Here is a 57,671-nt window from a genome sequence, read left to right as displayed (position 1 = left end):
CGCCATACCACTTCAACAAAGAAGACATCGCTGAAGAGCTGATGTTTATCACTGAAGAGACCAAAGGTATTCAGGTTCTGGCAGTAAGCGGTAAGCCTGTTGCACTGGAACTGCCTTCATCTGTTGATCTGGTAATCACTGACACTTCACCTTCTATCAAAGGTGCATCTGCAAGTGCGCGTACCAAACCAGCAACCCTGACCACGGGTCTGGTTGTTCAGGTGCCAGAATACGTAGCACCAGGCGACAAAGTGCGTGTTAACACCGCTGAAAGCAAATTCATGAACCGCGTAGACGCGAAGTAATGTAACGCTCCCTGTACTGAAAGCCCTGGTTTCAAACCGGGGCTTTTTTCTATCTGGCCGTCATCAATCGCTGTATTCAGAACAATGAAACAGCCCCTCCCCGTCAAAACCCGCATACTCTATAAAACAAAGACGCTAACGCGCAGGGGATGAGTCATGACAATTCGCGTTTTACTCAATGGCAAAAAAGCCGGGCTTGAACCGGTTCGTCACGCCATTTTTAACGCCAGACAATCAGGTGACATTGAAGTGCGCGTCACCTGGGAAGGGGGCGACATTGAAAGATTGGTGAAAGAAGCGATTCACGATGGATGTAAGCGTATTGTTGCCGCAGGAGGCGATGGAACGGTCAATGAATGTGCCGCTGCATTGATGGGCTATGAGCCGGAACAGCGCCCTGAAATGGCCGTGTTGCCACTGGGCACAGCCAATGATTTTGCAACAGCGTGCCAAATCCCGTTGACGCTGGAGCAAGCCCTGCATCTGGCACAAACGGGGTCGGTAACCGCCGTTGATTGTGTCAGTGCCAATGACCGCCATTTTATTAACGTTGCCAGTGGTGGGTTTGGTGCGAAAGTGACGGCTGAAACCCCTGTTGCCCTGAAAAATTTCCTGGGCGGCGGTGCATACACCCTGGCAGGCATCGTACAGGCATTAAGCTTCGAACCCTACCAAGGCAAGACGCTGATGCCTGACCATGAGTCGGATCAAGAAGTGATCGTAGGTGCAGTATGCAACGGCAGGCAAGCGGGTGGCGGACAGATACTTGGCCCTAACGCCATGCTTAATGATGGCCTTTTGGATACCATCGTATTGCGCCGCTTTCCGCTTGAAGCGGTGACGCAGGTGATTGCAGAAATCAACGATGTGGGAAGCGACGGTGAATATGTCCGCCGTATCCGCACACCGTGGATTGAGTGGCAATCGGATGACGTCATGCCAATCAACCTCGACGGTGAACCGATCAGCGCGAAAAAAATCCGCTTTGAAGCCATTCCAAACGCGATAAAGCTGGTGTTGCCAAAGGGTTGTCCGTTAATTGAAACCTGAACCCTTCCCTACTCACCCGCTCCACGCATTGACGCTTCACTGTCTTCAACCAGCAAGCGGGACGCATACTGTTTCAGCGCGTCCCAATCTGTACGCTTGATGTCAATGCCCTGCTTCCACGCGGTTTTCGCGGCCAATTGCTGTTGGTATCCGCTTATCGCGGGCTCCGCATAGGGGTTGGATGGCTCAAATGGCGTCAGGCTTAACTCAATTTGCATGCTGTTTTCATCCAGCCCCAGCGCTTTATCAAAATAGATATCCGGGTAGCGGACACCCGCATTCAGCACGCATTCCACATCGTCCGGCGAATCATTGCGGTGCCATCGGACACGCACTGACAACCCCTTTCCTGCCAGCTTGAGCAGCTCTCCGAACGCCAGCCAACGGTTACGGCAAGCATGAACGGTGAGCGAGACGCCCGGGGTCTGGGCCAGCCTTTCCACCGCCACATCCACCAGCGCAGGCAGATAGCAAAACAAGCTCGCGCCGTGCAGGTTTACAACAATGTTGGCACCACTGATGTCATACACAGGTGGACGGCTTTTTATCTCGCTATCCAATGACTCCAAGGCCTCGACAAACAGCGAAAGACCGCCGAGTCCGGCCATTTGCAAATCCACCACCGTCTCTGCAATGGTGTCAGACTCGCCATACTCATTCTTCAGGCTGTCGAAAGCTTTCGCGCACAACACCACCAACTCATTGTGTGAAACACGGATCATCGTGAACCTCCATCATTCAGGTCGGCAGTCAGCACAGGGAACAGCCACGAATCGCAATCTGCGCCGCAAGCCAGTTCTTTCACGGTCGGTGCGCCCTGAAACAGGGTCACCCGCACCCAACGGTCTGAACGCGGATCAAACTTGGTTGCGCCGAACATGGAAAGCTTGCAGCGTAAAAGGTGCATCGGTAGGACGTGCTGGGACAATACGTTGATCTGGATATCCCCCATCGGCAGATTGCCCATGGTCCAGACCCGCCGTGCAATCGGGCGAAGGCCGGTGTGTTCCAGCAAAAACTCCGCCAGCGACGATCCTGGCTCCACCCGCTTTAGGGCATCGTAAAGACGGGAAACCTGGCGGCCGATATCCAGCGCCAGCTCTTTCTCTTCACCGGGTTCCTCTCCGCGAACCGCCATGCGTGGTTCTTCTTTATCCTGAGAGCGGTACCAGAACCAGTAGCGGTTATCGGGGTCAGCAAAGTCGATATCCAGTGCCCAGCGGTAACGTGATTCCAAGAGCGACAGCATGGTTGAAACCGCAATGCCCGGCGTCAGCGACAGGCTTTCATCACAGTTCATCAGCTCGCCATAAGGGTCAACCCGTTCAGGAAATGCTTCCAATACGCAGGACACCAAGACTTCCTGGGTTTCCAGCGAATAGTTTTCCGCACCGGCGATCACTTCGCCCCAGCGTGCGTTGTCCGATGCCAGCACGTGAATCCACTCTGCCAGTTCCGGCAGTTCTGCCGCACTCTGGGTATTCAGTTCACGCTGGCGATCATTAATGGTCACCACTTCGGTCAGGTGTGTCTGCGCCTTATTCAGCAGGGTGATGACACGGGCAGTGCTTTGGGTACAGAGCGGTTGCTGGGAAACAACAGCCAGCGCGGATTCACGTTGTGTCAGCCAGTTATCCACCACGCGGGGGTGGCGGATAAGATACGGCGCCATACCCAAGCCAGTCGCGTTGCCTACACCAATGTAACGTTGCAACGCCGGGGTTAAGGTGACCGCCTTGTCGCCGCCTTTTTGTTTGGCCAGAAAGTGTACCCAATCCAGACTGAACTCACGCAGGATGTACACCGCGCACATCTGGGCGCTGAAGGAAAGTTTGAAGTCAGGGTTTTCTTCCAAGGTTTCAAAGTCCGCAATGCCGAATTTGCCATTGCCGTACACCGCCGTGGTTCTGAGGATATACCCCACATTGGCAATTTCCTGGCTATCCGGCTGATTTCCGGATGCCAGTGACTCAATCACATGCTCAAATACACGCACACTTTTGTTTGCGCGGGAGAGCACCAGCACCTGGGTGGTGTTGCGCCCAGCTTCCTGAAGCGGCACATTCTGGCGCAACCTTTCGAGGTCTTCCTCGCTGGCACGGCCTTTCACCAGTGCCATGGTCACGTCCCACTTTTCCGCAATCACCCGGTCATTGCGCTCTTCATCGGCAATCGCCGTGGAAAACACCACCAATTGATATATCCCATTCGGTGTGCGCAACTCGTAAACAGCCGTGCCAAACCCATCCGGTGCAATCTGCCACTGCACACATTCAGTCTGCCATTTCTCCGTTTCCATTTTCCTGAGCATGGTACGGACAAAACTGAGCCGGGTCTGGTGCATGGCACCCAGACGATAAGGATCCATGACAACAGCGGGATCACGCAGCATGGTTACACTTTCCATAGCAGTACTTGCATTCATGACGTCTCACCTACATACGCAGTGATATGTTGATTATCCGGGGACAGCAAGGAACACGCTGTCCCATCTTTGTTGTTAGCGATGATTGTCAGTGACTAATCAAATCCCTGATCTTTTGCCATTTGCATGGCGATTTTCGGCCCGTTCCACAAGGACGGCAGCAAGATAAGCGACACCGGCACTGCCGTGATGACGATAAACGACTGCAGTGCAGAGATACCGCCTGCGCCAAGCGAAATCAGAATGATTGCCGTGGCTCCCATCATGACGCCCCAGAATACGCGCATCAGGCCATTCGGGTTCAGGTCGCCACTGATCACCACGCTGATGGTGTAGGTCATCGAATCCCCTGTGGTGACGATAAATATCGTTGTCAGGATAAGGAACAGGATGGACATCAGCATGGGGAATGGCAGTTGCTGAGTTATTGCCAGCAGGGACGCCGGAAGGTTAAAGCCTTCAAATGCTTTGCTGACCGAGCCCGGCTCTGCCATTTCAAACGCCAGACCGGAACCGCCAACAATGGTGAACCAGAAACAGGTGATCAACGGTGCCACAATGCTGATGGTGACAATGAGTTGGCGAATGGTTCTGCCGCGTGAAATGCGCGCGATAAAAATTGCCATCATTGGGCTATACCCCAGGAACCAGCCCCAGAAAAATACTGTCCACCAGCTCAGCCAGCCCATGTCACCGCGGAAGGTAGCCATCGGGATAAAGTTGTCCACCATGGTGCCGACGCCCTGCAGGTAACCGTTAATGATGAAGTCAGTGGGGCCCACCAGCAGGATGTACGCCATCAGTGCGACAGCCAGGATCACGTTGTAGCGGCTCAATATCTGGATGCCGCGGTTTACCCCGCTAAGCGCCGACACGGTATAAATGGCAATCGCAAAAAGGATGATAATGAACTGTGTAGAGAAGCCATCCGGCAGTGCAAACAGTGCATTCAGTGCGTAACTGACCTGCAATCCGAGAAATCCGATAGGCCCGATGGTACCCGCCGCCACGGCAATGATGCAGCATGCATCAATCGCTGCGCCAAACATGCCTTTCAACGCGCGGTCACCGAACACCGGATACAGCAAGGTACGCGGTTTCAGTGGCAGGCCCTTATCGTAATGCAGGTGCATCAGTACGATGGTGGTCAGGGTGCCAAGGATCGCCCAGGCCAGAAAACCCCAGTGCATGAAGGACTGTGCCAACGCATTGAATGCCTGACGCTGAATATTGCCTTCCGGCACACCGTAAAGCGGCGGCGGGTTCACGAAGTGGGCAATCGGCTCAGCAGCAGCCCAGAATACGCCCCCACCGGCGAGCAGGGTACAAAGGATAATTGCCAGCCATTTAAAGCTGTCCATTTCCGGCTTGTCCAATCCCCCCAGACGGACTCTCGCCGTACCCGGACTGAACGCCAGTGCCATGCCAATCAGGAATGTCGCCAGCAACAGGAGTTGCCAGTATGGGCCGAAGATTGAAACGCTCCAGCTAAAACCGCTGTTGACCATTGAGGATAGCAGCTCATTATCCACGAGCGCTGTCAGGACAAACAGGGTAAGGAAACCGCCACTCAGCCAGAATACGGGGTTGTCGAGCCCGAGTTTTTCCCAGACACCCTGCTCCTTGCTGACTGTGCTTGTCTTCTCTGTATTGAGTAAATCAGACATCATCTGTCTCCACGTTATGGTTAGCCCGACCCGAAGGCCAAAGCTATGCTCCTTGTGGGCGGGTAGTTTCCCGCGCCGCGATGGGTTCCATTACTTTCCGGGGGTTAAACCCTCTTCCAGGAAAGAGAGCCAGTTCTGGCCAAGCACGCCGGCTGTCTCTTTTTCACTGAACCCGATATCGCGCAATCCCTGATAAATATTCTTAAGGCCACTGGTTTCCGGGAACCATGGCAACGCCGCCGGCCAACCGGCATTTGAGGCCGAGCCTTCTCCATAATCGAGGCTTTTTGACCACCGGCCATTTCGCATCCATTCAAGGACACTTTGTGGCTGGTTTTGGCAAAGATCGCTGCCAATGGCGAGGTGTTCAGCCCCCACCATGTCCGCGGTCTCTGCCACCATCTTGCAGAAATCTTCCAGACGGCATTCGCTACCGCCCGGCAGGTGGAAAGGATACAGACTGAAGCCAAGCAGACCGCCGCGTCCGCACAGTGCACGGATCACTTCGTCGGACTTATTGCGCAATGCCGCATGGGCGCGTTGCGGGTTGGCATGGCTGATACAGATTGGGCGGGAGGAAAGGTCAATCGCCTCCAGCGTAGAGCGCTCAGCGCTGTGCGACATGTCAATCACCATGCCAACACGGTTCATTTCCGCGATAGCCTGCTTGCCAAAGCGGGTGACGCCACTGTCTTCCTGCTCGTAGCACCCCGTCGCCAAAAGGCTTTGGTTGTTGTAGGTAAGCTGCATGATCATCAGACCCTGCTTCCGCATCACCTCAATCAGGCCAATTTCATCGTCGATAGGCGAGCAGTTCTGCGCACCGAAGAAAATGCCCACCTTGCCTTCCCGCTTCGCCGTGCGGATATCATCCATAGACATCACCGGCATGATCAGGTCGCTGTTACGCTCAAAATGCAGGTTCCACTCAGAAAAACGGGAAAGCGTTTCCCTGGCGTTTTCGTGGTACACCAGTGTTACGTGTACCGCCGTTACACCGCTTTGCTTGAGCGACTCGAAGTACGCCCTGTCCCAGCGGCAATACTGCAATCCATCAATGATGATTTCGTCCTGATACATAGGATCTCCCTACCCTGTCTGAATACCGGTGTTAGTAAGCACGCTGGTATGCGGTTTTTACGATGGTGTAGAAATCTCGGGCATATTGGCCCTGTTCGCGAGGTCCAAAGCTGGACTCTTTTCGCCCGCCAAACGGAACGTGATAATCCGTACCGGCAGTCGGCAGGTTAACCATCACGCAGCCTGTCTGCGCCTGCTGCTTGAACAGCGCGCTGCTGCGAAGACTGGAGGTCACAATCCCGGCAGTCAGGCCAAAGCGTGTTTCGTTGACCTTGGCAATGGCTTCATCCAGCGAACCAACACGCTGCACACAGGCCATTGGTGCGAACAGTTCTTCCTGGTTGATATCCCAATCATTCTGGGTATTGATAAACAGTGTCGGCGCCATGTAGTAGCCGTCGTGTTCAAGGGTCAAACGCTCACCGCCTGTCACCAGTTCACCGCCCAGCGCCTTCGCCCTTTCCACCCACTTCAGGTCTGAAGAAAGCTGGCGTTCATCAACAACCGGCCCCATAAACACACCGTCTTCCAGCGCATGGCCGACTTTCAGGCTATTGATACGGGCAGTAAGAGCTTCAACGTAGGCATCGTGCACGCTGTCGAGCACAATCAGGCGGGAAGAGGCCGTGCATTTCTGGCCGGTACCGGAGAAAGAACCGGCAATGGTGGCTTCCACGGCAATATTGATGTCGGCATCGTCTGCGATAACGAGGGCATTCTTGCTGCCCATTTCAAGCTGGCAACGCACGAAGTTAGGTGCTGTCGCTGCCGCGACTTTACGGCCTACATCGACAGAGCCGGTAAAGCTGACCGCATCGATATCACGGCTGTGGATCAGGGTATCACCCACATCGGAGCCCGACCCCAGCACTAGATTGAACACACCGGCAGGCAGGCCTGAGCGGTGGATAATGTCTGCCAGTCCAACGGCGCTTGCCGGTGTCAGGTTGGCCGGTTTCCAGATCACGCTGTTGCCGAATGCCAGCGCAGGTGCGATTTTCCAAGAGGCGGTTGCCGTCGGGAAATTCCAAGGCGAGATAACCGCCACCACACCCACAGCTTCGCGGGTCACTTCCACCTGTACGCCGGGACGAACGGACTCCGCCATGTCGCCCATCTGGCGCAGCACTTCTGCGGCGTAGTATTGGAAGAACTGGCCGGCACGGTAGATTTCACCGCGGCCTTCTGCAAACGGTTTACCTTCCTCACTGGAAAGCAGGCGGCCTAATTCGTCACAGCGGGCGATCAATTCGTCGCCAATGGTTTGCAGCACTTTCTGTTTCTGCTCAAGGGGCGTTTTTTCCCACACCGGCTGCGCCTGACGGGCACAGGCGATGGCTTGCTGAACCTGAGCCTGGCTGGCCTGCGCAAAATCCCCCAGCGATTCGGTAATGTTGGACGGATTGATATTGGCAACGGTGTGGGTTCCGGTACACCATTCGCCGCCGATGTAGAGGGCATTTTCTTTGTTCAGGCTCATCCTTTACTCCTTGATCGATCTTTTCTGAAAATGAAATTCTTCGTTATTGCGGCAACGCTGCGTAAACCACCAGCTCAACCAGCATGCCTTCCCTTGCCAGCCCCGCGACGACCATCGCAGCGCGGTTGGGGTAAGGTGCTTCAAAATATTCGCTGTAGACCCGGTTTACCGTTGGCAGGTATTCGCGGTCTGTCACATAGATCAGTACCTGCAATACGGCTTGGCTTGAAACACCGGCGCATTCCAGCGTGTGCATCAGGTTGTCGAGTGTCTTGCGGGTTTGGGCTTCAATGCCGCCTTCAACCAATTGCCCTTCACTGTCAATCGGGATTTGTGCGGTATACAGGGTTCCGTTGTGTCCAATTGCCCATTCCAGAGGGGCTTTCGAGCTAAACAACGCCGTTTTGATAACTTCCTTTTCTACAACGTTTTTTGATTGTTGCGACATACCGAACACTCATTTATTTAACATTTCGTCAAAGTCTGCCTTACAATCATTGATAAATCTAACGGTTAATTTTTTTCAATTGTTCAATTTTTCTTATCAAAGGAACGATTCAGGGAGGAAAGGAAGGTGGATATCAAACTGCAACAGCTTAAGCATTTCTCGCTGGTCGCCGAACAACGGGGCTTTCGCGCAGCCGCCGCCAAAGCCAACCGATCCCAGGCCGCCCTGTCTACGTCAGTAAAGGAATTGGAGAAAATGCTGGGGCAGTCACTTTTTGATTCAGGGCACAAAGCAAAGCTCACCCCGTTTGGCGAATTCTGTCTGCCCAAAATCAACCAGTTTTTGAAGCTTTATGATGAATTGAACTCGGATTTGTTTTCTGCTGCTGCCGGGCAACTGGGTCAGGTAAGGATTGCCAGCGTGCCATCTGTCGCTGCCAAACTGATCCCGGATATTCTGGCCAGGTACACGGAAAACCACCCCAATGTGGATGTGGCGTTAATCGATGATAACGCGGCTGGCGTGGAGGCTCGCCTGCTTGCCGGTGAAGTGGATTTGGCGTTGGGAAACTGCCTCCACATTCAGGATGAACGTATTGATTTCACCCCCCTGCTCGCAGACCCTATGGGTGTGGTGTGTCTTATCGACCATCCGTTAGCGCAAAGCAAAAATGCCATTGGGTGGGAGGATTTGGTTGGCTACCCCTTCGTTAAAAACGGCACCTGTACCCTGCTGGAACCAACTCAAGCCAATGTGCTTGCCGCCAATGCCCGTTACAGCGTGGAGAATATTACTTCCCTTTTCTCGGTCTTAAAGCTTGGGATAGGCATTACCACACTGCCAAAACTTGCCTTTCCTGAAGATGAAAAACATCTGTGCTGGTTGCCTTTATCTTCACCCTATGTAGAGCGTCAAATAGGCATTCTGCGACTGAAGGAGCGTTACTTTTCCCCACAAGCCTACGACTTCTTTAAGCTATGCATAGAAAGGCTTCAATCCGACCTGCAGGTTGATAGAAATAAGCAATCAGAACAATAGGAAAAACAGAATGGTTTGGCGTGTCGGAAACGGCTAGGCTAAGCCCATAGCAAATAAGAACAAAGGTGTTAGAAATGAGTACATTAACTGTGCGTTGCCCTCACTGCCACAAACTCAACCGTATTCCTGCTGACCGCATTGAAGAGCAGCCTGTTTGCGGCAACTGCAAAGAAACGTTGCTGGCGGGTAAACCTGTCGAAGGTACAGAGGAAAACCTGAGTGCATTGATTGCATCCGGCAAGCCTGTCGTCATTGATTTCTGGGCACCTTGGTGTGGCCCTTGTCAAAGCTTTGCGCCGGTTTTCGAAGCGACAGCCAATGCCAAAGGTCAAGACGCGATATTCGTGAAAGTAAACACTGAAGATCAGCAGGCGCTGGCAGGTCAGTACCGTATCCGCAGCATTCCAACCATCATGGTGTTTAAAGACGGCAAGATGGCGCAGCAAATCAACGGTGCACTGCCTCAGTCCCAATTCAATGAATGGTTGAGCCAAAGCCTGTAAAAAACCGCTAAACAGCAAAACGCCCTCATTTGAGGGCGTCAGATTGCTGACTAACCCCGCTTTTTCAAGCGGGGTTTTCTTTTGTTAGCGGCCGAAGGCCGCGATTGCGCTATTTTTCCATATTGATAGATTCAAGCCGCTTTTAGCCCATAGAGACTAAATTGCGTCACTATCCGGGCTATTTGCCGTGTATTGAGCCCAATTTTGCGAAGATAAGCCTCCAGCAGGGCTATCTTCTTGATGTTTTGCGCTGCTGCCGCCAACCAGCATTGGATTTGTACTTTCAGCAGGCCGCGGAACCTCGCATAGCGATGGCCATGATGTTGTTTGGCATCTGCGAAGCTTCGCTCCACTGTCTCTGCCCGTCGTCGGTACACTTTCTTGCCCCACGCTGTCAGCCTCAGGGCATTGGCATTCTCAACTGATTTCTCGAACAGATGCCGGGTTATCACCCGTTTGTGGTTTTTGCTTCTGGTGCAATCATCGCGCAGCGGACAAGTTTTACATGTCTGTGGGTTTGAGTGATATTCACGATAAGCTTGTCGGTTGGTGGTTTTATAGACCAGCTCCTGTCCCATAGGGCAGAGATAGCGGTCAGTCTCTTTGTCGTAACTAAAGTGCTTTTTCTTGATGGCATTCTTGGTGCGGTGAGGCCGGCGGTATCCCATCACCGGCAGCATTTGGCGTTGCTCCAGTTCATGACAGATAGTCGCGGTGAAGTAACCCGCATCAAGTCCGGCGGCGATGGGCGAGAGCTTAAAGCGTTCTAATGTGACATCCAGACGGGCGATATACGGTTGGGCGTCATTCACATTGCCAGGCGTGACATGCGTGTCGAGGATGATGCCGTGTTTGCCATCGACGGTGCGGTGGTCAAGGTAGAAGAAGCCCTGTGGCTTTTGATCCCGTGTCATGAACCCGCTTTCTGGGTCGGTGGTGCTGACTTTGGTGTTTCGCTCTATGTGCGTCTCTTTCGGCTTAAGCGGGCGTTTCCCTTCCGCTGCACGGTCAGCTTCAATCGCTTCGTCCAGTAGCTCGGCATAAGCATTGGCGTTTTGCTTGGCCAGTTCGTTGGTGTACTTACGCTTGTTGGCGTTGGCCTTCAGGTGAGTGCTGTCGGTAAACAAGACGCGTCCCTCGACCATGCCTTTGTTTATCGCTTGCTCGACGATGCGGATGAAGATGCGCTCGAACACATCGGTATCGTTGAAGCGACGGCGGCGGTTCTGGCTCAAAGTAGACGCATCAATCACCTTTTCAGTGAGTGACATCCGAAGGAACCAACGGTAAGCGACGTTGACCTCGATGTCTTTGACGAGCTGACGTTCACTTTTCACTCCGAAGAGAAAGCCAAGGAGCAGGATTTTGAAAAGGCGAACGGGGTCTATCGCTGGACGGCCATTGTTGTGGCAGTAAAGATGGGCGACTTCGTCGCGGATGAATTCAAAGTCGATGGCGACATCTATTTTACGAACGAGATGGTTTTTAGGGACCAACTGTTCGAGTGTCACCATTTCGAGTTCATATTGCTGAGGGCCGGGGTCTTTAAGCATGTCATCCAATCCGTGATTGATTTGCTTACCCCTTATTAGATCAAAGCCCCAGCCAAATGGCTAGGGCTTTGTCAGCAGTCTGACGCCCTCATTTGAGGGCGTTTGCATTTCTATTATTGGTCGCTGTGTTAGCCGATAAACATCTGGCCGAGCACATAACCAATCAAACAGGCACCGACTACGCCGATAATACCGACCGACATAAACGAATGGTTGAAATACCACTTGCCGATTTTGGTGGTTCCCGAGGTATCGAAGTTCACGGTTGCGATGTCAGACGGATAGTTCGGGATAAAGAAGTAGCCATACACCGCCGGCATAATACCGATCAGCAATGCCGGTTCCAGACCCAGCCCCAAACCGACCGGCAGCATCATACGCGCCGTCGCCGCCTGAGAGTTCACCACGACAGACACAATGAACAGCGCCAGTGCGAAGGTCCATGGGTAGTTCGTTACCATCTCCACAATGCCAGACTTGAATTGAGGCATCGCATATTTAAAGTAGGTATCAGACATCCACGCGATACCGAAGATAGCAATCGCTGCCACCATACCGGATTTGAACACCACGCCGTTTGGTACATCACGCGGGTCAGTTTTGGTTGCCAGCAAAATCACACCACCGAAACAGAGCATCATCATCTGGATAATGACCGACATGCTGATTGGCTTAGTGCCTTCACCGATGGTACGGATTTCAGGCACCATGGCCACCAGCACAATCACCAGAATCGATGACAGGAAAATCAACACTGCATTGCGTGCAGACGTTGGCAGGGTTTCATTCAGCGACGTGGCAGTGGTGTTGAGGATACGCTCACGCCACTCAGGGTCTTGCATGCGCGCCTGATATTCAGGATCGTCTTCCAGCTCTTTACCGCGCTTCATGCTGTACAGCGACATCAACAGGGTACCAAACAGGGTTGAAGGTACCGTCACCATCAGAATGGAAAGCAGGGTGATATCGGCCTGGATATTGGAAAGCTGCGCAAGGTAATACACAACGGCGGCAGAAAGCGGTGATGCGGTGATCGCAATCTGGGATGCCACAGATGACGCCGCCATTGGGCGCTCTGGACGAATGCCGTTTTTCAACGCCACATCACCGATGATGGGCATGATGGAATACACCGCGTGACCAGTACCCAGCAAGAAGGTCATAAAATAGGTAACAAAAGGCGCAATCAGGGTAACGCGTTTTGGATTCTTACGCAGGACACGCTCGGCTACCTGCAACATGTATTTCAGACCGCCGGCGGCTTCAAGGATGGACGCACAGGTCACTACCGCCAGAATGATCAGCATCACCGTTACCGGCGGTGAAGTTGGCGGCATCTTGAAGACAAAGACTTCCACCACCAAGCCAATGCCGGACACCACACCTAATCCGATACCGCCATATCGAGAACCGATATAGAGCATCAAGAGCAGAAACAAAAACTCCAAATACAACATAGAAATACCCTTTAATGAATTGCAATTGGGTATATTCTCAACATAACGTCTGGTAAAAACCGGAGCTGTCTTCACACTCCTACTGTATTAATAATTGAATGTTTCACACTAAAACATTGGGCACAGTTATTGGTGGCATTCGTAACAGATTCACTGCGCAAATGTAACAGCTTAGTACCACTAAATTTGCCTGGTCGTTACACGTAATTTCCCCACACGCATTACGTCGACTTTCATCCCTTCCTGTCTATCACGCAGCCTGATAGTCAGCACCCAATACATTTTGTGACGCAGATATCTTTCATAGATTGACTTGTAGCTGTTGCCTGAACAGGGTTTCGCCTGTAATATCGCGCGGATTTTTTCGGGACAGGTCACAAACTCGGTTTACCGATGACATTCTCTGAAGAAATTCAAACGTTAACGCAGGGGAATTGCCCCTGTCTGTACATTTAAATATCCCTAACAAATGGGGCCTTTCGAGGTGGATACCACTGTATGAAAAAATGGTCTGCAATTCTGGCCAGCGCTGCATGTGCAGCAGCTATCTTTACCACACCAGCAAAAGCTGCTGATGATCAACTGATTTTCGCGAACTGGGGTCCTTACATTTCGACTGAACTTCTTGAGCAGTTCACCCGCGAAACCGGCATCAAGGTGATTTACTCGACTTACGAGTCGAACGAAACCCTGTATGCAAAAATGAAAACCCATCCGGACGGTTATGATCTTGTGGTGCCTTCAACCTACTTCGTAGCAAAAATGCGCGATGAAGGTATGCTGCAGAAAGTTGACCATTCAAAGCTGAACAACTTTACCGAGTTGGACAAAAACTACCTCGACAAGCCATTTGACCCGAACAACGACTACTCTATCCCACACGTTATTGCGATGACGGGCCTGGCTGTTAACACTGACATGTACAACCCAGACGATTTCGACAGCTGGGCGGATCTGTGGAACCCAGAGCTTGAAGGTCAAATCATGCTGATGGACGACACCCGTGAAGTGTTCCACATCGCACTGCGAAAACTGGGCTACTCAGGTAACTCCACCGATCCTAAGCAGATCGACGAAGCTTACGAAGAACTGAAAAAGCTGATGCCAAACGTACTGGTATTCAACTCAGACAACCCAGCTGCGCCATACATGTCTGGTGAAGTTGGTCTGGGCATGCTGTGGAACGGTTCTGCGGCAGCAGCGCAACGTGAAGGTCTGCCAATTGAGCTGGTATGGCCAAAAGAAGGCGGTATCTTCTGGGTAGACAGCCTGGCAATTCCTAAGAACGCGAAGAACACTGAAGCGGCTCACAAGATGATCGACTTCCTGCTGCGTCCTGAGATTGCAGCGAAGATCAGTGCTGACACCGGTTACCTGACTGCGGTTGAGAAATCTAACGCAGCATACAAAGACAACCCGACTCTGTTCCCACCACAAGAAGACATCGACCGTGGTGAGTGGCAGGACGCAGTTGGCGACCTGACCGAGAAGTACGAAAACTACTTCATCCGCCTGAAAACCGGCGAATAAGTAAAACTCCCGAAAGGCCACATCATGTGGCCTTTTTTATACCTGCAATTTCCCTGAACCATAATACGCTTTCGTATCTGAGCTTCTTCCTTGTTGAACACTTTCTCTGGGCACAAAAAAAGGGCCGACAATGTCGACCCCTTCAGACTTAAAGCGTGTTAGCAAATCTGCCCTGCACCCACCGCAATATCGTCTTTGTTTTCCAGTGTTGCCTGTGCTGCCAGACGCAAACCCTCCACAATCACCTCCAGAGACATTGAAGGCTGGTCAGTCGCCGCTGCCTGCTCTGGAAGCAATGGGATATGGATAAAGCCATGACCCACATCGGTATCGCGCAGGTAGTGCTGAATACCGTAGAACACGTGGTTACATACGAAAGTACCTGCGGTATTTGAAACCTGACACGGTACGCCGTTTTCCTGCAGTTTCCGGGTGATAGCTTTAATTGGCAGCGTGGTGAAATACGCTGCCGGGCCATCTTCGTAGATTGGCTCGTCAATCGGTTGATTGCCACCGTTATCCGGAATGCGGAAATCATCCACGTTAATCGCAACGCGCTCCGGTGAAATACCGGTGCGGCCTGCCGCCTGACCCACTGTGATCACGTAGCTTGGCTGGTGTACTTCAATGGCTGTCATAATGGCATCCAACGCTTCATAGCGGGTTACCGGTACCTCACAGGTAACAATCATGCCGCCTTCAAGTTGTACGCCGTCCAGTTTCTTGACCGCTTCCAACGCTGGGTTGATAGATGCGCCACCAAACGGTTCAAAACCTGTAATCAGAACTTTTTTCATCGCTTTCCTCAGAATGCAAAGCTATACATAACGAATATGTTGAATGCCAAGATGATCAGCCCTGGGATCACCTGCATCAGAATAACCTGGTGTTTGTTTTTCAGCTCCAGCAGCGCCGCTGGAACAATATTGAAGTTTGCTGCCATTGGTGTCATCAAGGTACCACAGTAGCCTGACAACATGCCCACCACACCGATAATCGCCGCGTTGCCGCCGTTTTCCAACACCAACAGTGGAATACCGATACCCGTAGTGATTACCGCAAATGCCGCAAATGCGTTCCCCATCACCACGGTGAAAATCATCATGCCCACACAGTACGCAATGACGTTCACCAACAGCATGTTTTCCGGAATCATCATTTTTACGATTTGCGCGACGGTATCGCCAACACCGGCCTGGTTGAACAGGTAACCCAACGCCGCCAGGAACTGGGACAAGATCGCCGCCCAGCCGATGGAGTCAATCAGGCGACGACCTTCGTTAAGGCTGTGCATAGGCTGACTCTTGGTGATTGCCAGCGCAACAATAATAGAAACAACCGATGCGATACCCAGACCCACCAGCGCACCCAGTGAGGTGAACTGGCTGATCGCCACAGTCCCCACAGGTACGATTGCGGCTGGGATAAAGAGTTTGTTTTTCAGCAAAGACGCCGATTTCTGGCGTTCTTCTTCATTGGTGGTGCGGTAATTGCCCGTTCCCATAAAGCCGCCCGCTGCCAGCGCTGTCAGCGCCAGTACCATCAGACCGGTTACCCAGTTCGGGATCATGGCACCGAAAATAAAGGTGATGCCGTAAATCAGCCAGAACAGCCCACTGCCAATACGTTTCGGGTTGTCTTTATCCAGGAAGGTCTGCAGTGAGAAAGCCAGCAGCAACAGGCCTGTGGTTTGGTAAATATATTCAAGCATGATCACTGCCCTTCTTTGTTCAATTCAGCTGTTGTCACGATTTTTGCGCCGCTCTTTCCGGCTTTCAGCAATCTGGCTTCCACGATTTTGCTGAAGATGACAAACACAATGAACGAGGCAATGGCTGTCGGCAGTGCCCACAAGGCCATGGTTTCCAGTTTTACATCCAGTTGGTTATCGGCCATTACACCCTTGATAAGTAAGATACCGCCGGTACCGATGAACAGAAGTTGGCTGAAGAAGTTACCGAAGTTTTCTGATGCTGCAGAAAGAGCACGGATCGCCTGGCGTTTTTCATCAGGCAGGTTTGGTGATTCCTTCTCTGCCGCCGCTTCCGCCATTGGTGCGATCAGCGGACGGATCATCGACGGGTGACCACCAATACTCAGTCCCATACCGTTCGTCACTTTACGCAGCAGCAGATAAGTCATCAGGATTTTGCTGACCGAGGCTTTCTTCATCGTGCCAATCAATTGTTCAGCACGTTGGCGCAAACCGAAGCGCTCAAGAATGCCAATCATCGGAAGAATGAGAATGAAAAGGGACATGTAACGGTTTTGGGTAAAGGATTGACCCAGAGTGGAAAGAATATCCATCAGGGGAATGTCAGCAACAAGGCCGGTGGCAACGCCTGCCGTTAAAATCACTAACAAGGTATTCAGTTTTAACGCAAGCCCTACTGTGATTATCACAATGCCGATCAACGGCCAAAAATCTATCATGTTTGCTCTCTACACTCGGTATTCGAATTATTATTTTCAGTAGTCAGGGGCGCCCCCTTAAATCCCTACTGTTCACCCGAGTATACGAGAGCACTTACATCCGCTCCAATAAGAGATTTTTATTATTACAACCAATATGACGACTTTCACATCAAACACTCAAAATTGTATATTTTCTTATCACAGGACTCATTAAACAAAGAAATGCGTGACAACAAAATTAAAACATTATGCCCATGACAATGCGTTATTAGCAGGTATTTATAGTATTTGATTAAATATCGCCCAAATTACTGTGTTAAGCTCCACAATCACATCTAATCACCTCTCCTACGAATCACCCCGGTTCTCATTTTGCTGACAAATCCCCACCCTGACGAGGCGATATACTTGCGCTTGTATTGATCGCCAAAGCTCAGAAAAAGGAAGTAAGATGGCTCCTTCACACCTACTTGCAGGTTCACTGCTCGTTACCACGCTAACCGCCTGTACTAGCTACCCTGACACAGTTAATCCGCTGGTTCTCTATAACAAAAAAGAGGCTATCCAGATGTCTTACTGCGCTGAGCTTGCAGACAACGCCTACTATGTTGGAAATGAAAAGTTAAGGGACGTCCCTAAACAGCGGGTGATTTCGGGCTTTGCCCGTGGCGCATCGGCAAAGATCAGGATCAACCTTATTGAAGATGTGTATCAGGCATCTTTCGAAAACAGTTGGGATTACGCCGTTGCGCTTTTCAACCAGTGCGCGATCAAAGTCGCCAATGTCCAGCCCTCACGCCTTGAAGTGGCCAACCTGTGTGCTCAAAAGTCCCTGATTGCGAGCGGTGCACACGATGACAAGTCACGGGGTATTCCGAAGTTGGACGCTTACATTACCTATGCACCGGTAAAAGCGGCGAAACCTTATGAAGTGGTGGACTGGGTTTATGCCAGCACAGACAGTCACGAAAAGGTTACCCAAACTACCTGGGAGCGTTGTATCGAGGTGGTTTCGCCCTAGCTAGCTCACATTATGAGAACGCCATACTGTTAAAACTGTGGTTTCTAATGAATGAAACACCCCTTCTCCAACGTTAACTGATTTACTCCGCCGGATTAGGGTCTTGGGCGACAAAGACAGCACTTGCATCCCCTTCATGGATATGTCACGCCCAGTGACCAATAATTATCAGTACAGGAACAAAAATCAGGGACGTTATGATCCGTTTACTCGCTCTATTTTGTCTGTTGCTGCCCGGCTTTTTCGGGCAGGCGCTGGCCTTTGGTCACGACATCGATTTGGTGAAAGTGGATAAATCGGCACGCAAAATGTACCTGATTGCCGGTACCAAGGTGATTAAGCGGTATGACATCGCGCTGGGTGCAAACCCCAAAGGGCATAAATTACGCGAAGGGGATAAACGCACGCCAGAAGGCCGCTATACGCTCGACTTCATCAACGAAAGTTCCGGATTCTACCGTTCAATCCGCATTAACTATCCCAATGCCTTTGATATTGCACGGGCAGCAAGGCTGGGGATAGACCCCGGCGGACAGATCATGATCCACGGCCAGAAGAACGGCGAAGGCCCCCACCCCAGCATCAAACGCGGAAAGGATTGGACAGACGGTTGTATTGCGATAGACAACCAGGAAATGGATGAATTTCTAAGGCTGGTGAAAGTCGGCACACCGATTGATATCGAATGGTGATCTGGTATCCGGCTGAAAACGTTTAATCAGTTTGCGTAAAACGCTATGTAAGAAAAAAGCTCGAAACTATCCCCCCAGGGTCTGTTGACCTTTGGTGATGATTTTTGCAGCAGTTTGTGGGGGCTTTATACAAGGCAGAGGCTTTGATGTGTAGTTGACCTACATGAGAAGCCGATAACGCAGGAGAAAGTCCCCACAAACGCTGCCCGAAGGGTTCTGCCCTAAGCGTTTTATGCTTTGTTGAGGTGTATTTGCTTAGAATACTAGGCGGCACACACCTCGCCGCGCCTAAAACGCTTATGGCTAGAACAAAACTTAACCACCAAAGGTCAACAGACCCTAGCTTCGAGCTTTTTAATTAGCGCTTCTTATTTTTAATGTGGTTTATTTGTCTGCTTATTGGCAGTCGAATGCACCTTTGTTTGTCCACGCTTCCGGCGCAGAGGCTGGGCTTGCATTTACCCACCAGTTTGCTTCGTACAGGTGGCCATCAAAAATCACCTGCTCACCGCCGTTGTATGCTTTACCTGAAACCCAAGCGACCGGCATTTGGCTGATCAATTTCCAAGCATCGCTGCTTTCTGGTTTCGCACCCTGCACCCAGTATTTCGCTTCGTACACCAGACCATTGAAGCTCACTTTCTCGCCGCCGGTGTAAGTTGCAGACTCGTCCCACATTGGGTGGTTGACTGCATCCGGGTCAGTGCCACACTGCTCGCCCTTCTCTGTCAGGAAGAAGTCGAAAGTTTGCTGATCAACCAGATTGCCTTCAGCGTCTTTTGCACGGAAAACCAGCATGTGGTGACCTGCTTTCGCCGATTCCAGCACCATAGAAACAGCAGCGCTTGTGCCGTCTGCCAGCGCCAGTTTCTCGTAAGCCAGTGCATCCTGCGCGTGGTTGTAAACGGTCACTTCAACGGTCAGGTCGCCCTGCGCTGTCACTGTGTAATCCAGTGCTACTTCGCCGTTTTCAATCAGGTACTCTTTTGCCAGACCGTCGACAGACACCGAGTAATCCGGCTCTGGAGATGCAATGTCATAACCCACTTCAACACGGGTCAGGCCACTGCCTGATTTCAGGTAAACCGGGTTCGCGCCGAATACCGGTGAAAATTCACCGTTGCTGCCACGTTGGCCTGCTTTGATTTTGTCCTGAGTCTGGTTGATTTTGCTCGCCAGATTGTAAGCCCAGGTGTTTGCTACGCCTTCCTGCTCAGAGCCGATTTCCACACGGGTGGACAACTCTGGGCGCTCACCTTCTGCGTCGAATACACGGGTGTAAACCGCATCACCCTGCGCCAGGTTCATGCCCGGGTAGATTTGACCCGCTTGAGCCCAATCAGGTTGTACTGGCAGGTCGCCGTCAAACTGAACGTCGATGGCGTTGTAGAACGCCGCTGCAGTATCACCCACATCCCACACAGCCAGGATCACGTGATAGCCTTCACGCGCCGGCACGTCACAGGTGTGCAGCATGTTGCGTGGAGGCTTTTGCATGTTGCCTTCCACCACACAGAATGGCGTCAGATCCAGTGAATCACGCGCCAGTGGCTGGTTCGGGTTCCAGTCTGCTTTGGTGATGTAGTATTCCCAGTTACGGGTAACGTGTGGAGCTGTGAATGTCCACTCGAACTCGTTGATTCCAGCTTTGATAGGTTGTTTAACCCAGCGGGATGAGGTTTGTTCATCCAGCGGGGAGAATTGGATCAGGCCTGCGCTCGCCAGTTTGCCGTCTTCAGGGCCAAACTCAGGGAAGCCTTCTGGGCCTTCTACGCTTTGTGGTTCCCACTGAACCTGACCACAGTTGGTGTTCTGTTCGCCGGTTGGAGAAGCTGCGTTACACAGTGCTGCGCGGCCTGCAGCCACACCGCCCTGTTTAGCGCTGATGTAACCGTGGGACATAACGCTGGCACTGAACAGTGCCGCCGTTAGCGGAAGTAGAGTCGTTTTTAGTTTGAGCATTTTGAGCTTTCCAAGTGCTGATTTTTATTCTTCGGCCTTCACAGCAAAATGGCTGCGGGCACGTTATCCACCACGCTCGGACAAACTGGCTCAAAGTACATTCCTGCTTTCTGGAATGGCGACCCCGCTATCGTATGCGCTTATTAGTGATGCGCACGTAGACCGGAAGTTTTGCGTCCTGCCCTTTCAAGCAGTTTGCCGACTTTGTGGTTGGAGCGGCATCGTATTCAGATTTACTGCCAACACAATAAAATTCTGTTTCTTGCCCGATTCTCCAAATCATTTATTGAACCAAGATCACATTTTTCATCTCCCTGACAATTCGCCTGTTGATGGCTTTCAGTCAATATGAAGATAGAAACATAACGCGCTGTTTAAAAAAGAAAAAATCCAGAAATCCATACGAGAGATCTGGCTTTCTGGAAACGCGGCTTTGTATCAAAACACCTTCATCATCCGTAGCAAGGTCCAGTTTTCCTCGTCAAAGTGACGCACCTTGGTTTCATCGGGCAACACCTTAAAGCCAAGGGATTGGTAGCAGGCCTTTGCTGCTTCATTTTGGTCGAATACAGCCAGGCTGACCCGTTTTACCGCTTTCCTTTCTTTTGCTACCTGCAGCGCCAGTTTCACCAATTGTTTGCCCCAGCCCTTTCCACGGCTTTGCGGATGCGCGACCAATACCCGGCAAAGCCGGATCTCCTCCGGTGTCACCTGATACAGGTCGATATAGCCAACGGGTTCTCCATCTTCTATCAGCAGAAAAGGCGTTACTTCAGGTTTGGCGATGTGCTCGCACACCGCTTCAACTTGTAGCGGATAGGAAAAGGCCGGGCCGCCCCAAAGGAAATTGGCCCGGGCATCGGGTATCCAGCTACAGAGCAATGGCGCGTCATCTTCCCCGAAAGTGCGCAGGATCATGACGCGGTTCCGCCACTCGCTTGTTCCTCTAAATCATCGAGGTAGTTTTTCGGCGGTGGTGTCCATTCACGTTCTGTCATGCTGTGTTTGTCCATTCGGTCACTTTGCATGGCAGAGCGAATTGTCTCTTCCAATTCAATAAACAAATCGCGGTAGTGAGTGTCGTAGGTTTTGCTCTCTTCACCGCCCATAAAGCTTTGGTAGAGCATTTCCGAGCTATCCCTTTCAATGCGGTTGAACGTATCTTTTTGCTGCTCAACCTGAAACGGATGCTCACCCAATGCCCGCAGCGCCTCCGCCCCCATTTCCAGCGCAGAGTGGAAGGTCTCTTTGACGATAAAATCGGCACCGGCATCGCGCAGTTTGTAGGCATGCCCACGGTCATAAGCACGGGCAAGGATTTTGACATTGGGATAGGCATGGCGAACGTACTCCACCAGTTCGGTTGTGGTTTCCTGGTTATCCATTGCCACCACCAATAGCGCGGCTTCTTCAATGCCTGCAGTGTGCAGAAGCTCGGGGCGCGTGGCATCGCCGTAGTAGCTTTTGATGTTGATCTGGCGAAGGTTATCGACCTGCGTGGCTTCATGATCCAGCACGACTGTTTGTACGCCATTCGCGGTCAGCAAGCGGTTCACCACCTGCCCGAAACGACCCACCCCGGCAATGATGACTGTCCCTTTTTCTTCAATCACATCCTCTTCACGTTCATTCGACGCTTTCACCAGGCGCGGCAAGATCACCTTGTCATAGATAATAAACAGCCCCGGTGTCAGGAACATGGAAAGCGCAACGACCAAAGACAAAAGCTCAGCCAGATCCGTCGGGATCACGTGATTCTGAATAGAGAAACTGAGCAGTACGAAACCGAATTCACCGGCCTGGGCAAGACTCAGTGCAAACAGCCAACGGGCAGCCCCTTTAATGCGAAACACGAAGGAAATCAGCAAGAGTACCAAGGCCTTGAGCAGCATCAGCCCGACGGTCAGCCCAAGGATCAGGAACAGGTCATCAAACAGGATACCGAAGTTTATTCCCGCGCCGACAGTGATAAAGAATAGCCCCAGCAACAAGCCTTTGAACGGTTCGATATTGGACTCAAGCTCATGGCGAAATTCACTGTTCGCAAGTACCACACCGGCGAGGAAAGTACCGAGCGCAGGCGACAGGCCGACAAGGCTCATCAAGGCTGCAATGCCAATCACCAACATCAAAGCCGTTGCGGTGAAAATCTCACGAAGCCCGGAGCTTGCGACAAACTTGAATAGCGGACGGCTAAGGAAATGTCCCCCCACCACGACACCGGCGATAGCAGCAATGGTGACCAAAGCCACTGCCCAGCCCGGCAACCCAGCCACCAGACTGATTTCTTTATGGTGCTCAGCGGCGGTTTCTGCCAAGGACTGCGCCTTTTCAACCAAATCAGGCAAGGCCAGCAGCGGAATAAACGCCAGCATAGGGATAACTGCGATGTCCTGGAATAGCAGAACAGAGAAGGCGTTGCGTCCCCCTTCGGTTTTGGTCAAACGCTTCTCACTGAAAGTTTGAAGCACAATGGCCGTTGAGGAAAGCGCAAAGATCAGGCCGATCGTGACTGCAATACTGAGTGGTTGTGACAGCAGATAGAAGCCAATTGCGGCAACCGCTGCCGCTGTCAGGCCAAGCTGTAAGCCGCCAAGCCCGAGCAACTTATTACGCATCGCCCAAAGCATTTTCGGTTCCAGCTCAAGGCCAACCAAGAACAGCATCATGACGACGCCAAATTCCGCAAAATGCTGAATCGTTGTATTTTCTGCGCCCACCAGACCAATCATGGGGCCAATGACCACACCGGCAATGAGATAACCCAGCACGGAGCCAAGTCCCAGCCGCTTGGCCACGGGCACCGCGATAACTGCGGCAATAAGATAGATAAATGCCTGTAGAAAAATCCCTGTCATAGCACCGATTCCTTCAGTACGTCGCCGATATTGTTCGACGTGATTTTTTCGCTTTTTATCGCTTTGTCGAAATCGACCTCACCTTCGACCAGCGCTTTGAGCAATTTGCGGTAGCTTTCTGCGTGCCTGCCCACCTTGCCCTCTTCGAGCGCCGTTCTGGAGCCAAACAAGGCAAATGGCGCAAGAAACTGCATGCCGGTCAGGTTGGCCATTTGTTCCAGTGGCGTTAGCAATTCACGAATTTTGAAATGGTTGTAGCCATCCGCTTTGTAGGCTTCTTCCTTCCCACCTGCCGTAATGGCACACATAAAGTACTTTCCGTGTAATGCCGTACCGCTGGAGCCATAAGCGAAGCCATATTCCAACACCAGATCCTGCCACTCTTTCAGGATGGATGGGGTCGAATACCAGTAAAGCGGATACTGGAAAACCACCACATCATGTTCCAACAGCCGCTTCTGCTCACGGTCGATATCAATGTGGTAGTCCGGGTATTCCCCGTAGAGATCCACCGCAGTGACACCTTCCACTAACTTCGCCGCTTTAAACAGTGGCATATTCACCTCTGAACGGCGTTGCGACGGGTGTGCAAACAACACCAGCACTTTTTTGCTTTCCTTTGCCATAGGGAATCCTTTTATTTATACGTTGTTAGCTTCCGCCCACGCTTTGAGATCTTGCAAAATGCACAGCGCCGAACGTCCAAACGGTGTGATTTCATAACTCACCGCAATCGGTCGCGTGCTTAAGACTTCACGCTTAACCAGCCCAATTTTTTCCATCTCTTTCAGTCGCTGGTCTACCATTTTTTTACTGGCTCCCCCGAGTTGACGGCAAAGATCGTTGAACCGCATCGGTCCATCTTTCAGGTGCCAGAGAATGGAGGCTTTCCACTTACCACCAATCAAGCGCATTCCCCGTTCGATGGGGCAAGGCTCCAAGCAAGTGCCGACCGTTTTTTTTGGTCTCATGTAAGCCTCTGTTTCTTTTCCGGTTTCCATGTTTTCTATCGCCCCAGACACTAGGTTACTAAAAGTAAACTGGTTGACTCTTGTAACCTAAAATAACAGAGTGACTGCGTAATTTACAACCAAAGGAAAGGTAGTTTTCATGAAGATACTCATCATAAACGGTCATCATTTTTATCCTTTCACAGAAGGTAGACTATACCCAAACGACCTGACCCGTTTTACAGAGCATCTACGCACCCTGTTTGGAGAATAACGATGAACTACACCAACAAGCTAGTCGCTGGCAGCCCATTTCCTTCTGTCACCCTGCAAGATCTTGAGGGCAATGCCCATACTCTGGGTAAACCGAGAGATGGTGCTACCTGGCAGATGGTTCTGATTTACCGCGGCCGCCACTGCCCGAAATGTACCCAGTACTTAAACCAGATTGAAGCCTATCAAGAGAAGCTGGCGGAAATAGGCATAGACCTTGTTGCGGCTTCAGGGGACAGCAAAGCGCAACTGGAAGAACATATGACACGTTTGTCAGTCACCTTCCCCTTGCTATATGGCCTGAGCGAAGCGCAAATGAAATCACTCGGATTGTACATTTCCCTGCCACGTTCAGAGCAGGAAACTGACCACAACTTTGCAGAACCCGGTATGTTTGTCATCAACGAGCAAGGCACCATCCAGGCCGTGGACTTATCCAACAACCCATTTATCCGCCCAGATATTGAAACGCTGGTTGGCGGTTTGACCTGGATTCGCAACCCGGATAACAACTACCCGATTCGCGGCACAGCACCATACTGAGCAAATTGCGGATCAAAAACGGCCTCATTCGAGGCCGTTTTCATTTTTGTCCGGTGAAAATCCGTCTATTTGGATGCACTGGTAAACAGCAGTTTCACACCAAACGCGAGCATCACTGAGCCCAGGACGCGGTCAACCCAATGCCCGACGCGTTTGAACTTGGCCTGTACTGAAGGCTTGGACAATACCAAGGCCACAGAACTGAACCAGAACAACTGCACCAGCATCATCCACACACCCAGCAGAAACAGTTCTATTACCGGCATGTCCGGTGACAGCACCAAAGTGAAGACAGAAAGGAAATAAAGAGGCGCTTTAGGGTTTAAAGCGTTGCAAACAAATCCCATCGAAATCAATTTGGCTGCAGAGCGCGGTTTTACCGCCGCGTTTTGAGCATCATCCCCCACACTGGCTTTGCTACGGATGCCTTTCCAACCCAGAAAAATCAGGTAAGCCGCTGCCAGATATTTCATCACTGATAACATCATGGTGGACTCGCTGATCACTGTCGCCAGTCCAACAGACGAATAAAGTATGTGCACTGACAACCCCAGCGCAATACCCAGACTGACCAGAAGACCAGCGCGGCGGCCATGCACCAATGACTGCTGGGACACCATGACAAAATCAGGCCCGGGCGACGCCGCCCCCAGTAAGTGCACCAAGGTGATTGTTAAAAATGCCTGATAAAATTCCATTACTTTCCCTTCCTGCGCTGTTTGCTATTTGTACAGATATGCGTGCAATCCAAATGGATTTCAATACCGTAGTGTTTTTATAACCCACTTTCTTATTGCTTTGGGTATTCTCTGTAAACAAGGCTGATAACAACAAAGGAGCGATTCGCGTGAAGATGACCCTGTTTTATGACGGCACCTGTCCACTCTGCGTGGCCGAAATGGATCAGCTCCGGCACTTTAACACGCAGGGCTCGCTTCATTTTGAAGATATCACCCAGTCAGACTTCGCCCACCGCTACCCAGATATTGACCCAGCTGCCGCCAGCGCCATCCTCCATGGTAAACTGGAAGACGGTACCTTATTGCTGGATCTTGATGTCACGCACAAGGCTTGGTCAATGGTTGGTAAAAAACGCTGGATAGGCATACTACGCTGGCCTTTGATCCGTTTCGCAGCTGACAGGGCATACCTCTTTTTCGCTCGCAACCGTTACCGTATTTCCTACCTGCTGACAGGCAAAATGCGCTGTGAACCCTGCCAACAAGGCACCTGCAAAATAGATCGCGACCCACACTAGAGATACAGATCGCAAAATCAGCTCGTAAGTTCGCCCAACAGCTCAGTTAATGTACTGAGTTGCAAAATATTTTTGTCAAATCTGAGCTTTCGATTACTCTATCACTTCGACTCTTGATTTTATGCTGTGAACTCACACGAAAATCGGCACTGCAACAATAATAAAAACAACTTTTCTTTCCAGAACATGAAAACCACCAACATTCTCTCTACGGCCACTTTCCTGCCCACGCTTCCGATAGGCGCAACACTGACGTTTGAGCTTCGTTACGCTGATCAAATCAAAGCGTTTGGTGGTGCGACGCGCCTTATTGGATACAGGGACAAAAAGTACATTCTGCTGGAAACCCCGTGCGACCCGGAGCTCACCAAACTTCTGGCTGAACCGGCCGGCATGCAGGTCGTTATCCGGGGATTAACATCATCACGTTACGGCGAAATTTTTGCGCTCAAATCCCACATATTGAGTGTTCTTCACCGTCCGGAAAAGATGATTGCTATCGCCCTGCCGCCGTCTGTCAGTATCCACCGTATGCGTGAATATCCACGCTTTAATGTGTCTCGCATCATTCATCTGGATATTGATGAGCGCAACACGCTGGCGAAACTCATCAACTTTTCGTTGGGTGGATGTGCCATTCGCCTCTCGAACCACCAATTTATTGATGCGGGTGAAACAGTCAGGTTCACTATTAATGGATTATTCAATACGCCGGTAGAATTTGAAGGGGATGTCAAATCTGCAGTTATTAATGGAGACGGTTTGCAGCTAGGGATCAAATTTCGTGAAGGTGTCAGTGAGCTTGCTTACGAAACACTCGCTAAACTGATCCTGACTTCAGAACTCACCGAAGCCAGTTCAACCCAAACTTCTCCAACCGTGCAGTAACGTGTCATTGCTATATCCCGGTGACCCAGAATGGTCAGGATAGTTATAACAAGGAAAAAGCCATGCAAAATGCGTTTATCGACAATGGCGTCAGTTACCGTCAGCATCACTTTAAACTGCCACTGGATTACCGTCAGCCACAAGGAAAGTCACTGACGGTTTTCGCCCGGGAAGTCGTCGACATCGACAAAGACAATACTGAATTGCCCTGGCTGGTTTACTTTCAAGGCGGCCCTGGATTTCCATCACCACGTCCAGATTCAGGTTTGGGCTGGCTGAAGCGTGCACTGAAACAATACCGGGTACTCTTGCTTGATCAGCGGGGCACCGGCCTTAGCTCACCCTTGACCACCCAAACTCTCAGCCATATGGATCCGGAACAGCAAGCTGAATACATCAGCCATTTCCGCGCGGACAATATTGTCCGCGATGCGGAGGCGATCCGTGAGCAGCTTGGCGTCGAAAAGTGGGCCATTCTCGGCCAGAGCTTTGGTGGTTTCTGCGCCCTCACCTACCTTTCCTTTTTCCCTGAAGGATTAAGCCGGGCATACATCACCGGCGGTGTGCCCTCACTGACACGGCCTGCAGACGATGTGTACCGGGCAACCTATCAACGTGTTCTCGATAAAAACGCCGCATTCTTCGCCCAGTTTCCATCTGCGCAACAACGTTGCATCGAGATTGCTGATTACCTGCGCAGCAACGATGTGAAACTGCCGAACGGACAGAAATTCACCGTCGAACAGTTTCAGCAAATCGGTATCAACCTTGGCCGTAGCGGTGCCAATTTACCTATGTATTACCTGCTTGAAGATGCGTTCGTCGAAACCGCATGTGGTAAAGTTCTGAACACGGCGTTTCTGCAGGCGATGTTGATGGAACAGAGCTACCAGACCAACCCTATCTATGCGTTTTTGCATGAGCCCATCTATAACCAGGGCGAGGCATCAAACTGGTCGGCACACCGAGTTCGCAACACAGAGTTCACCCAGTTCAATTACACCCCGGGCAACCCATTCCTGTTTACCGGCGAAATGGTATACCCATGGATGTTTGACCAAATGAAAAGCCTGTTGCCACTGCGATCGGCAGCAGAAATCCTGGCTGCCAAGAAAGACTGGCCAGCACTTTATGACCCGGCAAAGCTGACCACTAACAGGGTGCCTGTCGCCTGTGCCGTTTATGCAGAAGACATGTACGTGGAAATGGACTATTCAAGGGAAACCCTCATAGGCGTCGCCAACAGCCGCGCCTGGATAACCAATGAATACGAGCACAACGGCCTGCGCGCAGATGGAGAGCGAATCCTTGGCAGGTTGATTGATATGGCGGAGCAAATCGCTCAGTTACCATAGCCAAATAACAGGGAGGATCCCAAAACCCTCCCCTTCTCTTTTAATACAACGCTATTGATAGCGCTATCTTCAGTGACAATATCTCCCCAATATCCCACCTCGTTGATTAACTTCTGTTTCACATTTTGAATGTGATATATCGGAAATTCATCAGTCAATTTTCTGCATCTGCTTCAATTATTCCTTGTGCCATACATCATTTATGCGGCCGGGAATATAGTCACATGTAACTGATAATTTGATTAAGGCTCAAATTAGAGAGTCCAATCGACTCCATAAAAACCCGCGCGAATATAAGGAGAAAGCAAAGCGTAATATGCCGCGGCATTTATTTTTGGAGTCTTAGAAGTGTATAAATTCCTACTTGCAGTCAATGCAGTCATATTGAGCAGTCATGCCTATGCCATACAGGAAGGTGACGTTTTCAGTAAAGTTCTACCCGCAAACAGTGCATCCATCGAAAAGCTGGACAACCAAGCCTTAAGCACAACGACACGTTCTGAAGTACCGGGAGGATGGTTCAGTACATGCTCCCATGGTGGTGCAGGTATAGCTATGTGTTATGAGCGGCTAGATGATCCCAGCATTGTGAACTTGTGCTCTACACTCGGTTCTGTAGGTACCTTTTGGGTAAGATGGGATGACGGTGATTTTGAAACATACACCCCAAACGAATATACCGGCGTGTGGCGATATCTGAGAAAAGGAGAAAGTGATTTATTCCCTGGTTCGGAGCATGTTTGCGAAACCCGATATAAAGACGGAGCAATTTGGCATCATGTCGCGAAGAAGATAGAGCCAAAAACACCGGATGAAGAAAAAGAGTTGGGCGAAGAGGACGAGTGTGAATCCCTCACCAATATATCGCCAATGTGTGGAAACCCTATCAATATCAGCAATGGCAACAAATTCCAACGTGAAGAAGACTTCAGCCATGCAACTGCACCACTTATTAAGTATGTCAGATACTACAACAGTATCAAGGGCACACTAACACGCTTCAACAATAGAGCCGGATGGAGTGATAACTACAATATCTATACGCTAATCGATACAAATAACTTGTATCTGTATTTAGGCGATGGAAAAGCATATACATTTACGCTGAATGCAGAGTCAGGTAACTTTATCGGTAATGAAGTTAATGGTGCATATGCATACAGAGAAAATGACAAGCATATCGTTGTATTCCCCGATGGAAATGAATACATTTTTAATGGGAAAGGTAAGGTTTTAGAGCAAGTCTATAAAGGCAGTGAGCGTATTATTTTCACCTATTCACGTACAGGTCAACTTCAAACCGTCCGTGACGCAAATCGATCCAATTTAGGGTTTAACTTTTCTTATGATCGTGAGTTTAATGGCGCTTTAAAACGTGTTGATCTCGTCTCTCCATATCTTGCCAAGCCTGAAGCTATTGCGACATTTACCTTCGACTCCAGCATCCGCCCGCAAATTGAGACCGTCACTTACCGAGATGGGAGTACGCGACGTTACGAATATGCTTCAAAATACCTGACAGGTATTTATAACGAAAATGGCCAGTTGTCCCGCATATGGAAATATGAGAACGACCGTGCCGTCTCTTCTTCTTATGCTGATGGTGTCAATTTAACCCAGATCTCTTACGCAGAAGACGGTTCAAAAGCCACAATGACCGATGCTCTCGGTTATCGGAAAGAGTACAAATTCACAGACCAAAATGGCGTAGCGAAAGTTTACTCAATTTCTTTGCCATGCAGAGAAGGTCACTGTCAATACACGGAAAAACACCTTCAATTTGATAATGATGGCAATGTTAAAGTCTCTACCGATGCGAAAGGTAATCGTTCCCACTTTAGCTACAATGAGAGAGATTTAATCACTCAGATAGAATCGGTTAAAGGTCTTCAGAGAATTGAATGGCATACCACCCTTCCGAATCCAGTATATATCTCAGATGGAACACGCAATATCCACTATGAATATTTCCCAAATGGACAACTGAAAAAGGTCACTGAAAACTCCGATTCCATTTCGAGAAGCGAGTCCTATAGCTATAACGATTTTGGCCAGGTTACCGAACATTCCTCAAGCCATGCGGGGACGATCCAGTACACATATAACAGTAATGGTGAATTGATTTCCGAGACAAACAGTTTCAATCAGAAAACCGAATACTCAGATTACAATGAGTTTGGTCACCCACAACAGATTATTTATCCTACAGGACAAGTTGAAATTCGTTCTTTTGATAAAAAAGGCCGCATAACAACATCTCAAAAAGGAACGCTGGTCACTCATTATCACTACGATAAAGCAGGAAATTTAACCCAGGTTATTGAACCAGGCGGTAACACAGTGACTTATATGTACGATATCGCAGACAGACTTGTCGGCGTCACTGATACAACTGGACGGGAAATAACCTATGAATTGGATAGCAAGGGAAACATTTTAAAAGTTACCCAACGAGATCCTGCCGCGCCTTCTGCATTATTGAATTAAATTCTGGTGATTAGTTATGAACTTTAGAAAATCATCTACTCGCGCCTTGGCGATTCTGTCTGCCCTTGTCGCCCAAAATATCTATGCACAATCCAACTGTGACGCCTGGAATAGCGAAAGCGTGTACACCACAGGACAATGTGCGACGTTTGAAAATACCGAGTACACCGCCAAATGGTGGAACAAAGGTGAAAATCCTTCCACCAGCAGTTCATGGGAGACCAAAGATACCGGTGAACAGTGCCCTGTTTGGTCGCCAAAAGCAGCCTATTCCGCCAACTCTTGTGTCACGCACCTCAACGAAACCTACGTTGCAAAGTGGTGGACGCAAGGTGACATCCCTGGAAAATCAACGGTCTGGTTAGCTCAGGATGGGCCTGTCGACCCGCCGGTAGAACCGCCAGTGGAGCCACCCGTAGAGCCGCCTGTTGAACCACCGGTTGAGCCTCCGGTCGAGCCGCCCGTTGAACCACCTGTTGATTCATGCCCACCATGGGAGTCAAACAAGGCGTATTCCGCTGGGCTCTGCGTGAGCTTTGAAGGCAACGAATACAAAGCAAAATGGTGGACACAAGGAGAAGTACCGAAAAATTCTGCGGTTTGGGAATTGCAATCAGACCCGACAGACCCTCCGGTTGATCCTCCTGTCGAGCCACCAGAAACGAACTGTCCTGAATGGATTGGCGACGTCATCTACACGGGCGGAACTTGTGTCACCTTTAACAATGCTCACTACAAAGCCAAGTATTGGACAGACGCCGGAGTCAAACCAACGACTTCCGACAACTGGAAGTTTGTCGTCCAACTTCCTGAAAAACCGCTTCCTGAGGTTCCACCCCGCCCGGAAGAAGGGTATCCGGGATGGATACGCAGCCAGATCTATTTTACCGATGATATTGTGCTGCATGACCGAAAACTCTATGCCGCCAAATATTGGAATAGATGGGACGAGCCGAGCGAGCTAGCAGGCAGCGCTTGGCTGTTGATTGGCGTTCCTCCAATGGATCCGCCAATAATTGCTCCTGACATTGATGCCGTTCCGGATGCTTTGCCATTACCAATGCCAAGCACTGAGTTTGGACATCAGACGTTGCGGACACAGCAGTTCCAGTACAACGCATTTGGTCAGATCACCCAATACACTGACCACCAGGGTTTTGTCACTCAATATGCATACGACGCAGCCGGTAACCAAATCGCCATCGTCGCGCCTGATGGTAAGGTGACCCGCTACGAATATGACAATAAAGGCCAATTGATTCATACCGTTTTGCCTGATAACCAGGTCATTTCGAAAGCCTATGATCCGTTTGGCTATCTGGCGTCTGTTTCCGACACTGGCGGTGTGTTAACAACTATGTCCCGAGATGCTCTCGGCGCCCCGCTCTCTATTGCAAATCCTGACGCCGGCGCTACGCATTTCAACTACACAGCAACGGGCCAGATTGATTCTGCAACGGAAGCCAACGGCGCGACACAACACTATCGGTATGATGCATTAGGTCGAATGACGGGTATCCAATACTCAGATTTTGATGTCTCTTTTGATTACTTCGGTCAAACCCGTTCAGTAAAACAAATCACTGACGCCAGCGGTATGACTCAGTACCACTACGATCAAAACGGGTTCGTCGAGCACAAACACCAGTCCATTGGCGATCACCAATACGCGACCCGCTACCAGTGGCAAAGTGGTAAAAATACCGCTATCACCTACCCATCTGGCAGCGAAATCGCCTATCAGTACATCAATGGGCAACTGACATCATTGACGTTCAATGGTCAGGAGGTAGCCAGCAATATCCAGACAAACATCGATGGAAAACCCGTCAGTTGGCAATGGTCGAATGGCACACCGTGGTTTGCCAATCGAAACAGCCGTGGTGTCATCCATGAGGTGAGCCTTCCATTCGGTCTGCGTAAATACGACCATGACAGCGATTTAAATGTTGTCGGTTATCACGACCCGAATGGTTCAAGTTCTTATGAATTTGATGAACAACAACGCCTCACCGCCGCTACAGTCAACTTTGCGTCGTTTGATTATGCCTACACCACTGGTGGCACTCGCTTGGCGACCCGTGCCAATGGCAAACAAACTGACTATGAGGTTCAGCCCTCTTCTAACCGGGTAACCGGCGTGTCGAAAGAAGGTGAAACCCCATTTGCTATTCAGTACGATGCATCAGGAAACATCCTTTCTGACCGTGACAACCAATACGCTTACACCTCAAGTGGGCGCTTGAAGTCTGTGACCAACGAATCGGGAACAACGGTTTATACATACAACGGGCTAAACCAGCGTGTTGTGAAGAAAGGCGTTGGCGAAATTCATTATTTCTACAATGAATCCAACCAACTGATTTCTGAATTTGATGTAAATGAAAATATCTGGCGCGAGTATCTGTGGATCGCGGATATCCCAGTTGCTTTCGTTGTGAAATCGGCTGATTCCATCGAGTTATACCACGTTTGGACAGACCATCTTCATACGCCAGTAGCACTGACCGATACCCGTGGAGAAATCGTTTGGACTTGGAGTGGCGAACCATTTGGTTCGGAGGTTGCTAACTCTGATGCAGACAATGACGGTAGAACAGTGCAGTTCAACCTGCGTTTTCCGGGGCAATACTTCGATATTGAGTCGGGTTTGCACTACAACTTCCACCGTTATTACTCACCGCTGCTCGGTCAATATCTCACGGTTGATCCGCTGCATATATACGGTGGCCTGAATGTCTACCAATACGCTGGACAAAACCCTGTCACCTACACAGATCCACTGGGCTTGTTTAAGAATCCAATCGATATATTCCAGGATGCGCTCAACCATCCAAACAGTTCGAGTGGAACAAATGGCCCCGGAAACGCATTCCAGCATTGCTTTGCCAGCTGCATGATGACGGCTCATAACGGTTCATTGGCATCTTTGGTTCTTGGTGACGGTTTGGAACTGTTCTCTACCCTGAATCCAAATGACCCGCAGCAGTGGGACGCGTGTAAGATGGACTTGGCCAACAACACCATGGGGAACTGGTTGGCTCAGGCTGTGGATGACGATGGCAGTGACAGCAAGATCTATGACCAGTGTGCACGTTTGTGTAAGGGTGCCGGTGCGAGTGGCATGCTTGAGCACTTAACAGACACAGATACATTTAATTGAAGATAACGAAATGCATCAGAGGCTAGCAAATCTCAAATGGACGGCAGGATTGGCACTGGCTAATCCTCTCAACCTGTTTTTCACCTACGCTGCCATTAACCAAATGCCATTGAGCGGTTTATTGGAGAGTGGTTTGCCAACAACGTGGGATTTGCAAACCTATGTGCTTACTTTATGGCCAGGCTTTATCGTGTTCTTTCCTGCCCTGTTACTGCTTAACGTGGTTACAAACAGTGAATACACGATAAAACTGGCCATAACCCACTACTTTATGTCTGCGTTCATCGTCGCGGTTGCAATACCCTTCATCATGGCGTTTTTAGTGTATTTCACATAGTAAGACTTGCGTCGTTGTTGAATGGATAACCGAGGAATTACGCTTTATAAAATCGGCTTTCTTTGAACACATCGCGGTCCCGCGGATCATTGGAAAGAAACATCCAGATTTCCTTCATGGTGTGTTCAAAGAATTCTTCTTCCAGTATCGCCAATGAGCAATGTTCGTCCAGCCCAAGCACGAAGTCTTCTAAGATATCGAAGCCGATGGTTTCAGCGTCACTGACTGTCATAAAAAACAGCTTTTTGTCTTTATCGAAACGTTGGCACTGCGGAAGTCGCCCTTGACCCAGTAGCGAAAAATCCAGCTCTACCCGCAGTCCGGTTCGGTTTTGTGTGGCGTGATAATGTTCGTCCGATGCTGGAACCAGACGATAGTTGAGTTCATCAAAGTAGTTAAGCACGATCTGTTTGAGTGTTTGCATCAGCGGTCATTTAAAGTAAGTCTGTTTTGGGCAACATAAAGTAAATTCCGCCAGTTACCAAGCATCTTGATGTATTTAAAACATACCTTTACTTAAGCGCAAGCCTCGATGAATGAATCGCATTTATAACATCATAGAAACATATACGTGCATAACTAACGAAACAGTTAGTTAACAACAGCCATCCCAACCAAAGACCACCGTGTTGATAATTAATTTCAAATACACGAAAGTTACTTATATTATTGTTTTATAAATATTTAAAATCAAAACAAGACTAAAAAAGTCGCACTTATCGACTTTATCACCCCCGTCAAACTAAAAACCCCTAAATACCTATCCTTTGTCACTTTACAAACGGCGATCCCGCTATACAATCGCCATTCCTTCGTCCATTTTTCACTCAGGTAAATCCATGAACCCAACACGTTTTGGTAACGTGATGGCAGCAGTTGCGTTCCTGTTCTGGGGCGCGATGCCGCTGTACTACCAATTTCTTCCCAATGCAGCCATGGACGAGCTGTTGGCACTGCGCATTGCTGCCTCTGTGCCATTTTTATTACTGATCCTCCAGTGCCGGAAAGCTGAAGCGCCAAACTGGAAAAGCCTAATGGCCGACAAACGCTCCTTCCTGTTTGCGGGACTGGCGTCTGTCATGATGTGTATTTCTTGGAGCGCATTTACCTGGGCGATGACCAATGACCGTGTTTTGGATGCCAGCCTGGGCTTCTTTATCAATCCGCTTTTGGTTATTGCATTGGGCGTGGTTGCCTTTAAAGAAAAGCTGAGTCTGGGTCAGAAAGCCGCAGTCTTTTTTGGCACCCTAGGATTGGGCTATCAAATCTGGCAATACGGTGAAGTACCTGTCGCAGCCATGCTAATGGCGGTATTTTTCGCCCTTTATGGCTGGTGCAAACGCTACGTAAAATACGATGCTATTACCAGTTTGTTAGTAGAGGCCATTGTGTTGTTCCCCATCGCTGCTGGTTATATGGCATATAAAATGGCGACGGGAACCAGCGTTGCCGTTTCGGGTGATATGTCGACGCTGTTGCTTTACCTTGGCGCAGCGCCAGTAACACTGCTGCCATTGTTCTTTTTCTCTGAAGCCGTTAAGTACGCGAAGATGTCGATGGTCGGCCTGATGCAATACATCGAGCCATCATTGCAGTTTGTCCTTGCCGTAGCATTGTTCGGCGAAGCATTTGACAGCGTGAAAACGGTGAGCTTTGGCCTGATCTGGCTGGGACTGGCAATCACGATCATCGAAGGTTTGATTAAAATCCGCCCCAGCAGCAACACGCCGAAGGCGAGTGGGCATTGAATGATGAAAGGCTAATTCTTGAGGGGATTAGCCTTTTGTTTACTAACTCTCCGAAGGCAAAATTAACTCAGGCTAGCGGACGGATAGCAAATTCTGAAAAGTCCCTCTTTATGTACCTATGCAGTGGCTTCAAAAATAGAAGGCTTTTATAACTCTCTGCCCTGATTGTGTTATTAGCCAAAACTTGCCTACCGAGCAACTTTTCGCTCAACCCCCAAGCAATCCCTTGCTATTACTCGCAAAATAATCAACTAACATCTTGTTTTATATTGATTTATAGAATGCATTACCTTTTGCCAACTTTCAAAAATAAAAGATGCAATCAGTCCGTTCTATAAAGCTGAAGAACTAAACATTCCACTTCAAAGAGTGTCTTTTTCGATTGATGAGACAAAATTAGAGAAAGAAAAAACCTCGACACTGGTAATTGTCACTGATGCATTAGAATATCGGAAAAAGTCAAATTAAGAATTTTTGAAGAAGAATAGGCATTAAAAAATCATTTGGAGCATGTGGGTAATTAAACGAGCTTTCATGCGTTAAAGCCTAAAAAATTGATGATTGGCTTCTTATCACTAGTTTTACCATAAACCTTCAACAACCAGATAATCTCGAGAAAATTGAACACCCATAACCTCTATATAGCCGAACAGTTAGAAAAGGACGACGATCAATTGGCCCGCAGAGAAGCCCTGGAATTGGCTCTACTTCCTATCCGAAACACAGAGGGATCGTTATGACTCCGCACAATTTCCCTTTTTCCGCCGGACAATTAACCGACAAAACCTTTGGCAGCAGTCTGGTTCTGAGTCCAGTTCCTGTGCACACCAATATCGCGCCACTGGAATCACATGACATTTTAGTCGATAAAACAGAGAGTTACATAGATATTGGTGGTGCCGGTGGCATGATTTTTCAGACGCAGCAAATGTGGATGCTGTTTTTAATGAGCCTTGGAGTCCCAATCTATTTACTTTGGAGTTATGGCGGCGTATTAGGGTTTATCGGTGCTTTTTACCAAAAGCGATTCATTGACGACATCTGGGTTACACAATTAGACCCTTGGCTGATTTTTATTGGCGTTGGGGTTTTTTTTCTACCCTTGCTAGGAATATGGCTCCTACTATACAGAGTACATGTCCACGCCCGAAAAATGCTAACCCAAACCCTACCTGTACGTTTTCACCGCCAGCGCCGTGAGGTCATGTTTTCCCGCTGGAACAAAGAGAAAAAATGCACTGAATACCGCTTTTTCCCTTGGGAAAGTGTCTGTGCCATGGCTGGCCAGAGCAGCGCCATGACAACCGGAGGTGTATTCACCACCGCTTCCCTGCTAATTGGTATCAACAGCGATGAAAAGCACGGTTATTTCTGGGGTACTCTGCAAACGGGTGCTATCTCCAAAGTGCACGCCGCCAGTTTGTGGGAGATGATCCGCACCTATATGGAAGACGGCCCGGAATACATTGGCGAGCCCTCGCCCTTGACCTACAAAGGGCTGAAGAAACAACACTGTGAAGCTTATGACATTGATGAGCAAGAGTTCGGTTTCTGGCGCCATTTCTGGTGGGCTATTAACGGCACCTGGCTTGGGATTTGGCGCATCAACCATGAAACCAAAAAAATGAAACAAAACGCCGAAACCTTTGAGGAAGTGGTTGCATGGAGTAAACCCATTCCAGAATCCCAATGGGCGAAACCGAGCGATGAGCTTAACCACTACAACGAGATATTGGATCGCATTGATTACGGCCAAGGTCGCACCTTACTAGACGTGGGGGATATTCGGGTGAAATATCCATATAGGCCCAAAGAAATTGCCTAAATAGTTAAAGCGCCAGCGGATCATTTCGCTGGCGCTTTTGTTTTAGATAGATAAGAAAATGATAATTGCTACAGATTCTTATCCATCCTTTTCAAAAAATATTCATTAGACAAAACTTGCCCGCCAAGCAACTTTTCGCCCAGCCCCCAAGCAATCCCTTGCTATTACTCGCAAAATAATCAACTAACATCTTGTTTTATATTGATTTATAGAATGCATTACCTTTTGCCAACTTTCAAAAATAAAAGATGCAATCAGTCCGTTCTATAAAGCTGAAGAACTAAACATTCCACTTCAAAGAGTGTCTTTTTCGATTGATGAGACAAAATTAGAGAAAGAAAAAACCTCGACACTGGTAATTGTCACTGATGCATTAGAATATCGGAAAAAGTCAAATTAAGAATTTTTGAAGAAGAATAGGCATTAAAAAATCATTTGGAGCATGTGGGTAATTAAACGAGCTTTCATGCGTTAAAGCCTAAAAAATTGATGATTGGCTTCTTATCACTAGTTTTACCATAAACCTTCAACAACCAGATAATCTCGAGAAAATTGAACACCCATAACCTCTATATAGCCGAACAGTTAGAAAAGGACGACGATCAATTGGCCCGCAGAGAAGCCCTGGAATTGGCTCTACTTCCTATCCGAAACACAGAGGGAACTTTATGACTCCGCACAATTTCCCTTTTTTCGCCGGCCAACTGACCGACAAAATCTTTGGCAGCAGTTTGGTTCTGAGCCCAGTTCCTGTGCACACCAACATCGCACCACTTGAAACCCATGACATTTTGGTCAAGAAGACCGAGAGTTACATTGAAGTGGGTGGTGCAGGTGGAATGATTTTCCAGACTCAGCAACTATTTGCCATGTTCCTAATGAGTCTTGGTACCCCCATCTATCTTCTCTGGAGTGATGGAGGTGTTATGGGATTTATTAATACCTTTTACCGAGAGCAGAAAATCAACGATGTTTGGGTCGATGTGTTAGACCCCATGCAGACAATTGGAGGAGTTGGATTATTTGTTCTACCCATGCTGGGGATATGGCTTATTATTTACAGTGTACATATCCACGCCCGAAAAATGCTCACACAAACTCTGCCTGTACGTTTTCACCGCCAGCGCCGTGAAGTGATGTTTTCCCGCTGGAACAAAGAGAAAAAATGTACCGAGTACCGCTTTTTCCCTTGGGAAAGTGTCTGTGCCATGGTTGGCCAGAGCAGCGCCATGACAACCGGAGGTGTATTCACCACAGCTTCCTTGCTAATTGGTATCAACAGCGATGAAAAACACGGCTACTTCTGGGGGACTCTGCAAACAGGTGCTATCTCCAAAGTACACGCCGCCAGTTTGTGGGAGATGATCCGCACCTATATGGAAGACGGTCCGGAGAACATTGGAGAGCCCTCACCTTTGACCTACAAAGGGCTGAAGCAACAGCACTGTGAAGCTTATGATATTGATGAGCAAGAGTTCGGTTTCTGGCGCCATTTCTGGTGGGCTATCAATGGCACCTGGCTGGGGATCTGGCGCATCAACCATGAAACCAAAAAAATGAAACAAAACGCCGAAACCTTTGAGGAAGTGGTTGCATGGAGTAAACCCATTCCAGAATCCCAATGGGCGAAACCGAGCGATGAACTTAACCACTACAACGAGATACTGGATCGCATTGATTACGGCCAAGGCCGCACCCTTTTAGACGTAGGTGATATTCGGGTGAAATATCCGTATAGGCCCAAGGAAATTGCCTAAATAGTTACAGCGTCAGCGGATCATTTCGCTGGCGCTTTTGTTTTAGATAGATAAGAAAATGCTCCTCGCTACAAATTCTTATCCATCCTTTTAAAAAAATATTCATTAGCCAAAACTTGCCCGCCAAGCAACTTTTCGCCCAGCCCCCAAGCAATCCCTTGCTATTACTCGCTAACTCACTAACTAACATCTTGTTTTTAATAACAATACAGAATGGCATGCCCTTTGCTCCCTCATTCCCCTGACAACATTCAACTATCAGGTAAGGAATACGCAATGCCAACTCCATGTTATATCGCCATTGAAGGCAAAACCCAGGGCAACATCACCGCCGGTGCCTTCACCGCCGATTCTGTCGGCAACATCTATGTCGAAGGCCACGAAGACCAGATGCTGGTTCAGGCGTTTGACCACATCGTGACCGTCCCGACTGACCCACAAAGCGGCCAGCCTTCCGGTCAGCGTGTCCACAAGCCGTTCAAGTTCACTGTGGCACTGAACAAAGCCGTTCCTCTGATGTACAACGCACTGGCTTCCGGTGAGATGCTGCCGCGTGTTGAACTCAAGTGGTACCGCACCTCTGTCGAAGGTAAGCAGGAGCACTTCTTCTCTACCATCCTGACCGATGCCACCATCATCGACATCGATTGCCAGATGCCACACTGCCAGGACCTGACCAAGAAAGAGTTTACCCAACTGGTGACCGTCTCTGTGGCTTACCGCAAGATTGACTGGGAGCACACTGTGGCCGGTACCTCTGGCGCGGACGACTGGCGTGCCCCGATTGAGGCTTAAGGCTTCCCGGTTAATGGCTCAACAGACCCTGTTGGGCCATTGCTCACTCACCCGCCCTTAGGCGGGTTTTGTCGTCAGAGGTTCTCTCTGGTTGTGTGGTGATGTTGGTTAGGGCGTGTTCATGGCTACAGATAGCAGTCTGCAATTTACTCTCTCGGTGGAAGGCTTACCGGACGAGGCCTTTGCGGTGGTCGATTTTCAAGGGGAGGCGCACCTCTCTGCCCCTTTCTCTTTTCAGGTCAGTCTGGCGAGCCGCAATGAGGCGTTCTCTGAGATGGACACGGTCGACCGCCCCGTTTCCCTGATGCTCTGGCAGGACGGTGTCCTCCAACAGCGTTTTCACGGCATTGTCCGCCGCTTTACCCGTGGCGATACCGGGTTCCATCACACCCGTTATGCCCTGGAGATGGTTCCTGCCCTTTCCCGGCTTTCTTTACGCCACAACAGCCGTATTTTCCAGCAGATGACGGTGCCAGACATCATGAGTATCTTGCTCCAGGAAATGGGCATTGATGACTATGCCTTTGCCCTGTCCGGAAACCCACTGCCCCGTGAGTACTGTGTCCAGTACCGGGAGACCGATTTACAGTTCCTTGAGCGCATTGCCGCGGAAGAAGGCATTTTCTATACCTTTATCCACGGACAGGGAAAGCACACGGTGTTGTTCTCGGACGATACCCAGACCCTGTCCCATTCCGGGCTGGTCATTCCCTATAACGTCAACAGCGGCGGGATGGCTTCTGAGCCTTTTGTCCGCCAGTGGCACTATTCGGTGCAGGCTAGGCCTTCGTCGGTCCAGCTCAAGGATTACAGTTTTAAAAAGCCAGCCTACGCCTTTTTGCAGGACCAGGCCGGTCACGAGATGGACTTTCAACGCAGTGACTATGAGCACTTTGATTATCCTGGCCGTTTTAAAAGTGATGCCGCCGGTAAGCCTTTCACCCAATACCGGTTAGAGCACCTGCGCAGTGATGCCATCACTGCCACTGCGCAAAGTAATGTCCCTCAGATTCAACCCGGACTGCTGTTTGACCTCACCGAGCATGCCGATGAGGCCACCAACCGTGACTGGGTCGTGGTGTCTGCCCATCTTGAAGGCACCCAGCCGCAAGCACTCGAAGAAGCTGGCCGCGCGGGCATGACCACCTTCCACAATACCTTTTCCGTCATTCCGGCGCACAGGCCGTGGCGACCCAAACCCCAGCCTCGCCCTGTGGTGCAAGGGCCGCAAATGGCGATAGTGACCGGCCCAGAAGGCGAGGAAATCTTCTGTGATGAACACGGACGGGTGAAGGTCCAGTTTCCGTGGGACCGCTATGGCAGCAGTGATGACGCGTCAAGCTGCTGGGTGCGGGTCTCGCAAGGTTGGGCCGGCGGGCAGTATGGCATGATGGCCATTCCCCGCATTGGCCATGAGGTGATTGTATCCTTCCTGGAAGGCGACCCGGACCAGCCGATTGTGACGGGCAGAACCTATCACGCCACCAATGTGCCACCCTACCCGTTGCCGGAAAACAAAACCCGCACGGTGCTCAGAACTGAGTCCCATCAGGGTGAAGGCTTTAACGAACTGCGTTTTGAAGACCAGAGCGGTGCAGAAGAAATCTATCTCCATGCCCAGAAGGACATGAACCTGCTGGTGCAAAACGACCGCAAAGACCACATCAAGCATGATGCCCACCTGACGGTCGACAACGAGCGCTTTCAGCACATTAAAGTGGATGACCATTTAACCGTGGATGGAAATGCGAACAGCCACGTAAAAGGTGATATCACCCTTTCCATTGATGGCTCAATGCACGTAAAACAAGGCAAGAAATATCTACTTGAAGCAGGTACAGAGATCCACCATAAGGCTGGCGATAAAGTCATTGTTGAAGCCGGCACGGAAATCACCATTAAAACCGCGTCAGGTTTTTTAAAGCTAGACCCCGCGGGTGTGCATGTTTCAGGGACTGCGATCAATTTGAACTCGGGAGGAAGTGCAGGTTCAGGGTCTGGATATGGCGGGGTAATAGCGATGTTACCTGGTGGGGTTACATCCCCCAATGGACCATCGGAGCAACTGTTAGCTCTTCAAGCACCGACTATGACGAGTTTGCTTCCTTTAATTGCGGAGAAAGACATACCCATGATGGAGATTTGTCAAAAACGCGGGAATGGACAATGTTCCAAGCCAAATTGCGAGTGTAACAATGGCTGAAAGTCTTCCTCAGTACGTCTTAGTTGTTGATTCACTTCGTGTAACCGATGCCTTTTCAACAGCAACTATACATGGCAATCACTGGTCGTTTTTGTATGCAAGGACAGATTGGCAAGTTCAACAACAAAACAGCCCGGCTTGCATAACTGTGACCCCAAACGATTCAATATGGGAGCAATGGCAAACCGATCCGCTTTGGGCAAGCAGTGCTGTTTTATTTGAATTTGAGTTTGCCACTTCCAAATCAGACATTATCGATACCATACAAAAACTCATCACCGTCCGCTCAGAAGACGGTCGGCTATTCCTCTTACGCTTCTATTCGCCCAATACATTGTCTTTTTTAATGAAAAATCTAGACGACGAGGCTAAGAGCACTTTATTGGGCGCAGCTAATGCCGCTATCACCAGCGCCAGTGGAACCATATCAAGAACATTAACGCGTTATGAAAACCCCAGTATAAACGTTGCATTCACTGATACGGATTTAGTCTTAAATAACCAGCTTGTAGAGGCCATTTTTCAATGACACAAAGCTATAGGATTAAGTCGGGAGACACGTTATCAGCTCTCGCCATACAATTTAATACGAACATTGATACACTGCTGAGCCTTAATTCTCAGCAAATCAAAAATATCGATTTAATTTATGATGGGAACACGCTCAATGTTCCCTCTTTGCCTGATACCAGCACTGAAACAAGGGAGCCTACACCACAACTTCCGAAAAAAAACGTCGCTGAGTTAACCTGTAAAACGCAAAAATTTGTGGATTCATTATTCATTCCTGAACATCCGAGCAGTAAGAAACAGCAAGTGCTCTTATTAACTCAAGAAGCCGTAGACTCAGTGAAGGCCGAAGATGACATATGCAAAACGGCGCTTAGCGGGAAGAGTAAAGATGAACTTATCAAAGGATTGAACGGACTAGGGGTTCTCGATCCCTTCAACGCCATTGCACATGAGATGTTTTTGAATCTCGACAAGCCTGATAGCGGAACGCACTACAAACGCGCGCTTTTGGAGCACCTTCAGTTAACCAAGAGTGGAGATAACATTCTGCTGCCCGCTGATAATGCGGATATAGGTTTAGGAGACATCTCGCAGAAAGTTAGAAAAATAGAAGTTGAGTTCGAAGAAAAGAAGCAACAAATTGTAGGGAAAGAGAAAATCCATGTGCCAGGCGGGCATTGGGGAAGTGTTACTATCTCGTACAGTCAAGCCCTTGAACAGCTAGAAGATGAGCGGATAGCAAAGTACCGTATATTAAAAGCGGACACTATCAAATCGCTCGAGAAAGCGATTAGGGACTTTGAAAAACAAGCCACACGCATTGCAAAAAGAACAAAAATTAAAGAAGGAGAACAAAGCGGGCATACTTTTGCTTTCACCGATAAGGGGTATTATTCCTCTGAACGAGACTCAGAAGTGTACGAAAGTATTAAGAAAGTCATAGAACAGAAAAATGAGATGGGTATCTCCGATTATTTAACGTCTCAAACAATTAAAGAAAATAGTCAGATATTAGATCTAGAAAAAGTTCATGATATTTATGACCATTGGCGAAATGCCGCGCATCAACACATACAAAAAGCACACAATAAAAAATGGAATGTAAGAGGCTATTTAGGCAATCAAGGTATTAAATATCGTGATTTCTTCAAGGCCATACACGACCTAAATCAGGCTGGTGCGTTACTTAAAGAACAGTGTCTGAGCGAAGACGAACTGTTTCTTGGCTGGAAAGATGTTAAAGCAGAAATTGAGTTTGTTGAAGAAAGCAATCCGAGCATCGAACTGTTCGTAAAGTCACTGAAAAAACTCGACAACATCCATAGCTTTACTGATGCGTTAGGGTATTACCCTATGTATGCGCTTCATCTTTTCCTCATTAAAGAAGTGGCAAAGCGTTTGCGAGACTTTTCCGAGAAGCTTGGCGAACACGAGGCCTATGTTAAATACGTTCGCCAACTCCTCAACTTTGCCATGCTGTTGCAAAAGCGCAGTGAAATGCTCAAAGCCATTGCTGAGTCTAAAACGGCTTCACCGTATTTGGCCTACACAAATAGTGACATCACTTTCAGTGGCGGAATGCCAGAGTGGACAAATACTACACGTGTGCTGCTTTGGGATGAATATTCATGGGAGCCAGAGAACCTTGACAGTCAGATTTTCGCTTCAGCAGGCCTAAACACCCTATCTATCGTAGAATGCGCATTATCTTCTGCTCACCAAACTGTACTCTACCTAAGATCAAATCACCCTGCATTTGAAAATAACCTTGCCTCTTGCATTAAGCCGCTCAACGTCGATACCCCAAGTGGTGGCATAGGAAGCGGAGCTGCGGGAAACAAATTTGCATCGGAAACATCAATAGGAAACCTCAGTTATCGGGGCACACATTATTCAAAACTGACTGATATCCCTAATGAAATCATTTTCCCTTGGCATGGAAATGTCATTGATAATGAAGTCTTTGGGCTACCTGGTCATACCCAGATACATTCGGGTGCTCAGTTTGCCCGCTTCGTGAACAGTGCAGAGCTATTTACGGCACAGGAAAATACCTTCAGTAAAGATCATGTTCAATTGAGCGGAGAGGTTAAAGCAGGTTTTGATTTGGCGAGCGCATCTTTAGGTTTTAGTAGCAAACTGCCTATTCCTCTGGACATTCAATATAAATCAAAAAAACGCGAATCGATTCGCAAAACACTTGGTAAAGGCGAGTTAGGTATCGAAGGAAGAGTGCATGGCATTCTTTCCGCAAGTGTACAAGTCGCGTCCAACATCCACATTGGCAATATGGCAAATGGTGAAATCGGCGTACGTGGTAGTTTTGACCAAACCACTGATTTTAATGAGGTGCGAAACCAGCGTGCGACGATAATACAAGATAACGAACCGGCCAAGATAGCAGCAGGTGTTAGAACAGAAGCTTCCGCTTTTGCAGGCTTAGAGGTTGGTGGCAAGGTCAATTGCTATTTTGACTGGACTGCACCTCAGTCTGAAAAGCCCGTCAATTTGTTTAAAACCGGGGTCGGGGTACGAGGCACATTAGGCGTCGGTTATAAAGCGATTTTTCAGTGCTCATTCCATAATGGAAAATTTATCTTTGTGACTGACATGGGCATGACCAAAGGACTAGGGGTGGGTGGCAAGTTTTCCACAGAATTAAACGTCCTTGCCGCTGATGATTTTTTTGCTGCATTACTCCAAATTACCGAATTACCAAACTTCCACCGCTTTGAGTTCTTCCTTGAAGATGAAAACGGCGAAGATGCTTTTGGAGCTTTTAATACCATACTCACGGTAGCAGTTTCCTTTGGACTCACTATTTCACAAGTTCTACTACTACCATTCAATATCATCAGTAAGTTAGAAAGCGAAGCATCCGACAAGAAAAACGCCTACTACGTCGCCGCATTCATCAACTCACAAGAAAACCAGAAACTCAACCAAAATTGGATAACAAACATGACAGCCGAAACCCTGGCAAAATTGTTTGATGTTCTCATTCATTACAACCCGTTCCCCACCATCGATCTTTTTGGCGATGGAGAAAAAGCGGCACGAAATAACATTGCGCAGTTGACGGCCATTAATCAAATTTTGGAATGGTTAGGAGCGGGGGCAAAGAAAAAGCCTTCAACTCAGCAAATGAGAAAATTCGAAAATGCCATGCAACGGGTTGGGATGAAAAAGCCTCATGAGCAGGTCAAAACAAAATGGGAGCAGTATGCGAAGAACATTGTGGCATTGCGCCACTTTTTTGAGCTGGCTTCAAAGGATGATTATTATTCAGATACTTACACAAAAACCTCTTACAGAAAGCAAATTGAAGACCAATGGACAGCATTCCGTGAGCGCCTTCCTCGATTAATGGAGCTTACGCCACTATTTAAAAAATCACAATTGATACCTTCTGGTGAAGAGGTCATGTATTTAGCGATTCCAGCTTCAGATAAGAAGTCGATTCAAGACGCTATAGCAAGAGGATATCGTCGTGTTTAATACTCAACAAATAATCTTGTGTACAGCTTTACTGGTCTTCTCTGCATGTGTGTCGGCTAACAACGGTACAAACGATGGCATAGCCACATATAACAAAGGTGAGTTCCATGAGGCGCGTAGGCTCTTTCTAGCGCAATCAAAAAAGGGCGATGCCTACGCGACATTCTGGCTGGGCGTTACCCAATGGGAAACCGGAGAGCGCTTTCAAGCGGGCGACACATTTTTACGCGCTGCAGAAATGGGCGACCCTTGGGCCATGTACATGTTAGTCCCCAGAGATGGGAACCCCTGCCGGTACCTAGGATGGCCTTGTGATATATCATGGAAAGAAAAAGCCATAGAGGGGTGGGAGATCCTTGCCGAGCAAGGGGACGCAAAAGCCCAGTTTGCCATCACCAAAGTCAGCCAACCTTGGTGGGAATACATTCCGTTTTACCGGCTAATTCGGTATCACGAACTGCTGGAAACCGGCATGGAGCAAAATACCTATGGTGCCTATCACAAATACATGCGCAAATTCGGAAATCGCAGTCAATATGACTTTCGCTATATACACAGGGCGGCAGAGAACGGCGAAGCCTCTTTTATTGCAGCGATTGGCTATAGTAAACACCCTAGCATCAAAGGGCAGGAATTGGCTTGGTTACAAAAATCATTGGATACCGGTTTTCCCAGCACCGCCAAATCCCTGTGCCTCGATTATAAATTGGGATGGGAGGGTTTTCCTGTCGACCTTGAAAAAGCCTTTTACTACTCAGTGGTTCACGAGGTACTGAACAAAGGTAGAGACAAGTGCGAAGTCACTACATATGAGTTCCTGAAAGATGAATATGGTGGTTTTATAGAGGATGACAATGGCGAATGGGTTGCGAAAGACCTCATCAGCGAAGAACGCCAAGAGGAACTGCGTAAAGAGGCAGAAGCTTATGCAGAGACCTTAACCCCTAACCTCTTTTTAGATGAAACCACCATTGAACTGTTTGTTTACTAAAGGCGATTGATTATGGGTCTCGATACACTTCTAAGCGAAAGCCTGTATACATTAGGTTTTCTTCTTGTTGTAGGGGTTGCCTCTATACCCGCATGGCTGCTATGGCGCTCAAAACTCAACATGCTGGAAAAGAAAGGCAGAACGTCACCACTCAAAATGACGACCCTCTGCACCCTGCTTTCGATTATTTCTTTATTGGTTGTACAACCACCAAAAGACTTCAGCGTGTTTGCGCCGGTTATTTATATGTCAGGCGTTACGCTGCTGTGGTCACTCCTTTTGATATTGATCACACGTATTAGGAAGAAAGCCGCGCGAAAGAATATAGTCAGTGAAACGTACTGATGGATACCGCCGTGTGTAATCACATTAAAAATCTCTTCTTCACCGCCCTGTTAGCTATATCTACATCGCCATTAGCCAATGACGAAACTGCCCTCGGAATTGCAACTTACAACAAAGGTGAGTTCCAAGAGGCGCGTAGCCTGTTTCTGGCCCAATCAGAAAAGGGCGATGCCTACGCGACATTCTGGCTGGGCGTTACCCAATGGGAAACCGGCGAGCGCTTTCAAGCAGGTGACACCTTTTTACGTGCAGCAGAAATGGGCGACCCATGGGCCATGTACATGTTAGTCCCCAGAGACGGGAACCCCTGCCGCTATTTAGGTTGGCCTTGTGATAAAGCATGGAAAGCCAAAGCCCTGGAGGGATGGGAAGTCCTTGCTGAGCAAGGAAGTGCTAAAGCTCAATTTGCCATCACCAAAGTTAGTCAACCTTGGTGGGAATACATCCCGTTTTACCGGCTTTTTCGGTATCACGACCTGTTGGAAACCGGTATGGAGCAAAATACCTATGGCGCCTATTACCGCTATATAGGGAAATTTGGGAAGTTCAGTCAATATGAATTTGATTACATGCTGAGATCAGCAAAAAAGGGGTACGCCCCATTGATGTCTGGTATTGGTAACAGTGAGTATCCCAGCATAAAAGGCCAAGAGCTTTCTTGGCTTCTTAAGTCATTGGAGGAGGGACTTCCCTCTGCCGCCATGGCGCTTTGCAGTGCTAACTGGTTTGGTCGTGAAAACGTTCCAATTAATCTAGAAGCAGCATTTTACTACTCAGTTATTCATGAAGCGCTGAGTAAAGGAAGTGACAAATGCGATGTCCCAACATTTGAGTATCTGAAAGATGAATATGGTGGATTTATCGAGAATGAAAGCGGCGACGACTGGATATCTAGGGACCTCATCAGCAAAGAACGCCAAGAGGAACTGCGTAAAGAGGCAGAAGCTTATGCAGAGACCTTAACCCCTAACCTCTTTTTAGATGAAACCACCATTGAACTGTTTGTTTACTAAAGGCGATTGATTATGGGTCTCGATACACTTCTAAGCGAAAGCCTGTATACATTAGGTTTTCTTCTTGTTGTAGGGGTTGCTGCCATCCCCGCGTGGCTACTTTGGCGCTCGAGAATCAACACACTGGAAAAGAAAGGCCGAACGTCACCACTCAAAATGACGGCTCTCTGCGCCCTGCTTTCAATTATTTCTTTACTGGTTGTACAACCACCAAAAGACTTCAGCGTGTTTGCGCCGGTTATTTATATGTCAGGCGTTACGCTGCTGTGGTCACTCCTTTTGATATTGATCACACGTATTAGGAAGAAAGCCGCGCGAAAGAATATAGTCAGTGAAACGTACTGATGGATACCGCCGTGTGTAATCACATTAAAAATCTCTTCTTCACCGCCCTGTTAGCTATATCTACATCGCCATTAGCCAATGACGAAACTGCCCTCGGAATTGCAACTTACAACAAAGGTGAGTTCCAAGAGGCGCGTAGCTTGTTTCTGGCCCAATCAGAAAAGGGCGATGCCTATGCGACTTTCTGGCTGGGCGTTACCCAATGGGAAACGGGCGAGCGCTTTCAGGCGGGCGATACCTTTTTACAAGCTGCTGAAATGGGTGACCCCTGGGCCATGTACATGTTAGTCCCTAGAGATGGAAATCCCTGCAGTTATTTAGGGTGGCCTTGTGATAAAGCATGGAAAGCCAAAGCCCTGGAGGGATGGGAAGTCCTTGCTGAGCAAGGAAGTGCTAAAGCTCAATTTGCCATCACCAAAGTCAGCCAACCTTGGTGGGAGTACATTCCTTTTTACCGACTATTTCGCTATCACGAGTTGCTGGAAGCTGGTTTGGAACAAAATACCTATGGCGCCTATTACCAATACATGGGGAAATTTGGGAAGTTTAGTCAATATGAATTTAACTATATGCACAGAGCCGCGAAAAAAGGCTTTGCTCCTTCGTTATCGGGCATTGGCTTTAGTCAACGCCCCAGTATAAAAGGGCAGGAGTTTTCTTGGTTGCAAAAGTCACTAGATACAGGCTTTCCCTCTGCCGCCAGCGCACTGTGTATTTCATATAAATTGGGAGGGGATGACTTTCCCTATGACCTAGAAAAAGCCTTCTACTACTCGGTCGTCCACGAGGTGCTGAATAAAGGCAGAGACGAATGTAAAGTGTTTACACAAGAGTCAGTAACGGATGAGCTCGGGTTAATCGTTGTGGATAGCGAGGGTAAGTCAGTTAAACGGGACCTCATCAGCAAAGAACGCCAAGAGGAACTGCGTAAAGAGGCAGAGGCATATGCGGAAACTTTAACCCCTAACCTCTTTTTAGATGAAACCACCATTGAACTCTTTGTTTATTAAAGGCAATTAACCATGGGTATAGATACACTGTTAAGCGAAAGCTTGTACACACTCGGGTTTATTCTCGTAGTAGGCGTTGCATCCATCCCCGCTTGGCTGCTTTGGCGTTCGAGAATCAACACGCTGGAAAAGAAAGGCCGAACGTCACCACTCAAAATGACGATTCTCTGCGCCCTGCTTTCGATTATTTCTTTACTGGTTGTACAACCACCAAAAGACTTCAGCGTGTTTGCGCCGGTTATTTATATGTCAGGCGTTACGCTGCTATGGTCAATTCTTCTGATATTGGGATTACGCTTCAAGAAGAAAAATGAACAAGCTCGCACCGCGTGTGAGTCCCATCATTAAGTATTACTGAATACAATGAATGCAAATCCCATCAGGTGCACGACCAGTTTCTTACACAATCCGTAAAGGGAGTTACCTGCGTTAGGAATAATATTCAATGAGTATACTTAGTCAATATTGTTACGCATTAAAGGTTATATATAAACTAAGAAGGCTAATTCTTCCCGAATTAGCTTTTTTATTTGGAAGAGCTCGACTGGACTATTTGGACGTTGGCGATCACCCTATTTCGCCCCTGCTCTTTGGCAATGTACAGAGAAGTATCCGCTCGCTGAACTGTCTTTTCTACATCTTCTTTGGAGATGTGTTCAGCGACTCCGATGCTGGTTGTCAGACCATCAATATTAGAAAACTCGTAGATTTCTACCACTTTCCGCAACTTCTCCCCAACTGCAACTGCGGCATTAATATCCGTTTCCGGACAAATCAGTAAAAACTCCTCACCGCCCCATCGTCCGAAAATATCGCTTTGTCGGATATGTGACTTAATAACCTGAGCAAATTCGATAAGAACACTGTCACCGGCGGCATGACCATAACGAATGACATGGATTCCCCCTCACGAGGATTTGCCACACTTAGGTGTTGCATCAAATACCGGAGGTAACCATGTCTTCTCAATTCTTTTGTGGCGTTGACCTCGCCAAGCACCACTTTTCCCTTCACGTGGTGGATGACCGCGGAAAGGTCATTCTTCATAAATCCGTATCACGCGCTAAATTGCTGACTACATTAGCAAATATGCCAGCCATGCGTATAGGCATTGAAGCGTGCTCTGGGGCGCATTATTGGGCAAGAGAATTTACCAAGCTGGGCCACGAGGCTCGCATCATGGCCGCTAAATACGTTGCCCCTTATCGAACAAAAGGCAAGAATGACCTCAATGATGCCGTCGCTATCTGTGAAGCCGTTCAGCGCCCCAACACGCGATTTGTTCCCGTTAAATCCCCTGAACGACAGGCGATTCTGGCCATTCACCGAATGCGGGAACATTGGGTTCAGGAGCGCACCGCGCTCATCAACCGCATCCGTGCTTTGCTCAGTGAGTTCGGCATCATCTTCCCTAAGGGACGCGCGGCTGTACAACGCGAAGTACCACTTATTCTCGAAGCCGCTGACAATGCCTTACCCGATATCGCCCGTGCTGTCTTGGCAGATTGTTTTGACCACCTGCAAACGCTCAATCAACGTATCGATGATACCGAGCAGTGTTTTGATATGGTTTCTAAAGCCAGTCCCAATGTACAACGCATTCTCAACGTGCGCGGCATTGGACCGCAAACGGCTACAGCCATCATCGCTACCATCGGTAAAGGCGAACAGTTCGATTCCGGCAGAGACTTTGCCGCCTGGTTAGGATTGGTTCCAAAACAGTATTCAACCGGCGGTAAACCCAAGCTTGGGCGTATCAGTAAACGCGGTGACAAATACCTTCGAACCCTTTTGGTTCATGGTGCGAGGGCTGTCATTACGAACTTGGGCGATAAACAAGACAGGCTCAGCGTCTGGGGAAGAAACATTCTCGAACGACGAGGGATGAACCGCGCTATTGTCGCTTTGGCAGCCAAGAACGCCCGTATTATCTGGGCACTGTTACATAACCAAACTGAGTATCAAGACTACGCCGCCTGAGTAAGAGGCGGCGCAGGGAAACACACCAACCGGGTCATTGCAGACGCAGCTGATGAGGAAAGGTTAAGACCATTTGCAGAGAGCCTGTTAATGCGGCGGGCACATTGATGCCTTCTAACGAATTAGGCACTGCAACCGCGCAATGTCATCAGGGCCATGACGTGAGTCAGTGAAAGGCCGAATGTAGAGCGGCAGTCCAAAACCCATCTTCAAAAGTCTAGCGGATGTTTGACGAACGGGGGAATCCATGTAGATCATTAACTTGTTTAAAGTGATCAATATCAAAAATAAGCACACAGAAGGTGCTCTGATAGCGCTGACTGCGAGAACTCTCATCCAGCAGACTGTTGTTGAGTTTTCGTCGGTTATAAATATTGGTTAATGCATCACGCTCCGCCAATTGCGTGACTTTCATCTTGTCGGTGATATCAGTACAAATCACAGTAAAGCCTACATGCTCGCCATCGGGACTAAATCTGTGGACGATACGCTTTTCGAGCCATAGGCTTTCACCGCCTTTGGTTGTTTCATGTGATTCACCCAACCAGTAGTTATTCGTCGCAATGCACGCCTTTATCTCAGCCAAATCGACCTGCTCGCCCTCCCGGCGAATTTTGACGGCTTTGTTCACTAAATCATCATTGTGCGTACCAAAAATATCATTGTACGCAATATTAGCTTCAACAATTCTCAATTTATGATCTGTTTCAATAATAGGAACATGTGTGTCTATGATTACTGCTTTCCTTTTTAACTCCCCCCCCATAATGGCCACTTTCGAAGCATTTCTTGCCGGAACACGAGATAAAAAAACTGCTAATATAAGGGATGCAGTAAAAATAAATATGAAACTGTTGAGTGCGTTGCTGTACTGGCTACTCTCTATCGCACTTAACATATTCAGTGTTGGGTATGAAAATAACTTTAGGTTTTGGCCACTTCCCAAATATGGCTCCAATTCATATACAACAGGCGCTCTATTAACCAAGTTCTCAGACTGCTTTTCCAGCGTCTCAATGCCGTGATGGGTTTTGAGTTGTGACGACCAATTAAATTCAGGCATGTTGCCAAATAATATATTTCCATTTTCGTCGACAATATAGTTATTAAAAAAACGCGTATCCGCAATAGTATTGAGAAAATGTAACGCTGCAATATTTGCCACAATAACGCCGACGACCTGCTCATCATGATACACAGGCATTGATATTCTGATTGTTGGCCTATGAGGTGTTTCTATCTCACCATTCTCTACATTTAGATCAAGATCCGAATAGTAGAACGCATTGTCTTCCAGCAAGATCGTTTTTCTAAAGTAATAGCGGCTACTTTTATCCTGCAACGCACTTGCTTTCGCAAAAGCCACTTGTTTACTTTCAATGTCGTCTTTAAACGCGCGCATCAACTCCTTACCGTCACTTCCGATCAGTCTGAGTTGATAAATAGCGTCACTGGCCGCAAGTAAAACACGCACCGCTTCGCCAAAATGGCGTTCTTCATGTACAGAGGAGTCTACAAAGAGCCGTTGCACGGACTCACTCTCTTTTAGGGCATGGACTTGGCGGGCAGATGATTCCAGGAAGTGTGAAAGCTCAGACACAAACCGCGCAAATTCTGCTTCTGCATTGAGCTGGATTTCGTTGTCACTGATCCGTGCCAGGTCCTTGGTGAAGATGAACCCGGTGACTGCGATGTTCAACAAGCCGAAGACAAGAAAATAGATGAAAAACCGCTTGTAGTATTGTTTGTAATGTTTATTCACTGATGCTTTTCAGCCTTATTTACCTTACTTCCTTTGTGTCAATGTTAGGACATAATTTTAGTTTATTCTAAATCATGGGAAGTTTTGCATTGGAAATGACAAGCGGAAAACCTCCTTCTTCTCTGACCACTAACACCTTCAGACTGATTCATATCATCATGTTTATTATCTATTTTTTAATTCTTAACCACCGTTCGTTCTCATTAGAGGTTTGTTGTTTCCGTCCAATGAAACATGTCGAATCACACCTTTTTCCAGACTTTTCCACCATCGGAAATTGATATTCCACTCAAAAATAAATCTCACAAAAGAGTCAGTCGTACCTATATTGAACTTGTGACGAACATCAAATCCATACTGAAAATGGGAGCGGAACAACATGTTCAAACAGACCGTATACGCAATGGCACTCACCGCAACATTGTCTTTCAGCGCGGCTTCCCAAGCTGCTGATCTGGATGTGGAAAAGTACAACGCTCTGGCGTTGGAAGTGGTTCAAGGTGCGCTTTCCGGCAACCCCAATATTGACGACCTGATTGCCAAGAACAAGCAACTGGTCACCATGGGTAAAGCAGCTTGTCAGGCCAGGGCAACTTCGTCCCCCCAAGATGCACCATTGATGAATCTGGTAGCCAAAAATGCTGACCACATGCAGACACTCTCCCTCGAAGAGATTGAAGAACAATGGCACGACGGTGAATTTGTTACAGCAAATGGCATCGACCTGGATGCCTATGACCACTACGGCGAAGCCATTAGCCTCATGGATACTGTTGTTCACCCAGCCACCAGTGTGATTGCGCTGGATCTGTACAAGCAGACTGGTGACGAAGCCCTACTTGAACAGGTAAAAGACGAAGTGACCGAGGTCATGGAGCACATCAAGCAACTTTAGGTTCAACACAAACTTGCACTGTAAAGGGGGCTTAGCGTGCTAGTAAAACAGAGAATCGTGTTGAGCTTTTCCATCGTCACTGCCCTGGTGGTTATCGCCGGGGCAGTCGGCGCGATTATGCTTGACCGCATTAATACCAGTACATCCAAGATCTTGGATGAAAAAGTACCGGTTCAAATGTCTACCTTGGTGGCAACGAATGAGCTGCAATCGATCATATCCAATGCGTCGGAATATGCTCAAAGATATAAAAATAATGACGCTGCCAAGCGGGAAATCAACGCATTGTTTGCCGATTTCGACAACGAATTGAAGGTAGTGACCCAATCTCCCTTTGTGAATCAAAAACCGGCTTTGGTGTCCGACATCGATGCTTTGAAAAGCCAACTCAACAGTGCTGTCGAACGTTTGCTTGCCGCGCACGATGAAAAAGCCAAATACACATTCGAATTCGACGGCACCTATTACGACATCAAATCCTTTCTCTACCTTTACCGTATCCAGTATTTGCAGTGGCTCAGTGGGTTGCGCGATTCGGCCAAATTCCAACTGCCGTTTTCCGGAAACCTGAACACTAAAACCAGTGATTTTGAAAAATGGAATGCGGTGTTCAAACCCGAAGACCCAAAGCTTGCCAAGGAAATGAAGGCTCTTGGAAAGCTCAACACCAAGCTTTACAAAGCGGCAAACCAGGTTAATGACGCAGAAGGCAAACGAAAGGAATCTTACTACCAGCGAATAGAGGCGAGGTACGGCTCTAAAATCAATGGTTCGTTGGATGATATCGCCAAAATTGCTGTACCCGCTTATGAAGCGGCACTCGCCAAAGAAAAAACGGCACTCAGCACCATGCGGGATATTGCGGCCACATTTTCCGCAGCAATGAATGAGCTGACCACCTACGTTGATACCGCGGTTGTTGCTGCCAGAGCCCAATCCCACAAGGAAACAAATCACGCCAATATCATCCTCATCTCTGTCACCATTGGTGCAATTTTGTTGTCAGCAGTGATTGGTATCGCCATCTCGCTCAGCATTACCCGTCCATTGCAGCAGGCCGTGGAAGCCAGCTTGAAAATGACCGCCGGGAACTTGGAAATCCAGGTGGGCAACAAAGCCAATGACGAAATGGGGCTGTTGCTGATCACCATCAACAAACTCGCCGAGACCCTCAAACGGATAATGGGTGAGATAAACGATGTCTCCAACAAGGTATCGGCCAGTGCCAGAGTGGTGGAGGAAAACAGTAAGACCAGCCTTTGCCAGATTGATGACCAACTGGATGAATCGCAGAAAATCGCCACCATGGCGGAAGAGCTGGCAACCACTTCCAGCAATATGGAACAGAGCAGCCAACATGCCCGTCAGTTAGCGAACGATGCCGTGAGCAAATCCAACGAAAGCACCGCTTTTGTCTCTGCCACCATGGCATCAGTCAATGACATTGCCAATGAACTTGAAAGCTCAGCTTCTGTGATTAATGAAGTGGGTCAGCTTTCAGGTGAAATAGGCTCTGTGCTGTCGGTGATCAGCGAAATCGCGGAGCAGACCAATTTGCTGGCGTTGAATGCAGCCATTGAAGCCGCGCGCGCTGGTGAACAAGGACGCGGGTTTGCGGTGGTTGCAGATGAAGTGCGTAACCTCGCAACACGGACAGAACAATCTACAGGCGAAATCCGCCAGACCATTGAGAAACTGCAATCGTGCATTAACTCTGCCATTGGCGCGATGAACCAATCCCAGAAAAATGCCCGCGAACAGGCAAGTAAAGGCCATGAAACCGTTTCTGCCATTGAGGCAATCGCCGGTTACATCTCCTCGATTTCCGAAGTGAATGCGCAGATGGTGAACTCGGCGTCGGAGACATCCACGGCGTCAAAAGAGCTGGCGGCAAATGTCTCCAACATCAGCCTCAGTTGCGACACCACATCGCAGTCCATGCATATTCTCGATGCCACCAGTGCTGAAATGACCGAGCATGCAAACCGCCTGACTGCGCTGCTGCAAAACTTCACTACCGGTGTCTACAAAGTCAACACCAGTGAAATCAACATGATTAAGCCCAGGGAAAAGAAAAAAGCTTAACGCCGTAACAAGTACCAAAAATAAAGGCACCTTCAATGAGGTAATGCCAGTCAGTTAAGCTGACTGGCTTTCTTTTTATTGGGGTATTTCTTTGCCTTAGGCTTCACGGCTCTCGGGTATATTCGCTCTTCTCGCTTAATGGGCAACACATGATGTATCGCCTCCTCC

The 57,671-nt window shown here is 48.8% G+C and carries 51 protein-coding genes and 1 riboswitch (1 of these 52 running past the window's edge); of the genes, 30 read left to right on the top strand and 21 right to left on the bottom strand.

Annotated features, from left to right (window positions below):
* Window positions 1–305, top strand: partial view of an elongation factor P-like protein EfpL gene (gene efpL / locus KU854_RS00255; RefSeq protein ID WP_218356501.1) — the 3' portion only. It extends 271 nt beyond the left edge of the window; the window shows 305 of its 576 coding nt (coding positions 272–576); its start codon lies off the left edge, out of view; its stop codon occupies window positions 303–305.
* A 156-nt stretch (window positions 306–461) separates the two neighbouring features.
* Window positions 462–1,355 (top strand): lipid kinase YegS, encoded by an 894-nt coding sequence (gene yegS, locus KU854_RS00250; protein ID WP_218356500.1) that lies wholly within the window; start codon window positions 462–464, stop codon window positions 1,353–1,355.
* A gap of 8 nt (window positions 1,356–1,363) precedes the next feature.
* On the opposite strand, the gene KU854_RS00245 is transcribed toward yegS, so the two are convergent.
* From KU854_RS00245 to KU854_RS00220, 6 genes are all read right to left on the bottom strand, one after another.
* The gene (locus tag KU854_RS00245; RefSeq protein WP_218356499.1) at window positions 1,364–2,077 is read right to left on the bottom strand and encodes a DUF3726 domain-containing protein; all 714 of its coding nucleotides are present in this window, start codon (window positions 2,075–2,077) and stop codon (window positions 1,364–1,366) included.
* Window positions 2,074–3,780, bottom strand: coding sequence for a hypothetical protein (locus KU854_RS00240; protein WP_218356498.1), 1,707 nt, complete (start codon window positions 3,778–3,780; stop codon window positions 2,074–2,076). The genes KU854_RS00245 and KU854_RS00240 overlap by 4 nt, the downstream gene beginning before the upstream one ends.
* A 95-nt stretch (window positions 3,781–3,875) precedes the next feature.
* The gene (locus tag KU854_RS00235; protein ID WP_218356497.1) at window positions 3,876–5,447 is read right to left on the bottom strand and encodes a BCCT family transporter; all 1,572 of its coding nucleotides are present in this window, start codon (window positions 5,445–5,447) and stop codon (window positions 3,876–3,878) included.
* Between the two features lie 90 nt (window positions 5,448–5,537).
* Window positions 5,538–6,527, bottom strand: coding sequence for a membrane dipeptidase (locus tag KU854_RS00230; protein ID WP_218356496.1), 990 nt, complete (start codon window positions 6,525–6,527; stop codon window positions 5,538–5,540).
* Between the two features lie 31 nt (window positions 6,528–6,558).
* Window positions 6,559–8,007, bottom strand: a complete 1,449-nt coding sequence (locus tag KU854_RS00225; protein WP_218356495.1) for an aldehyde dehydrogenase family protein — start codon at window positions 8,005–8,007, stop codon at window positions 6,559–6,561.
* Window positions 8,008–8,050: 43 nt separating this feature from the next.
* Window positions 8,051–8,455, bottom strand: a complete 405-nt coding sequence (locus KU854_RS00220) for a RidA family protein (protein ID WP_054779706.1) — start codon at window positions 8,453–8,455, stop codon at window positions 8,051–8,053.
* 126 nt (window positions 8,456–8,581) lie between these two features.
* Here KU854_RS00220 and KU854_RS00215 point away from each other — a divergent pair, with 126 nt between their 5' ends.
* Complete coding sequence (locus KU854_RS00215; RefSeq protein WP_218356494.1) at window positions 8,582–9,493, top strand: LysR family transcriptional regulator; 912 nt, start codon at window positions 8,582–8,584, stop codon at window positions 9,491–9,493.
* Between the two features lie 74 nt (window positions 9,494–9,567).
* Window positions 9,568–9,996 (top strand): thioredoxin TrxC, encoded by a 429-nt coding sequence (trxC, locus tag KU854_RS00210; RefSeq protein ID WP_218356493.1) that lies wholly within the window; start codon window positions 9,568–9,570, stop codon window positions 9,994–9,996.
* A 131-nt stretch (window positions 9,997–10,127) separates the two neighbouring features.
* Here trxC and KU854_RS00205 read toward each other — a convergent pair whose 3' ends face one another.
* Together KU854_RS00205 and KU854_RS00200 are read right to left on the bottom strand one after the other, a co-directional pair.
* Complete coding sequence (locus KU854_RS00205; protein ID WP_218356492.1) at window positions 10,128–11,549, bottom strand: IS1182 family transposase; 1,422 nt, start codon at window positions 11,547–11,549, stop codon at window positions 10,128–10,130.
* 128 nt (window positions 11,550–11,677) lie between these two features.
* On the bottom strand, window positions 11,678–13,006 hold the full coding sequence (locus KU854_RS00200) for an anaerobic C4-dicarboxylate transporter (protein ID WP_054779657.1): 1,329 nt from the start codon (window positions 13,004–13,006) through the stop codon (window positions 11,678–11,680).
* A 498-nt stretch (window positions 13,007–13,504) separates the two neighbouring features.
* Here KU854_RS00200 and KU854_RS00195 point away from each other — a divergent pair, with 498 nt between their 5' ends.
* Complete coding sequence (locus KU854_RS00195; RefSeq protein ID WP_218356491.1) at window positions 13,505–14,536, top strand: extracellular solute-binding protein; 1,032 nt, start codon at window positions 13,505–13,507, stop codon at window positions 14,534–14,536.
* Window positions 14,537–14,694: 158 nt separating this feature from the next.
* Here KU854_RS00195 and pcp read toward each other — a convergent pair whose 3' ends face one another.
* From pcp to KU854_RS00180, 3 genes are read right to left on the bottom strand one after another with little or no spacing between them, the layout of a single operon-like run.
* Window positions 14,695–15,333 (bottom strand): pyroglutamyl-peptidase I, encoded by a 639-nt coding sequence (gene pcp / locus KU854_RS00190; protein ID WP_218356490.1) that lies wholly within the window; start codon window positions 15,331–15,333, stop codon window positions 14,695–14,697.
* Window positions 15,334–15,341: 8 nt separating this feature from the next.
* Window positions 15,342–16,247 (bottom strand): DUF979 domain-containing protein, encoded by a 906-nt coding sequence (locus KU854_RS00185; RefSeq protein ID WP_218356489.1) that lies wholly within the window; start codon window positions 16,245–16,247, stop codon window positions 15,342–15,344.
* Window positions 16,248–16,249: 2 nt separating this feature from the next.
* Window positions 16,250–16,969: a DUF969 domain-containing protein gene (locus KU854_RS00180; RefSeq protein ID WP_218356488.1), complete on the bottom strand. Its 720-nt coding sequence runs from the start codon at window positions 16,967–16,969 to the stop codon at window positions 16,250–16,252.
* A 433-nt stretch (window positions 16,970–17,402) separates the two neighbouring features.
* Here KU854_RS00180 and KU854_RS00175 point away from each other — a divergent pair, with 433 nt between their 5' ends.
* Entirely contained in the window at window positions 17,403–17,972 is a 570-nt protein-coding gene (locus tag KU854_RS00175) for a hypothetical protein (RefSeq protein WP_054779655.1), read from the top strand.
* Window positions 17,973–18,169: 197 nt separating this feature from the next.
* Window positions 18,170–18,664: a L,D-transpeptidase family protein gene (locus tag KU854_RS00170; RefSeq protein WP_054779654.1), complete on the top strand. Its 495-nt coding sequence runs from the start codon at window positions 18,170–18,172 to the stop codon at window positions 18,662–18,664.
* 396 nt (window positions 18,665–19,060) lie between these two features.
* Here KU854_RS00170 and gbpA read toward each other — a convergent pair whose 3' ends face one another.
* From gbpA to KU854_RS00145, 5 genes are all read right to left on the bottom strand, one after another.
* The gene (gene gbpA / locus KU854_RS00165; RefSeq protein WP_218356487.1) at window positions 19,061–20,626 is read right to left on the bottom strand and encodes an N-acetylglucosamine-binding protein GbpA; all 1,566 of its coding nucleotides are present in this window, start codon (window positions 20,624–20,626) and stop codon (window positions 19,061–19,063) included.
* 114 nt (window positions 20,627–20,740) lie between these two features.
* A riboswitch (cyclic di-GMP riboswitch) is annotated at window positions 20,741–20,836 on the bottom strand.
* Window positions 20,837–21,064: 228 nt separating this feature from the next.
* The gene (locus tag KU854_RS00160; protein ID WP_218356486.1) at window positions 21,065–21,544 is read right to left on the bottom strand and encodes a GNAT family N-acetyltransferase; all 480 of its coding nucleotides are present in this window, start codon (window positions 21,542–21,544) and stop codon (window positions 21,065–21,067) included.
* Window positions 21,541–23,484, bottom strand: coding sequence for a monovalent cation:proton antiporter-2 (CPA2) family protein (locus KU854_RS00155; protein ID WP_218356485.1), 1,944 nt, complete (start codon window positions 23,482–23,484; stop codon window positions 21,541–21,543). Before KU854_RS00155 ends, KU854_RS00160 begins: the two co-directional genes overlap by 4 nt.
* Window positions 23,481–24,110 carry an NAD(P)H-dependent oxidoreductase gene (locus KU854_RS00150; RefSeq protein ID WP_054779652.1) on the bottom strand — a complete coding sequence of 210 codons (630 nt, stop codon included), beginning with the start codon at window positions 24,108–24,110 and terminating at the stop codon, window positions 23,481–23,483. Before KU854_RS00150 ends, KU854_RS00155 begins: the two co-directional genes overlap by 4 nt.
* A 15-nt stretch (window positions 24,111–24,125) precedes the next feature.
* Entirely contained in the window at window positions 24,126–24,455 is a 330-nt protein-coding gene (locus tag KU854_RS00145; protein ID WP_218356484.1) for a winged helix-turn-helix transcriptional regulator, read from the bottom strand.
* 255 nt (window positions 24,456–24,710) lie between these two features.
* Here KU854_RS00145 and KU854_RS00140 point away from each other — a divergent pair, with 255 nt between their 5' ends.
* Window positions 24,711–25,250, top strand: a complete 540-nt coding sequence (locus tag KU854_RS00140) for a peroxiredoxin family protein (RefSeq protein WP_218356483.1) — start codon at window positions 24,711–24,713, stop codon at window positions 25,248–25,250.
* Window positions 25,251–25,315: 65 nt separating this feature from the next.
* Here KU854_RS00140 and KU854_RS00135 read toward each other — a convergent pair whose 3' ends face one another.
* The gene (locus tag KU854_RS00135; protein ID WP_218356482.1) at window positions 25,316–25,948 is read right to left on the bottom strand and encodes a LysE family translocator; all 633 of its coding nucleotides are present in this window, start codon (window positions 25,946–25,948) and stop codon (window positions 25,316–25,318) included.
* Between the two features lie 149 nt (window positions 25,949–26,097).
* Between KU854_RS00135 and KU854_RS00130 the strand changes: the two genes are divergently transcribed.
* From KU854_RS00130 to KU854_RS00105, 6 genes are all read left to right on the top strand, one after another.
* A complete protein-coding gene (locus KU854_RS00130; RefSeq protein WP_218356481.1) occupies window positions 26,098–26,508 on the top strand; it encodes a thiol-disulfide oxidoreductase DCC family protein in 411 nt (136 codons plus the stop codon).
* A 186-nt stretch (window positions 26,509–26,694) separates the two neighbouring features.
* Window positions 26,695–27,396 (top strand): PilZ domain-containing protein, encoded by a 702-nt coding sequence (locus KU854_RS00125; RefSeq protein ID WP_218356480.1) that lies wholly within the window; start codon window positions 26,695–26,697, stop codon window positions 27,394–27,396.
* Window positions 27,397–27,458: 62 nt separating this feature from the next.
* Entirely contained in the window at window positions 27,459–28,751 is a 1,293-nt protein-coding gene (locus KU854_RS00120; protein WP_218356479.1) for an alpha/beta fold hydrolase, read from the top strand.
* Window positions 28,752–29,099: 348 nt separating this feature from the next.
* Window positions 29,100–31,238: a DUF6531 domain-containing protein gene (locus KU854_RS00115; protein ID WP_218356478.1), complete on the top strand. Its 2,139-nt coding sequence runs from the start codon at window positions 29,100–29,102 to the stop codon at window positions 31,236–31,238.
* A gap of 16 nt (window positions 31,239–31,254) precedes the next feature.
* Window positions 31,255–34,401: a carbohydrate-binding protein gene (locus tag KU854_RS00110; RefSeq protein ID WP_218356477.1), complete on the top strand. Its 3,147-nt coding sequence runs from the start codon at window positions 31,255–31,257 to the stop codon at window positions 34,399–34,401.
* Window positions 34,402–34,411: 10 nt separating this feature from the next.
* A complete protein-coding gene (locus KU854_RS00105) occupies window positions 34,412–34,738 on the top strand; it encodes a hypothetical protein (RefSeq protein WP_218356476.1) in 327 nt (108 codons plus the stop codon).
* A 37-nt stretch (window positions 34,739–34,775) separates the two neighbouring features.
* On the opposite strand, the gene KU854_RS00100 is transcribed toward KU854_RS00105, so the two are convergent.
* Window positions 34,776–35,162 (bottom strand): hypothetical protein, encoded by a 387-nt coding sequence (locus KU854_RS00100; RefSeq protein ID WP_218356475.1) that lies wholly within the window; start codon window positions 35,160–35,162, stop codon window positions 34,776–34,778.
* Window positions 35,163–35,577: 415 nt separating this feature from the next.
* Between KU854_RS00100 and rarD the strand changes: the two genes are divergently transcribed.
* The 3 genes from rarD (at window position 35,578) to KU854_RS00085 (ending at window position 40,068) form a co-directional block, all read left to right on the top strand.
* On the top strand, window positions 35,578–36,486 hold the full coding sequence (gene rarD, locus KU854_RS00095; RefSeq protein WP_218356474.1) for an EamA family transporter RarD: 909 nt from the start codon (window positions 35,578–35,580) through the stop codon (window positions 36,484–36,486).
* Between the two features lie 736 nt (window positions 36,487–37,222).
* On the top strand, window positions 37,223–38,311 hold the full coding sequence (locus KU854_RS00090) for a hypothetical protein (RefSeq protein WP_218356473.1): 1,089 nt from the start codon (window positions 37,223–37,225) through the stop codon (window positions 38,309–38,311).
* 668 nt (window positions 38,312–38,979) lie between these two features.
* Window positions 38,980–40,068: a DUF6708 domain-containing protein gene (locus tag KU854_RS00085; RefSeq protein WP_218356472.1), complete on the top strand. Its 1,089-nt coding sequence runs from the start codon at window positions 38,980–38,982 to the stop codon at window positions 40,066–40,068.
* 4 nt (window positions 40,069–40,072) lie between these two features.
* On the opposite strand, the gene KU854_RS00080 is transcribed toward KU854_RS00085, so the two are convergent.
* A complete protein-coding gene (locus KU854_RS00080) occupies window positions 40,073–40,357 on the bottom strand; it encodes a hypothetical protein (RefSeq protein WP_218356471.1) in 285 nt (94 codons plus the stop codon).
* Here KU854_RS00080 and KU854_RS00075 point away from each other — a divergent pair.
* From KU854_RS00075 to KU854_RS00030, 10 genes are all read left to right on the top strand, one after another.
* Window positions 40,345–40,863 carry an Hcp family type VI secretion system effector gene (locus KU854_RS00075; protein WP_218356470.1) on the top strand — a complete coding sequence of 173 codons (519 nt, stop codon included), beginning with the start codon at window positions 40,345–40,347 and terminating at the stop codon, window positions 40,861–40,863. The two genes, KU854_RS00080 and KU854_RS00075, sit on opposite strands and share 13 nt — an antisense overlap.
* A 121-nt stretch (window positions 40,864–40,984) precedes the next feature.
* A complete protein-coding gene (locus KU854_RS00070; RefSeq protein ID WP_218356469.1) occupies window positions 40,985–43,066 on the top strand; it encodes a type VI secretion system Vgr family protein in 2,082 nt (693 codons plus the stop codon).
* Window positions 43,059–43,595 (top strand): DUF4123 domain-containing protein, encoded by a 537-nt coding sequence (locus KU854_RS00065; protein ID WP_218356468.1) that lies wholly within the window; start codon window positions 43,059–43,061, stop codon window positions 43,593–43,595. Before KU854_RS00070 ends, KU854_RS00065 begins: the two co-directional genes overlap by 8 nt.
* The gene (locus KU854_RS00060; RefSeq protein ID WP_218356467.1) at window positions 43,592–47,077 is read left to right on the top strand and encodes a LysM peptidoglycan-binding domain-containing protein; all 3,486 of its coding nucleotides are present in this window, start codon (window positions 43,592–43,594) and stop codon (window positions 47,075–47,077) included. The genes KU854_RS00065 and KU854_RS00060 overlap by 4 nt, the downstream gene beginning before the upstream one ends.
* Window positions 47,070–48,068 carry an SEL1-like repeat protein gene (locus tag KU854_RS00055; protein WP_218356466.1) on the top strand — a complete coding sequence of 333 codons (999 nt, stop codon included), beginning with the start codon at window positions 47,070–47,072 and terminating at the stop codon, window positions 48,066–48,068. Before KU854_RS00060 ends, KU854_RS00055 begins: the two co-directional genes overlap by 8 nt.
* 12 nt (window positions 48,069–48,080) lie before the next feature.
* A complete protein-coding gene (locus tag KU854_RS00050) occupies window positions 48,081–48,413 on the top strand; it encodes a hypothetical protein (RefSeq protein ID WP_218356465.1) in 333 nt (110 codons plus the stop codon).
* The gene (locus KU854_RS00045; protein ID WP_255555307.1) at window positions 48,413–49,426 is read left to right on the top strand and encodes an SEL1-like repeat protein; all 1,014 of its coding nucleotides are present in this window, start codon (window positions 48,413–48,415) and stop codon (window positions 49,424–49,426) included. The genes KU854_RS00050 and KU854_RS00045 overlap by 1 nt, the downstream gene beginning before the upstream one ends.
* Window positions 49,427–49,438: 12 nt before the next feature.
* Window positions 49,439–49,771, top strand: coding sequence for a hypothetical protein (locus KU854_RS00040; protein WP_218356464.1), 333 nt, complete (start codon window positions 49,439–49,441; stop codon window positions 49,769–49,771).
* Window positions 49,771–50,781, top strand: a complete 1,011-nt coding sequence (locus KU854_RS00035; protein ID WP_255555305.1) for an SEL1-like repeat protein — start codon at window positions 49,771–49,773, stop codon at window positions 50,779–50,781. Before KU854_RS00040 ends, KU854_RS00035 begins: the two co-directional genes overlap by 1 nt.
* A gap of 12 nt (window positions 50,782–50,793) precedes the next feature.
* On the top strand, window positions 50,794–51,129 hold the full coding sequence (locus KU854_RS00030; RefSeq protein ID WP_218356463.1) for a hypothetical protein: 336 nt from the start codon (window positions 50,794–50,796) through the stop codon (window positions 51,127–51,129).
* Between the two features lie 178 nt (window positions 51,130–51,307).
* Here KU854_RS00030 and KU854_RS25095 read toward each other — a convergent pair whose 3' ends face one another.
* Window positions 51,308–51,619 (bottom strand): diguanylate cyclase, encoded by a 312-nt coding sequence (locus tag KU854_RS25095; protein ID WP_418885829.1) that lies wholly within the window; start codon window positions 51,617–51,619, stop codon window positions 51,308–51,310.
* A 119-nt stretch (window positions 51,620–51,738) separates the two neighbouring features.
* Here KU854_RS25095 and KU854_RS00020 point away from each other — a divergent pair, with 119 nt between their 5' ends.
* On the top strand, window positions 51,739–52,761 hold the full coding sequence (locus KU854_RS00020) for an IS110 family RNA-guided transposase (protein ID WP_218356462.1): 1,023 nt from the start codon (window positions 51,739–51,741) through the stop codon (window positions 52,759–52,761).
* Between the two features lie 217 nt (window positions 52,762–52,978).
* Here KU854_RS00020 and KU854_RS25010 read toward each other — a convergent pair whose 3' ends face one another.
* Window positions 52,979–54,523, bottom strand: a complete 1,545-nt coding sequence (locus KU854_RS25010; RefSeq protein WP_218356461.1) for a diguanylate cyclase — start codon at window positions 54,521–54,523, stop codon at window positions 52,979–52,981.
* 379 nt (window positions 54,524–54,902) lie between these two features.
* On the opposite strand from KU854_RS25010, the gene KU854_RS00010 reads away from it, so the two are divergent.
* Both KU854_RS00010 and KU854_RS25005 read left to right on the top strand, forming a co-directional pair.
* Window positions 54,903–55,418, top strand: coding sequence for a hypothetical protein (locus tag KU854_RS00010; protein ID WP_218356460.1), 516 nt, complete (start codon window positions 54,903–54,905; stop codon window positions 55,416–55,418).
* A gap of 36 nt (window positions 55,419–55,454) precedes the next feature.
* The gene (locus KU854_RS25005) at window positions 55,455–57,503 is read left to right on the top strand and encodes a methyl-accepting chemotaxis protein (RefSeq protein ID WP_218356459.1); all 2,049 of its coding nucleotides are present in this window, start codon (window positions 55,455–55,457) and stop codon (window positions 57,501–57,503) included.
* Window positions 57,504–57,671: the final 168 nt, after the last annotated feature.

Origin of the sequence: Enterovibrio paralichthyis, from assembly GCF_019209835.1 — a bacterium.
Classification (GTDB): Bacteria; Pseudomonadota; Gammaproteobacteria; order Enterobacterales; family Vibrionaceae; genus Enterovibrio; species Enterovibrio paralichthyis.
Note: the sequence above shows the minus strand (reverse complement) of the source record. Positions and strands in the feature narration are given on the sequence as shown.

Excerpts from the sequence above, each read along its gene's own strand:
- yegS (WP_218356500.1), top strand. The coding sequence starts at position 462 with ATGACAATTCGCGTTTTACTCAATGGCAAAAAAGCCGGGCTTGAACCG.
- KU854_RS00245 (WP_218356499.1), bottom strand. The coding sequence starts at position 2,077 with ATGATCCGTGTTTCACACAATGAGTTGGTGGTGTTGTGCGCGAAAGCT.
- KU854_RS00240 (WP_218356498.1), bottom strand. The coding sequence starts at position 3,780 with ATGAATGCAAGTACTGCTATGGAAAGTGTAACCATGCTGCGTGATCCC.
- KU854_RS00235 (WP_218356497.1), bottom strand. The coding sequence starts at position 5,447 with ATGTCTGATTTACTCAATACAGAGAAGACAAGCACAGTCAGCAAGGAG.
- KU854_RS00230 (WP_218356496.1), bottom strand. The coding sequence starts at position 6,527 with ATGTATCAGGACGAAATCATCATTGATGGATTGCAGTATTGCCGCTGG.
- KU854_RS00225 (WP_218356495.1), bottom strand. The coding sequence starts at position 8,007 with ATGAGCCTGAACAAAGAAAATGCCCTCTACATCGGCGGCGAATGGTGT.
- KU854_RS00220 (WP_054779706.1), bottom strand. The coding sequence starts at position 8,455 with ATGTCGCAACAATCAAAAAACGTTGTAGAAAAGGAAGTTATCAAAACG.
- trxC (WP_218356493.1), top strand. The coding sequence starts at position 9,568 with ATGAGTACATTAACTGTGCGTTGCCCTCACTGCCACAAACTCAACCGT.
- KU854_RS00205 (WP_218356492.1), bottom strand. The coding sequence starts at position 11,549 with ATGCTTAAAGACCCCGGCCCTCAGCAATATGAACTCGAAATGGTGACA.
- KU854_RS00200 (WP_054779657.1), bottom strand. The coding sequence starts at position 13,006 with ATGTTGTATTTGGAGTTTTTGTTTCTGCTCTTGATGCTCTATATCGGT.
- KU854_RS00195 (WP_218356491.1), top strand. The coding sequence starts at position 13,505 with ATGAAAAAATGGTCTGCAATTCTGGCCAGCGCTGCATGTGCAGCAGCT.
- pcp (WP_218356490.1), bottom strand. The coding sequence starts at position 15,333 with ATGAAAAAAGTTCTGATTACAGGTTTTGAACCGTTTGGTGGCGCATCT.
- KU854_RS00185 (WP_218356489.1), bottom strand. The coding sequence starts at position 16,247 with ATGCTTGAATATATTTACCAAACCACAGGCCTGTTGCTGCTGGCTTTC.
- KU854_RS00180 (WP_218356488.1), bottom strand. The coding sequence starts at position 16,969 with ATGATAGATTTTTGGCCGTTGATCGGCATTGTGATAATCACAGTAGGG.
- KU854_RS00175 (WP_054779655.1), top strand. The coding sequence starts at position 17,403 with ATGGCTCCTTCACACCTACTTGCAGGTTCACTGCTCGTTACCACGCTA.
- KU854_RS00170 (WP_054779654.1), top strand. The coding sequence starts at position 18,170 with ATGATCCGTTTACTCGCTCTATTTTGTCTGTTGCTGCCCGGCTTTTTC.
- gbpA (WP_218356487.1), bottom strand. The coding sequence starts at position 20,626 with ATGCTCAAACTAAAAACGACTCTACTTCCGCTAACGGCGGCACTGTTC.
- KU854_RS00160 (WP_218356486.1), bottom strand. The coding sequence starts at position 21,544 with ATGATCCTGCGCACTTTCGGGGAAGATGACGCGCCATTGCTCTGTAGC.
- KU854_RS00155 (WP_218356485.1), bottom strand. The coding sequence starts at position 23,484 with ATGACAGGGATTTTTCTACAGGCATTTATCTATCTTATTGCCGCAGTT.
- KU854_RS00150 (WP_054779652.1), bottom strand. The coding sequence starts at position 24,110 with ATGGCAAAGGAAAGCAAAAAAGTGCTGGTGTTGTTTGCACACCCGTCG.
- KU854_RS00145 (WP_218356484.1), bottom strand. The coding sequence starts at position 24,455 with ATGAGACCAAAAAAAACGGTCGGCACTTGCTTGGAGCCTTGCCCCATC.
- KU854_RS00140 (WP_218356483.1), top strand. The coding sequence starts at position 24,711 with ATGAACTACACCAACAAGCTAGTCGCTGGCAGCCCATTTCCTTCTGTC.
- KU854_RS00135 (WP_218356482.1), bottom strand. The coding sequence starts at position 25,948 with ATGGAATTTTATCAGGCATTTTTAACAATCACCTTGGTGCACTTACTG.
- KU854_RS00125 (WP_218356480.1), top strand. The coding sequence starts at position 26,695 with ATGAAAACCACCAACATTCTCTCTACGGCCACTTTCCTGCCCACGCTT.
- KU854_RS00120 (WP_218356479.1), top strand. The coding sequence starts at position 27,459 with ATGCAAAATGCGTTTATCGACAATGGCGTCAGTTACCGTCAGCATCAC.
- KU854_RS00110 (WP_218356477.1), top strand. The coding sequence starts at position 31,255 with ATGAACTTTAGAAAATCATCTACTCGCGCCTTGGCGATTCTGTCTGCC.
- KU854_RS00105 (WP_218356476.1), top strand. The coding sequence starts at position 34,412 with ATGCATCAGAGGCTAGCAAATCTCAAATGGACGGCAGGATTGGCACTG.
- KU854_RS00100 (WP_218356475.1), bottom strand. The coding sequence starts at position 35,162 with ATGCAAACACTCAAACAGATCGTGCTTAACTACTTTGATGAACTCAAC.
- rarD (WP_218356474.1), top strand. The coding sequence starts at position 35,578 with ATGAACCCAACACGTTTTGGTAACGTGATGGCAGCAGTTGCGTTCCTG.
- KU854_RS00090 (WP_218356473.1), top strand. The coding sequence starts at position 37,223 with ATGACTCCGCACAATTTCCCTTTTTCCGCCGGACAATTAACCGACAAA.
- KU854_RS00085 (WP_218356472.1), top strand. The coding sequence starts at position 38,980 with ATGACTCCGCACAATTTCCCTTTTTTCGCCGGCCAACTGACCGACAAA.
- KU854_RS00075 (WP_218356470.1), top strand. The coding sequence starts at position 40,345 with ATGCCAACTCCATGTTATATCGCCATTGAAGGCAAAACCCAGGGCAAC.
- KU854_RS00080 (WP_218356471.1), bottom strand. The coding sequence starts at position 40,357 with ATGGAGTTGGCATTGCGTATTCCTTACCTGATAGTTGAATGTTGTCAG.
- KU854_RS00070 (WP_218356469.1), top strand. The coding sequence starts at position 40,985 with ATGGCTACAGATAGCAGTCTGCAATTTACTCTCTCGGTGGAAGGCTTA.
- KU854_RS00065 (WP_218356468.1), top strand. The coding sequence starts at position 43,059 with ATGGCTGAAAGTCTTCCTCAGTACGTCTTAGTTGTTGATTCACTTCGT.
- KU854_RS00060 (WP_218356467.1), top strand. The coding sequence starts at position 43,592 with ATGACACAAAGCTATAGGATTAAGTCGGGAGACACGTTATCAGCTCTC.
- KU854_RS00050 (WP_218356465.1), top strand. The coding sequence starts at position 48,081 with ATGGGTCTCGATACACTTCTAAGCGAAAGCCTGTATACATTAGGTTTT.
- KU854_RS00045 (WP_255555307.1), top strand. The coding sequence starts at position 48,413 with ATGGATACCGCCGTGTGTAATCACATTAAAAATCTCTTCTTCACCGCC.
- KU854_RS00040 (WP_218356464.1), top strand. The coding sequence starts at position 49,439 with ATGGGTCTCGATACACTTCTAAGCGAAAGCCTGTATACATTAGGTTTT.
- KU854_RS00035 (WP_255555305.1), top strand. The coding sequence starts at position 49,771 with ATGGATACCGCCGTGTGTAATCACATTAAAAATCTCTTCTTCACCGCC.
- KU854_RS00030 (WP_218356463.1), top strand. The coding sequence starts at position 50,794 with ATGGGTATAGATACACTGTTAAGCGAAAGCTTGTACACACTCGGGTTT.
- KU854_RS00020 (WP_218356462.1), top strand. The coding sequence starts at position 51,739 with ATGTCTTCTCAATTCTTTTGTGGCGTTGACCTCGCCAAGCACCACTTT.
- KU854_RS00010 (WP_218356460.1), top strand. The coding sequence starts at position 54,903 with ATGTTCAAACAGACCGTATACGCAATGGCACTCACCGCAACATTGTCT.